Here is a 57,227-nt window from a genome sequence, read left to right on the forward strand (position 1 = left end):
GCATCAGCGAATTGCCTCACCGGGTTGAGCACGGGGAAGTTCGCGCGGCCTATATTATGGGGGAAGATCCGCTCCAGACCGACGCCGAGCTTTCCGCCGTGCGCAAAGCGTTTGCCGGGCTTGAGCTGGTGATTGTGCAGGACATCTTCATGACTAAAACCGCCGCCGAGGCCGACGTTATTTTACCGTCCACCTCATGGGGCGAGCATGAAGGCGTCTTCACCGCCGCCGACCGCGGTTTCCAGCGCTTCTTTAAAGCGGTTGAGCCGAAGTGGGATCTCAAAACGGACTGGCAGATTATCAGTGAAATCGCCACCCGCATGGGCTACCCGATGCACTACCGCAACACCCAAGAAATCTGGGACGAGCTGCGCCACCTGTGTCCGGACTTCTACGGGGCAACCTACGAGAAGATGGGCGAGCTGGGCTATATCCAGTGGCCTTGCCGGGACACATCCGACGCGGATCAGGGGACTTATTACCTTTATGAAAGCAAGTTTGAGCGCCCTAACGGCCGGGGGCAGTTCTTCACCTGCGACTGGGCACCGCCTATCGATCGCGTCACCGATGAGTACCCAATGGTGCTTTCTACGGTGCGTGAAGTGGGCCACTACTCCTGCCGGTCAATGACCGGGAACTGTGCGGCACTGGCCGCGCTGGCCGATGAACCGGGTTATGCACAAATCCACGTCGAAGATGCCGCCCGGCTGGGCATTGAAGATGAGGCGCTGATTTGGGTGAATTCGCGCAAAGGCCGGGTTATTACCCGGGCAGCGGTCAGCGAGCGTCCGAATAAAGGCGCGGTGTACATGACCTATCAGTGGTGGATTGGTGCCTGTAATGAACTGGTGACGGAGAACCTGAGCCCGATAACCAAAACGCCGGAGTACAAGTACTGCGCCGTGCGCGTCGAGCCGATCGTCGACCAGCAGGCCGCCGAGCAGTATGTGATTGATGAGTACAATAAGCTGAAGGCCCGGCTGCGCGAAAGCGCGATGGGGTAAAACATCCCCTCACCCTAACCCTCTCCCCAAAGGGGAGAGGGCCGGGGTGAGGGGCTTTACTTAACTGCTCGCCTTACTGTCAAACTTCCCAAAAAGCTCACGCTCATAGGCCTGGGCTTTTTTATGGTCGAATTTATGTTCCCACTTGGCGATAACCAGCACCGCCAGCGCGTTGCCGACCACGTTCAGCGCGGTACGCGCCATATCCAGAATACGGTCAACCCCGGCAATAAACGCCAGCCCTTCCAACGGAATACCGACGCTGCCAAGCGTGGCCAGCAGCACCACGAAAGAGACGCCCGGCACGCCGGCAATCCCCTTTGAGGTCACCATCAGCGTCAGCACCAGAATGATTTCCTGCCACAGCGACAGCTCAATGCCGTACAGCTGAGCGATGAAGATCGCCGCAATGCTCTGATAAAGCGTGGAACCGTCCAGGTTAAACGAGTAACCGGTCGGCACCACGAAGCTGGTGATCGACGCCGGAGCACCATAGGCTTCCATCTTCTCGATGATGCGTGGCAGCACGCTCTCGGAGCTGGCGGTAGAGAACGCCAGAATCAGTTCGTCTTTCAGGATGCGCATCAGGATGGTGATTTTCAGCCCGCACAGGCGCGCCACCGCGCCCAGCACCACCAGCGCAAAGAAGGCAATCGCCACATACACCAGCACCACCAGCTTCAGCAGCGGCCAGAGCGAGGCAAAGCCAAAGTTCGCAACGGTCACGGAAATCAGCGCGAAAACACCCACCGGCGCATAGCGCATCACCATGTGCGTCACTTTGAACATGGTTTCAGAGATGGAGCGGAAGACGGTCACCAGCGGCTCGCGGTGAGTCGCGGGCAGCGACGACAGCCCCAGGCCAAACAGCACCGAGAAGAAGATGATCGGCAGCATCTCGCCCTTCGCCATTGATGCCACAATGTTGGTAGGCACGAGTGACAGAATAGTCCCCATCAGGCCATGAGCATGGCTTTGTACGTCCTGCGCCGTGTGCTGGTATTTCGAAATATCCACGGTAGCAAGCTGTGACATATCTATGCCGTGGCCCGGCTGGAAAACATTCGCGAGCGTAATGCCCAGAATGATGGCAACCGTCGTGATCACTTCGAAATAAATGATGGTTTTAGCGCCGATGCGGCCAAGCTGCTTGGCGTCGCCGACGCCCGCAATCCCGACCACCAGGGTGGAGATCACAATCGGCACGACGATCATTTTGATCAGGTGGATAAAGATATCACCCGCCGGTGACAGCAGGTTAGCGACCAGCCATTCACGGCTATCACTTTGATAATGCAGAAAACTTCCCAGGATAATGCCCAGCACCAGCGCCAGCAAGATTTGCCAGGCCAGGCTCATTTTAAAGTTTTTCATAACGACGACAGTTCCTCAAAAAAACGCCATTCCCATGCTGTTGACTCAGGAGAAGGTCACAAACTGAAAGGGGGTATGACAAACATCAGGTGTTAAGCGGGGTTTTTTAAAGCAACGTATCAGTACCATCCCGATAGCCTGCTGCGCAACCCTTCATTTTTAGGGTTATGCACTTACATTGCATAGATAAACAGGATTTTGCGGAGGAATATGAATATAACTTATTGTTATGGAAAAAAATTCATTATTTGTTTTTGGAAATAAGTACCAAAGGTAATTATTTCTTATGATTCATCTGTTTGAACAATTTTTGTGCAATTATTTTAATGCGTGATCTGCCGCCCAAAAAGTAAACAAAGCTGCCAATACCCCTACTATTAACGTTTGTGTGACATATTATTAACATCCTAAAGGAGAAAAAAAGCCATGAGCCAAGTACACAAACACGCTATTCCCGCAAACATTGCGGACCGTTGCCTGATAAACCCGGAGCAGTACCAGGCCATGTATCAACAGTCGATACAGGACCCGGATGCGTTTTGGGGCGAACAAGGGAAAATTCTCGACTGGATCAAACCGTACCAAAAGGTGAAAAACACCTCTTTTGCGCCGGGAAACATCTCTATCAAGTGGTATGAGGACGGGACGCTTAATTTAGCCGCAAACTGCCTCGACCGGCACCTAAAAGAACGGGGCGATCAAACCGCCATTATCTGGGAAGGGGATGACGCGACCCAGAGCAAAAACATCACTTATCGCGAGCTGCATCGCGATGTCTGTCGTTTTGCCAACACTTTGGTTGAACTGGGCATTAAGAAAGGCGATGTTGTCGCGATTTATATGCCAATGGTGCCGGAAGCCGCCGTTGCCATGCTGGCCTGCGCGCGAATTGGCGCCGTGCATTCCGTGATCTTTGGCGGTTTCTCGCCGGAAGCCGTAGCCGGACGCATCATCGACTCCAGCTCTCGCCTGGTAATCACCGCCGATGAAGGCGTGCGCGCCGGGCGCTCAATTCCGCTGAAAAAGAACGTGGATGACGCGCTTAAAAACCCAAATGTGAAAACCGTTGAGCACGTTATCGTCCTGAAGCGCACCGGCGGCAAAATCGACTGGCACCAGAACCGCGACCTGTGGTGGCACGAGCTGACAGAGAAAGCCAGCGACCAGCACCAGCCGGTGGAAATGAACGCTGAAGATCCGCTGTTCATCCTCTATACCTCCGGCTCCACCGGCAAGCCAAAAGGCGTGCTGCACACCACTGGCGGCTATCTGGTGTATGCCGCGACCACCTTTAAATATGTCTTCGACTACCATCCGGGCGATGTCTACTGGTGTACCGCCGACGTGGGCTGGGTGACCGGGCACAGCTACCTGCTTTACGGCCCGCTGGCCTGCGGCGCGATCACGCTGATGTTTGAGGGCGTGCCTAACTGGCCGAAGCCAAACCGCATGGCGCAGGTGGTCGACAAACATAAGGTGAATATTCTCTACACCGCGCCAACCGCCATTCGTGCGCTGATGGCCGAAGGGGATAAAGCCACCGAAGGCACTGACCGCTCTTCGCTGCGTATTCTTGGTTCCGTGGGCGAGCCCATCAACCCGGAAGCCTGGGAGTGGTACTGGAAGCACATCGGCAATGAGAAATGCCCCGTGATGGACACCTGGTGGCAGACGGAAACCGGTGGCTTTATGATCACCCCGCTGCCCGGCGCGACCGAGCTGAAAGCGGGCTCCGCGACTCAGCCGTTCTTTGGCGTTCAGCCCGCGTTGGTCGATAACGAAGGCAATCCGCAGCTGGGTGCTACCGAAGGCAACCTGACCATTACCGATTCCTGGCCAGGCCAGGCACGCACGCTGTTCGGGGATCACGAGCGCTTCGAGCAGACTTACTTCTCCACTTTCAAAAACATGTACTTCAGCGGCGACGGCGCGCGCCGTGACGAAGACGGTTATTACTGGATCACCGGCCGCGTAGATGACGTGCTGAACGTGTCCGGCCATCGCCTGGGTACCGCCGAGATTGAATCAGCGCTGGTGTCGCATCCGAAGATTGCCGAAGCCGCGGTGGTGGGGATTCCGCACAACATTAAAGGCCAGGCGATTTACGCCTACGTGACGCTGAACCACGGCGAAGAGCCGACGCCGGAGCTGTACGCCGAGGTGCGCAATTGGGTGCGGAAAGAGATTGGCCCGCTTGCCACGCCGGACGTTCTGCACTGGACCGATTCGCTGCCGAAAACCCGCTCCGGTAAGATCATGCGCCGTATTTTGCGCAAGATTGCCTCCGGCGACACCAGCAACCTGGGTGATACCTCCACCCTCGCCGACCCGGGCGTAGTAGAAAAACTGCTGGAAGAAAAACAGGCTTTATCCATACCTTCGTAACCTTGTTCTACCCCTCTCCCCACTGGGGAGAGGGAATAAAAAAACCTACAAAAACCTCTGGAGATTCTGTGATGAATGACACCATTTATCAGCGGATAGAAAGCAGTGCGCATTTCAGGGAGTTGGTTTCCAAAAGGCAACGGTTTGCCGCCCTTCTGTCACTGATTATGTTAGTGATTTACGTTGGTTTTATTTTGCTGATTGCCTTCGCACCGGCGTGGCTTGGCACCCCGCTGCATGACGGCACCAGCGTCACGCGGGGCATCCCTATTGGCATCGGCGTGATCGTTATTTCCTTCCTGCTCACCGGAATTTATGTCTGGCGTGCTAACGGCGAATTTGACCGCCTGAATGACGAAGTGCTGCGTGAAGTGGGGGTTAAATGAAGCGTTTTCTTACGGTCTTTGCCGCTCTGCTGCCGGCCGGTGCCTTTGCCGCCGATGCCATAACCGGCGACGTGCAGCGCCAGCCAACCAACTGGCAGGCGATCATCATGTTCCTGATTTTCGTCGCGCTGACGCTGTATATCACTTACTGGGCGTCCAAGCGCGTTCGCTCCCGCAGCGACTATTACACCGCGGGCGGCAACATTACCGGTTTCCAGAATGGCCTTGCGATTGCCGGTGACTTCATGTCGGCGGCCTCGTTCCTCGGAATTTCCGCGCTGGTGTACACCTCCGGCTACGACGGCCTGATTTACTCCCTGGGGTTCCTGGTCGGCTGGCCGATTATCCTGTTCCTGATTGCCGAGCGCCTGCGTAACCTGGGCCGCTATACCTTTGCCGATGTGGCGTCGTATCGCCTCAAGCAGGGGCCAATCCGCACGCTGTCGGCCTGCGGGTCGCTGGTGGTGGTCGCCCTTTATCTGATTGCCCAGATGGTTGGCGCCGGGAAGCTCATCGAGCTGCTGTTCGGCCTGAACTACCACGTCGCCGTGGTGCTGGTGGGTGTGCTGATGGTGATGTACGTGCTGTTTGGCGGCATGCTGGCGACGACCTGGGTGCAAATCATCAAGGCCGTGCTGCTGCTGTTCGGCGCAAGTTTCATGGCGTTTATGGTGATGAAGCACGTCGGCTTCAGCTTCAACAACCTGTTCAATGAGGCAATGGCGGTTCACCCTAAAGGCGCGGCGATCATGAGCCCTGGCGGGCTGGTGAAAGACCCTATTTCTGCGCTGTCTCTGGGCCTCGGCCTGATGTTTGGCACCGCTGGCCTGCCGCATATTCTGATGCGCTTCTTCACCGTGAGCGACGCCCGCGAAGCGCGTAAAAGCGTGTTTTACGCCACCGGCTTCATGGGTTACTTCTACATTCTGACCTTTATCATCGGTTTTGGCGCCATTATGTTAGTAGGTGCTAACCCAGCGTTTAAAGACGCGGCGGGCGCGCTGATTGGCGGCAACAATATGGCGGCGGTTCATCTTGCCGACGCGGTGGGCGGGAACCTGTTCCTCGGCTTTATCTCTGCGGTTGCCTTCGCCACCATCCTCGCGGTTGTAGCCGGGTTAACGCTGGCGGGCGCTTCGGCGGTATCTCACGACCTTTACGCCAACGTCTTCCGCAAAGGCGCGTCCGAACGCGATGAGCTGAAAGTGTCGAAAATCACCGTTCTGGTGCTGGGCGTGGTGGCTATCCTGCTGGGTATTCTGTTTGAAAAACAGAACATTGCTTTCATGGTGGGGCTGGCATTCTCCATTGCCGCGAGCTGTAACTTCCCGATTATCCTGCTGTCGATGTACTGGTCGAAGCTGACCACGCGCGGCGCAATGATTGGCGGCTGGCTCGGCCTGCTGACGGCGGTGGTGCTGATGATTCTGGGCCCGACTATCTGGGTGCAGATCCTCGGCCATGAAAAAGCGGTCTTCCCGTATGAATACCCGGCGCTGTTCTCTATTCTGATTGCGTTTGTCGGCATCTGGCTGTTCTCGATTACCGATAATACGCCGGAAGGTAAGCTGGAGCGGGAGAAGTTCCGCGCGCAGTTTATTCGTTCTCAAACCGGTATCGGCATCGATCAGGGGCGGGCTCACTAGTTAGTAAGTGCTTACCGGGGCTATCTCTGCCCCGGTAGGTTAAAACATCAGCCAACTGACCAGCGGTGCGACCAAAACCGTCACCACGCCGGACAGCATCATCACCAGGCTGGCAATCACCCCTTCCTGCGGCCCCAGCTCATAAGAGCGAGCGGTACCCGCGCCGTGAGAAGCCGCGCCGAACCCCGCGCCTTTGGCTATCCCTTCCCTGATCGACAGGCGCAGAAACAGCACGTCCCCCACCGCCATGCCGAACACGCCGGTGATCACCACAAACAGCGCCACCAGCTCTGGCTCGCCGCCGATGGGCTTCGCGGCCGCCAGGGCAAAAGGCGTGGTAATTGAGCGCACGGCCAGGCTGCGCTGAATGCCGTCCGGCAGGGTAAATAAGCGGGCCAGCCAAATAGAGCTGGTTACAGCCACCACCATCGCCGTCAGCACGCCCGCAGAAAGCGACATCCAGTGGCGTTTTATCACCCGAAGGTTGTCATACACCGGCACCGCAAAAGCGATGGTGGCAGGCCCAAGCAGCCACAGCAGCCAGTGCGCCTCTCCCATGTAGTTGCTGTAGGAGATATGGCCGAAGACGAGCATCCCCACCAGCAGCACCGGCGTAAAGACCAGTGGCATCAGCGGCAGTTTGCGAAAACGGCGATACAGGCGTTTATTGGCGAAGTAGAAAACCAGCGTGACCACAAGGCACAGCACGCTGAGCTGGAAGTTAGTCATTGCGGGACTGCCTGCGGGCTTCGCGAGCCAGTTCAAAGCGGTAGACTTTTTCCACCACAAAGGCCGTGCTGCCGAGCACCAGCACGGTGCTGACCGCTATCACGGCAAAAATACGCCAGCCCTCCACCATCAGCAGCTGAGAGTAGTTCACCACGGCCACAACCGCCGGGACGAAGAACAGCAGCATCTCGGCCAGCAGCCATTTCGACCCTTCCCTGACCCATTTCAGCGGCACAATGCGGCACACAATCAGCGCCAGCAGGAGCAACATCCCCACCAGGTTCGCGGGCAGCGGCAGATGCCCCCACGTCACCAACTGTTCGGCAAAAACAAAAAGTCCGGCGTACAGCGCAACCTGTACGGGGACACGCAGGCTATGCATTACAGCAGGCGTAAAACGGCCCAACGCCAAAGCCATGATCGGTGCTCCAGAAAAAATACCAGCCCCGATTATAGAGAGCGGTTCATCGCTACTGAAATGAATTAAAATCATTGCAGGTATAGTTAACAGGAATAGTTATGGACATCAGAACGCTGCGTTATTTCGTTGAAGTCGTCCGCCAGCAGAGCTTCACCCGGGCGGCGGAGAAGATGTTCGTCACGCAGCCCACCATCAGCAAAATGCTGCGCAACCTCGAGGATGAGCTGAACTGCACGCTGCTGATCCGCGACGGCCGCCGCCTGCTGCTGACCGACACCGGCCAGGTAGTATTCCAGCGCGGGCTGGCCATCCTCGCCGAGTTTCGCCAGCTTGAGGCCGAGCTGAGCGACATCAAGCAGCTCACCAACGGCGTGCTGCGCCTCGGTATTCCGCCGATGGTTGGTACGCTGATGACCGGCCCGATAGGCGTGTATCAGCACCGCTACCCCGGCGTGGAGTTCAAGATTTCTGAATTCGGCGGCCTGACGGTGCAGCAGGCGGTGCTTAACGGCGATCTGGATTTGGCGGTAACGGCCATCCCCGTAGAAGATGAAGACGCGCTGACGGTAATGCCGCTGTTCCGCCATCCGCTCTGCGTGCTGGTGCCCCGCTCCGGCCCGTGGATTGGCCGCACCAGCGTTGACCCGGCGGAGCTCGCCGAGCACCCGCTGCTTATCTACAACGAAGATTTCTCCCTTAGCCGCCAGCTGATGCAGCTGTTTGCCGACCACGGTTTTACCCCGCGCATTGCGGTACGCAGCGGGCAGTGGGATTTCCTGGCGGCGATGGTACAGGGCGGCGTGGGGATTGCCGTGTTGCCGGAGCCGATTTGCCGCAAGCTCGACCACACCACGCTGATGTGGCTGCCGCTGAACAGCAACCTGAGCTGGCAGTTAGGGATGATTTGGCGTGAAGGGGTGTATATTTCGCAGAGCGCGCAGGCGTGGATTGATTGCTGCAGAGAGTTCTGGCCGGCAGTGGAAACCGGCCAGAACTAGCGGGATTACTCTTTTTCGATCAGCAGCGCTTCCAGCAGGTCGAGATCGTGCAGGAGTTTTTGCAGGGTCTCATTGCTGATTTGCTGGGTGGCGCGCAGATGGTAAAGCTCAGCGCGCTCTGAACGCAGCGCCGTCAGGCGGAAGCGGCGCTCAAGGTTCTCTTCAAGCTCGCTGCTTTCTACGTCATTACGTCCGTCTGCGCGGCGACGTAAATTCCCGATAACCCGCGAACTCACCTCTTTCAGTAGCTGGTCGTCGATGTTCTCTTCGCTGTCCGCGGCCAGGCGCTCCTCCATTTTCTGGATAGCCACAATCGCCACTTCGGCCGTGGCGGACCGGGCCAGCCGCTCCTCTTTGCGCGACAGAGATTTATCCCCAACCTCAACGTTTCGCAGCAGAATCGGCAGCATGATGACCCCGGCAAACAGCGAGAACAGGATCACGCCTGCGGAGAGGAAAATCAGCTCATAGCGCGCCGGAAAAGGCGTGCCGTCGTTCAGCAACAGCGGAATAGAAAGCACACCGGCCAGGGTGATGGCCCCGCGCACGCCGGCAAAAGAGGCAATACCCAGCTCGCGGGTGGTGAAAGAGCCAAACTCCAGCGGGCGCTTTTTCAAAAAGCGCAGGCTGAGGCGCTTCATCGACCACAGCCACAGGAAACGCACCGCAATCAGGGCGAAATAGATCATCGCCACGTCGAGGAACAGCATCCACAGCTCAACATTCGGATCGGCATTAGCCGCCGCAACGGATGTTTCGAGAATGCCCGGCAGCTGCAGGCCCAGCAGCAGGAAGACCATGCCGTTGAACACAAACTCCAGCATCGCCCAGACGCTGTTCGCGCGCAGACGCATGGTCAGCGGGGCGCTACGCAGCACGCCGGAACGGGTAATGGTCATCCCTGCGGCTACCGCCGCCAGAATACCGGAAACGCCGATGTGCTCAGCAATCAGATAAGAGGCGAACGGCAGCAGGAGCAGCAGCAGGATTTGGGTTGCGGGTTCGTCCCCGCTCCAGCGGCTCATCAGACGCAGTGATTTGCCGTACAGCCAGCTGACCGCAATCCCCGCCAGCAGGCCGCCAATGGCAACTTTGAAGAACTCCAGCGAAGCCCCGCCAACGCTAAAGGCCATCGCCCCCACGGCGACCGCCACCGCAAGCTTCAGGGAAACCAGGCCAGAGGCGTCGTTCATCAACGCTTCGCCCTGCAATATCCCCATGATCTTCTTCGGAATCCGCCCTTCGCCGACGATCCCGGACAGCGCCACGGCGTCCGTCGGCGACAGCACGGCAGCCAGCGCAAAAGCAGGCACCAGCGGAATGCCCGGCACCAGGAAGTAAATCAGGAAGCCGATGCCAACCACGGTGACCAGCACCAGCACCAGCGCAAGGCCAATAATTTCGCGGCCATGATGGAGAAATTCATGAGTGGGCGTTTTCCAGCCGTCGGCAAACAGCAGCGGCGGAATGAACAGGACCAGGAATAGCTCAGGGTCGAATTCAACGTGTAAGCCAAAGTGCGGCCAGGCAAGCAGCGCCCCGATGGCGATTTGCATTAACGGCAGTGGGATCTGAAACGGCAACATACGTGTTACCACCCCAGAGAGGGAGACCACCAGGGTCATAATCAAGATTGTGAAGAAAATTTCCATGTTTTCCCTGAACGTGATGTGTGATTTGAAGCGTCACTCTTAGCGGTTGTTTTTATAATAAAACAACTTTTTGCATCACATTGGAACCGGAAATGCCCGAAGTGGGTGAAAGCGGCGGGTTACAGAGCGCAACCCGCACGAATTGAAAATCAGATAGCCCAGCCGCCAGCGTAGAACGCCACCAGCGCAACGGCAATAACGACGGTGCCGATGTTCAGCTTGCGCCATTCACCGGATACTACGCGGCCAATCACCAGAGAAGCAAAGCCGATCATGATCCCGGTCACGATGTTGCAGGTCAGCACGATGAATACCGCGGTAATCAGCCCGGCCATCGCATCCACGAAGTCCGCAAAGTCAATTTTGGCAACGTTGCTCAGCATCAGCAGGCCAACATACATCAGCGCAGGTGCCGTGGCATATGCCGGTACCAGGTAAGAGAGTGGCGACAGGAACAGGATCAGCAGGAACAGCACGCCAACGGTGATGGCTGTCAGGCCGGTTTTGCCGCCTGCCGCGGTACCCGCTGCAGATTCGATGTAAACCGCCGCCGGGGCTGCGCCCACCAGGCCGGAGAACACGCTGCTCAGGGAGTCGGTGGTCAGCGCTTTGCCGCCGTCAATGATCTGGCCGTCTTTGTCCAGCAGGTTTGCCTGACCGGCTACCGCGCGGATAGTGCCGGTGGCGTCAAACACGGCGGTCATCACCAGCGCCAGCACGCTCGGCAGAATAATCGGGTTCAGCGCGCCCATGATATCCAGGCTGCCAATCAGCGAGTTGCCTTTGTCATCGCTCAGCGACGGCATGGCGAAAACGCCGGAGAAATGCACGTTCGGGTCGAAGATCAGGCCGACAATGGACACGCCGATAATGGTCAGCAGAATGCCGCCCGGCACCTTCAGTTTTTCCAGACCAATGATCACCGCCAGGCCAATCAGCGACATGATCACAGGGAAGCTGGCGAAATGCCCCAGCGCAACCGGCAGCCCATCCAGCGGGTTTTTAATCACCAGGCCGACGCCGTTCGCGGCAATCAACAGCAGGAACAGGCCGATACCGATCCCGGTGCCGTGCGCCACGCCCATCGGCAAATTGCGCAAAATCCAGCTACGAATGCCGGTGGCAGAGATAAGGGTGAACAGAACGCCCATCAGGAATACCGCGCCAAGGGCGACCGGCACGCTGATGTGCTGGCCGAGCACCAGGCTAAAGGCGGTGAAGGCGGTCAGCGAGATAGCGCAGCCGATGGCCAGCGGCAGGTTCGCCCACAGGCCCATCACGATGGAGCCCACGCCTGCCACCAGGCAGGTAGCCACAAAGACCGCAGCCGGTGGGAACCCGGCTTTGCCGAGCATTCCCGGCACAACGATCACCGAGTAAACCATAGCAAGGAAGGTTGTGAAACCGGCGACAACTTCCTGACGCACGGTGCTGCCGCGTGCAGAGATTTTGAACCAGGCGTCGAGCGAACCGCCGGCGCGCGGAGAAGGTGTAGACATAGTGAAAAATCCCCTGAGATTTTTAGAATGACGTTTGCCCGGGTGGTGGACAACCCGCTGCCAGTTAAACGTTGTCTCCCTGCGCTACGATTGTGACAAAGGGGTGTCACAAAAAAGCAATCGTTTAACTCCACACGGACAAATCGGTGTTACAGAATTAAGGCAAACGATTATCCTGCCTTCCTGACGGGATTTTCAACTTAACTTTTGCGATTTTCGCGGAAAATATGCTCAGCTGATGAATTATTCGCCTTAGGGTGCGCAAACGTTATCGTCAATGCGCAATTTCGCAACAAAAACGCAAAAAAGTTAGGCTGGTTTTCTCTCGCTTTACTTTTGCGGCGATCACGCCCCAGGGATTTCAAAAGGGCCGCCTTGATTTAATGCTCGCTGCCAGGCGGGGCGCGTTTGCACATTTTTCATCCACGCCTGGGTGTGCGGCATGTCGTTGACTTCACCTCTCGCCAGCAACGCGGCCACCGGGAAACTCATCTGAATATCTGCCGCGCTGAACTGTTGCCCGGCGAACCACGGGAGCTGGCTCAGGTGATCCTCAATAAAACGGGCATGGGTGGTGAGTTGCTTATTCAGCCAGGCTTTCTGCACGCCCTGCCCCAGCGCTTTGCCCACCGGGCGCAGCGGCCAGGGTACCGGGGCTTTGCCGAGGCTACCAAACACCAGCTTCATTAACAGCAGCGGCATCAGCGATCCTTCGGCGTAATGCAGCCAAAAGCAGTACTGGATTTTGTCGTTAATGTCCTGCGGCTTCAGGTGGTTTTCGCTGTCGTAGGTTTCCTGCAGGTACTCAAGAATGGCACCTGATTCCGCCAGGATATGGCCGCTATCTTCCACCACCGGGGATTTGCCCAGCGGATGGATTTTTTTTAGCGCTTCCGGGGCAAGCATGGAGGGCTCCCGCTGGTAACGTACGATCTGGTAGGGCTGCGCCAGTTCTTCCAGCATCCAGAGTACGCGCTGGGAACGGGAGTTATTGAGGTGATGGACCGTGAGCATGAGATAACCCTCTGTTTAGCCAGATGGAATAACTATAGGAAAGCCCTGCACGGATCACATGTCAAAAAAATGAACAAAAAAAGAACAATTGACCTTGCAAAGTGAAGGGACAGACCTACACTTAAATTGTCGGTGCAGACCGGAACCTCCAAAGTCAGTGAAGTGTGTACGTAGCTATGTGTAAGCGTTATCGAGGGGTGCCGACGTCGGGGGAAACCCTCCTGCCAGAACGGGATAGAGCGAAAGACAAAGACCGGAAAACAACTAAAGCGCCCTTGTGGCGCTTTAGTTTTATATGGCAACGGATGATCCCTGTTAAGCAATGCCGCTACTGAAGACGCCATTAATAAACCGGGACAATCAATTCATTGATTTTCGGCTAATAACAACAAAGAGGGAAAAACCACGCTTTTTCCCTCTTTGTTAGCCGTCTTGAGCACCCTTGTGGCGCTTTAGTTTTATGTTTGAAAGATAATTTTCAATCTTCCAACAGCCTTGCGCCGGTCCCCTGCTCGCCCAGCTTGTCTCCAGGGTTACGCAGTGGGCATTGCGCCCCGGATAAACAGCCACAGCCAATGCAACCATTCAGTTCGTCACGCAGCGCGGTCAGCGTGGCAATGCGGTGGTTCAGCTCTTCGCGCCATTGCGATGACAGCTTCTTCCAGTCGTTTTTGTTGATTGAATGGCCGTCGGGCAGCACGCCGAACGCATCCCCGACGGTGCTCAACGGAATGCCAATGCGCTGCGCAATTTTTATTATCGCCACCGTTCGCAACACATCACGCTGATAACGCCGCTGATTGCCTACATTTCTCGTACTTTTAATCAAACCTTTGCTTTCGTAAAAGTGAAGCGCGGAGACGGCCACGCCGCTGCGCTTCGCCACTTCACCGGGCGTTAACAGCGTTTTTATTCGGGGCAATTTCTTTTCCATAATGCTCTTTACCTCAAGTTAACTTGAGGAATTATACTCCCTGGCAATGAAACTAGCTAACCCGGAAATGAGGACGACTCATGGCTCACCAGGACATCATTTATACGTTGACTGAATGGATTGATGAACATATTGACCAGCCGCTGAACATCGACGTGGTGGCGAAAAAATCAGGTTATTCAAAGTGGTACTTGCAGCGAATGTTCCGCACCGTCATGCACCAGACGCTGGGTGAGTACATCCGCCAGCGCCGCCTGTTGATGGCTGCCACCGCGCTACGCACTACCCAGCGCCCTATTTTTGATATCGCGATGGACTACGGGTATGTCTCGCAGCAAACCTTCTCCCGCGTGTTCCGCCGTGAGTTTGACCGCACCCCAACGGATTACCGCCATCAGGCCTAAGAAAACCAACAGGAGTTGGAGTGAAAAAGTTAAGTTTCGCCATTTTGGCCATCGGGCTTGCCTCAATGGCCGCTCAGGCGGCAACCATTTATACCGCGTTCCCTGACAGCGTTAATCCGAAACAGAAGTACGTTTTTTATACGCACGGGAAAGTGTTAGAGGGAAATATTGACCGGCCGAGTAATCCAAATAAACCGCAGTGGGGCGTTTACGATTTCCCGGCGGTGAAAGAGAAGCTCAGCGATGATGGCTATAACCTGATTGCTTATCACAGAGCCAAAGATACTCAGCCAGGTCAGTATGCCGAAAAGCTAAAGCAGGATGTGAACACGCTGATTGCAAAAGGCGTTCCGGCTAAGAATATTACGCTTGTCGGCTTCTCACGCGGCGGCGAAATTACCATTCTGGCGGCAAGCAAACTGCAGAATAAGGCGCTCAACGTTGCCATTCTGGCGGGATGTACTCATTCCATTCAGGATGACGCCCGCAATCGCCTGTACGGGAACGTGCTCTCCATTTATGAAGCCTCGGATGAAGTGGGTTCCTGCCAGACGATTGCAAACCACAGTCCGGGGATGACTTATTATAAAGAGATAAAAATCTCTACCGGCCAGCAGCACGGGGCATTTTTCCGCCCTAACCCAGAATGGGTTGTTCCTTTAAAGCAGTGGCTCGCGAGCCACTGAGGCCTTGCGTACGGGGATCCCGCCTGGCGTATAGAGCCAGGCGATAAACTCTTGCGGAGGCAGTGCCTTCGCAAAATACCAGCCCTGGCAATACTCCACGCCGTGATCCACCAGCCACGCCACCTGCGCTTCGGTTTCAACCCCTTCGGCAATTGTCGTTAACTTCAGGCTGTGGGCAATTTCAATGATGTGTTCCACCAGCAAGTGGCTGGCCCGCTCGCTGGCGAGGGAATCAATAAAGCTTTTGTCGATTTTTAAAATATCGACGTTCAGGTACTGCAGGTTGTGCAGATTCGAATACCCGGTGCCAAAGTCATCAATGGCGACTTTAAAGCCCGCGTTGCGAAACTCCTGGATAAACGGCCTGGTTTTTTCAACGTCAATAAACCCTCGCTCGGTCACTTCGATTTTTATCTGCTCTGGACGAATGTTGTAGGTTTTAATCCGTTCTGAAAGTACGGTGATTAAGCGTGAAGAGTGAAAATCAGATGCTGAAAGATTAATCGAAATATAGAGGCCAGGATGGTCGGCAAGAAATTCACCAAAATCTTTAAATACGGCATCAACCACATAGTCCGATATTTTGTGAATCAGACCTTCAGATTCTGCCAGCGGAATAAACGTCCCGGGGCTGATGGTTTGTCCATTAAAATTCACCCACCGCAGCAGCGCTTCTGCCCCCACGCAATAGCCATTTTGAATATCAATAATGGGCTGATAGTGAAGTTTGAGCTGTTTTCTGGCCAGCGCTCTTAAAAGCATCCGCCGCGGGGAATTTAATTGCTGACGGGTTCGGGACCACATAATTAATATCAGCAGGCTGCAAATAACGCCTAACGGAAGCGTCAGCGTCAGTTGGTGATACCACTGGCGGTTAAACAAGGTTTCTGACGTGGAAACAATCACCGCAATCGGTCTTTTAGCCGACTGGTCGACGGCGTAAAAACGGTTATCCTCGGTAAACGCTTTCTCTTTACGCAGAATAAAACTGTGCAGCAGGTCGCTGTCGGCCCCCGGACTTAAAGAGAAAAAACTGCGGGTGACGGTGTCGTAGACGCCATAAATCAGCGAGTCATCTTCGGACAAAACTTCTGACCAGGTGAGCGGGTTAATCACCGCCATATAATGCCCACGTTGCATGTAGGTCATTTTATGCCCGGCATAAAACGGCGTATCCAGATAATAATAAATCGCGACGTCCGGTTTACGGGTATAAGAAGGGCGCGGCGCTGGCAGCGCTTTTAACGGCTTATAGCTGGTCGAGCACAGCAGCTTATCGCCGCTGACGTAAATTAAATCGGCGACAAAAAGTTTACCGCGCACAATATCCAGCATATTTGCCATATGCCGGGGACTGCATATTTCCCCGGAAAAACGTTCCGCCTCGCTGCGCGCCTCATTAACATGGCTGATGACGATTTCCGTTTTTTCCATCACCAGTTTGCCAAAAGAGTGCAGGTGCTGCTGGGTGTCACTGGTGGCGCGAACATGGGCAAAATAAATTGCCAGCATTATCGGCAGGCAAACGATCAGGACAAAACCTGAGGTACGCAACGCCTTAAGATAAATCCGTTTCACCATGATGCTCACACGTCTCTGCTTTTATGCGCCTGTTTTTATACTTTATTAGAACAACCTGATGACCACCGATTACGTTGCATCATAAAGCCTGCTTTAGCAATAGCCTTCAGCCGTTAACTCAGCGGAAATTAATTTGCGCAACAAAGAGATAAGAGGAACCGGGATGCTGTTTAGCTTAAGATTTAACCCACCGTGTTAATATGAGTTTTTCTGGGGTTAAAGCAGCAGGGAATGATTATTTAAACGAAATTGTGGTAAACATCAGATAAACAAAATGTTCACGCCTTCCACGTCCTGGTTTTCCTAAAAACACCCGCCGACCTGGCCTCAAAACCGCGCAAAAAACCATCACAACGCTGGTGATTAAACACACAAAAGTGATACACTTCACATTATCAGTGCAACAGAAAATTAAATTGCAGCTTTTTGAGGAACAAGGTTCATGGCAACAATCACCACCGGCGTGATGCTCATACGCTGGCCGCTGCTTAGTGCGGTTTTGATGTTTTTGGCAAGCAGCCTGAATATTCAGTTTCGCCGCTCGGATTACCGGGCTTTAGCCATAATCAGCAGCGGGCTGGGGATTGCCGCATCCTGCTGGTTTGCCATGGGTTTATTGGGCCTGACGCTCGGCGACTTCCCGATTATCTGGGCGTCGTTTAAAACGGGGCTGGTCGAGATCATCGCCAGAATGCCGCCCGAATGGCCGACGATGATGCCTTAACAGGCTGAGAAGTATTAAAAAAACCGCCTTCATCGGCGGTTTTTTACTTTCAGACGACAAAGCCGTAATCCCGCAGTATTTGCCGCGCAGCGTCCGAGACCAGGAACGCCCGCAGCGGCTCCGCTCGTTCGTCGCATACCGCCAGCCCATAATCGGCCTGAATATTGTAGGACGCCGGGATCTCGAACACCCGCAGTTCACGATGGGCCTGCAGCGCTGCGGCATAGCTTAGGTAACCAATCATCAGATCGGCCTGCCCGCTGGCAATAAGCCACTGCGCCGCAAGCCTGCCTTCGGGCACGGCCTGCGTGTCCGGTCCGCCAACCAGAGCTAAGGCTCGCGGCTGCAGGGCGATGCCAAATTCAGCTTCAAATCTGCCAAAGAACTGCCAGGTATAATCCCCGGAAGGATCGCTGCCCGGCGTGGACGTGCCAATGCGTAAGGCCGGATTGCTCAATAGCGTTAGCCAGGTACTCTGCTCATCAACGCAGTGCGCCGCCGCCGTCAGGCAAAGGGCGTTCCCGGCAAACCGGTGAACCGCCCGAGCTTTGCCCCGCTCCAGCAGCGTGTGCGGGTGCGCCATGTTTGCCGACGCAAACAGCGAACAGTTTTCACCGGCTTCTATACGGGCTCTTAGCAGGCCCGCAGGCCCAAATTGCGTCTCTGTCGGCAAGCTAGTTTCCTGCTCAAACTGGGCCATAAGAGGCTGCCAGACCCGCCGCAGGCTTCCCGCCGCCAGAATTTGCAGCGTCATTACTCAACGCCTTCATAGTGGGTGCGGTAAAAACGCTGATACCAGCTGTCGGCCACTTTCTTCATGTCGATGTCTTTGAATCTGGCGGGATACAGTTTTTTCGCCATCCACAGCTCGCCGATCGCCATCGCTTCCGGCATCGGGTAGCCCCAGGCTTTGGCGTATTCCGGCATCAGCCAGACCTGATGGCTTTTCACCGCGTCGATCGGCTGCCACTCGGGCTTGCTGACGATCTCATCCACCACTTTGGGGTAACGATCCTGTACGAAGATCACCTGCGGATCCCAGGCGATCACCTGCTCCATCGACACCTGCTTGAAACCTTTCACGGTCGACGCCGCCACGTTCAACGCGCCCGCGTGGGCCATCATCAGGCCGGTATATTTCCCGGAGCCGTAGGTGGTCAGGTCAGGGTTGGCCATATAAGCCCGTACCCGCTGGTCTGCCGGGATGTCTTTCAGGCGGTCGCTGACCAGCTTGCGCTCGGCAAAAGTGGCGTCGATCAGCGCTTTGGCCTGCTTCTCTTTATTAACCACTTCACCAATCAGTTCGATGCCTTCTTTCAGGCCGAGATTATAGGCTTGCTCTTCGTCCTGCATCGACGGGTTCAGTTTGCCCTGCTCGCCCGGTGTATCGTGGCGCAGAGAAATCGCAATCACCGGGATGCCGAGTTTGCTAATGCTGTCGATCATCTCCTGCGGTGCATAGTTGGTGACGAACACCACCTGAGGATGCAGCGCCACCAGCTTTTCGGTGTCCACGCTGGTTAAATCCCCTAACTGGGCCTTATGCTCAAGCTCCGGTGCCAGGCGCGCGTAGCCGCTGCCAAGCTGTTGCTTCCAGTTCGCCAGAATGCCAACCACTTTGTCGGTGGCGTTCATTTGCACCAGCAGGTTGAGCGTTTGGTGCTGAAGCACCACGACGCGGTTAACCTCGTCGGGGATCGTGACCTGGCGGCCAAGCTGGTCGGTGAGCGTGCGGTTCGCCAGCGCAGCGAGCGGGGAAAGTACTAATAGTGCGCCCAGCGTCAGGCGGCGGGTAAATCGGTTCACGGCGAGAGTCCTTATGATCGTTGTGTATGAAAATATACAGCGATCATTTCCCCGCGCCCAGCGCTTTTAAGGGGTAGATCTTACTCCGCGAACAAACTCGCCTTGCCCCCACCAAACGACCAGTCCTCAGCCTTGTTATGGCGAATGACGACCATAACGTCGTTGGGCTGAATGCCCGGTGACTCGGCAAGTTGATCGGTAATGACCCGGTAAAAACGCTGCTTCATCTCAATACTTCGTGGCTTACCGGCCGTTATCTCAATCAGAAGCCAGTCATTGCTGCGCGGCCCCGCCATATAGTGACGATCAAACCGCAGCGCTGATTTATCTTGCTCATGAAAAACCTGAAACAGATCTGCCTCCGGCACATCAAATGCCTCCACCAGCGCCCGCTGTATGCTGGATGAAACCGCCGCCAGCCAGGCCTCCGTTTTTCCTTTTAATAAGGTGACATGAAGTACCGGCATTTATTGCTCCTCCCGACGACATCCGACGATCAGCTTATCCAGTACCTTTAGCGCACTATGGGCGGCAGGCCAGCCCGCATAAAAAGCCAGATGGGTGATCAGCTCGCTTAACTCCTCATCGCTGACGCCATTTTTGCGCGCTAATTCGAGATGAATAGGCAACTGTTCAAGCCGGTACAGCGCCAGCAGCGCCGCCACGGTGATCAGGCTGCGATCGCGTTTATTCAGTTCCGCTCTTTCCCAGATATCCATGAATAACAAGTCGTTGCTCATGCTGGCAAGTTTTGGCGCCCGGCTCAAAACCCGTTGAATGTCGTGTGATGTTTCGCCCATGAAGCCTCCCGGCTGTTGTTGACAACCTGAGCATACTCATTAAGTATCATTCTAAAAATCAGATATTTTTTAACCAATAATCCTGATTTTCAGGACAATAACTATGACGAATTTAGATCTCGACGTTCTCCGCACCTTTGTGACCGGCATGGCGCTCGGCAGCTTTGCCCGGGCAGCGGACCGGCTGGGGCGATCGACCTCAGCGGTCAGCGCCCAGTTAAAGAAACTGGAAGATCAGGTCGGAACGCCGGTCGTCAAAAAATCAGGCCGGGGCCTGGCGCTGACACCAACCGGCGAAATTGTGTTGAGTTATGCGAAACGCCTGCTGGAGCTGAATGATGCCGCAATGGCTGCGGTGGGCGACACACAGCTGAGTGGGCTCTTACGGGTAGGGTTTCAGGAGGATTTTGGTGAGGGCTTGTTAACCGATGTTCTTGGGTCATTTAGTCGCGCCCACCCTGCCGTCATTCTTGAGGCACGTATCGCACGAAACGCAGAGCTGGAGTCCGCCCTCAACCATTCGCAGCTGGATTTGGCCTTACTCTGGCAAACGCCATCGGCCTCCGCAGAGAATGAGATCGGTAAAATTCCGCTGCACTGGATGGGCATCCCCGAGCAGGTAGAGGCATGCCTCGCCAATGGGCAGCCGCTACCTTTAGTGGTTTTTGATGCTCCCTGTATTTTACGCCGTCACGCCATTGAGGCACTGGATTGCGCAGGGATCCCCTGGCGGATAGCCTTTACCAGCAGCAGTCTGAACGGCCTATGGGCAGCGGCGCGAGCCGGGTTAGGCGTGACGCCAAGAACGCAGGTAGGCAAACCAGCCGATCTCCCGGTTGTCCAGACGCTTCCCGCTCTCCCTTCATTAGGCATTTGTCTACCAAGAGCCTCATCTGAACCTAATCCGATTCGGGATTGCCTGGCAGACATTATTGAAAAACAGGTGGGCGTTTTTTGCCGTTGAAGCTGAACAAGCGCCAGATTTACGGGTAAAAAGTGCAACCCCAGTTGCCAATCAATGTCCTGGGGTAATTTTTTGTTGTTAATTATTTCTATCCAGCAAAACCTGGTCTGTCCAGACCGTTTTAATACGCAAAATTAGGCCTTTCAGGGGGCTTTTTTTCCTGCCATTGCCAATAGTTGAGAGATCGGATGTCTGGATACCCGTCAAAAGAGTCTTCAATTCATTGATTTTAAATTAAAAAAATCGATAAAAATAAATGATTGAGCGGGGGGGTAAAAAGCCATATATTGGCGGCGTTTTATGCACCCTAACCGATACCTATACTCTGGATAATTCGAGTTTCAACTTGAAGCATGACGAGTATTGTTTACTTAATTCAGCCGCTGCGCTCATGCCGACGGTTGTAGGAGAGATATGATGACGGATAAAGTCCGTATTGATACTTTAGATGCAAAATCTGCAAACGCTACCAACGAAACCTATTTGGCACGACAGGCTGAATTCGAATCGAATGTCAGAAGTTACCCGCGCAAATTACCGTTCGCTATAGCCAAAGCCCAGGGCGCCTGGATCATCGACGTGGAAGGTAACCGCTACCTTGACTGTCTGGCCGGTGCGGGCACGTTGGCGCTTGGCCACAACCATCCTGACATCCTGCAAAGCATCCAAAACGTCATTACCAGCGGCTTGCCGTTACATACTTTGGATCTGACTACGCCGTTAAAAGACGAGTTCTCAGAATACCTGCTCTCTTTACTGCCGAGCCAGGGTAAAGAGTACTGCCTACAGTTCTGCGGCCCATCCGGCGCGGACGCAGTAGAAGCCGCTATCAAGCTGGCGAAGAAACACACTGGCCGCAGCGGCGTAATCAGCTTCTCCGGCGGCTACCACGGGATGACCCACGGCGCGCTGTCCGTGACCGGCAACCTGTCTCCGAAAGCGGCCATCAACGGCCTGATGCCGGAAGTACAGTTCCTGCCATACCCGCACGAATACCGCTGCCCGCTGGGCATTGGCGGCGACGCGGGCGTGAAAGCGCTGACCTATTACTTCGACAACCTGATCAACGACGTTGAAAGCGGCGTGCGCAAACCTGCGGCCGTGATCCTCGAAGCGGTTCAGGGCGAAGGCGGCGTGAACCCGGCGCCTGCAGAGTGGCTGCAGCGCATCCGCAAAGTGACCAAAGAGCACGGCATCGTGCTGATCATCGATGAAGTTCAGGCTGGCTTTGCCCGTACCGGCAAGCTGTTCGCCTACGAACACGCTGGCATTGAGCCAGACATCATCGTGATGTCCAAAGCCGTTGGTGGCGGTCTGCCGCTGGCCGTATTGGGCCTGAGAAAAGAGATCGATGCCTGGGAACCTGGCCACCACACCGGCACCTTCCGCGGCAACCAGCTGGCAATGGCCACCGGCCTGACCACCCTGAAGTACCTGAAAGACAACAAAGTCGCAGACAAAGTTGCCGCTCAGGGCGAATGGCTGAAAGGCAAACTGTACGATCTGCAGAAACGCTACCCGGCTATCGGCCACGTTCGCGGCCTGGGCCTGATGCTCGGCATTGAGATCGTGAAGCCAGAAGAAGCACAGGATCACATGGGTTGCTACCCGGCTGACGGCGCGCTGTCTGCTCTGATTCAGAAAAAATGCTTCGAAGCGGGCCTGATTCTGGAGCGCGGTGGCCGTAACGGCTGCGTGCTGCGCCTGCTGCCGTCCCTGCTGATCAGCGACGACGAGCTGGAAATCTTCCTGAGTAAATTTGAAAAAGCCTTGTTAGCCGCTGGCGCAAAAGCTGTCTGACTGGAGTAATAAATATGTCCCGATCTAACCCGATTCTGGCCTCCTCTGCCCAGAGCATTGAGGAATACCAGCAGGCGATCGCCCAGACCAGCCAGGCCGTAGTGGAATGGCTGCAGCAGCCCCAGATGTACCAGGGCAAAACCGTCGCCGAGCTGAAAGAACGCATTCAGCTCGACTTCAATCCTCAGGGCCTGGGCAACCAGGTCGCGATTGAACGCGCGATTGAGTATTTCTTAAAAGACAGCCTGCTGGTGCATCACCCGCAGTGCGTGGCGCACCTGCACTGCCCAAGCCTGGTGGTTAGCCAGGCCGCAGAAGTGCTGATCAACGCCACCAACCAGAGCATGGACTCCTGGGACCAAAGCCCGTCGGCGACCATCATTGAGATGAAGCTGATCGAATGGCTGCGCGCGCAGGTCGGTTATCAGCCTGGCGACGCGGGCGTGTTCACCAGCGGCGGGACCCAGAGCAACCTGATGGGCCTGATGCTGGCGCGTGACGCTTACTTTGCGCGCCAGGGCCACTCTGTCCAGCAGGACGGCCTGACCGGTGATATCCGCAAAATCAGAGTACTGTGCTCTGAAAATGCCCACTTCTCCGTGCAGAAAAACATGGCGCTGATGGGCATGGGCTACCAGTCAGTCACGCTGGTGAAAACCGATGAGTTTGCCCGCATGGACGTTACCGACCTGGCGGCTAAAATCGCCCAGGCGCAAGCGAACGGCGAGCAGATCATGGCTATCGTCGCCACTGCCGGTACGACCGATGCAGGCGCTATCGACCCGCTGAGCGACATCGCGAAGCTGGCCGCAGAGCACCAGATTTGGGTACACGTTGATGCAGCCTGGGGCGGCGCACTGCTGCTGTCCGAGAAGTATCGTGATTACCTGAACGGCCTGGAGCTGGTGGATTCCGTTACCCTGGACTTCCACAAGCAGTTCTTCCAGACCATCAGCTGCGGCGCGTTCCTGCTGAAAGATGCTCGCCACTACGAGCTGATGCGCTACCAGGCGGCCTACCTGAACTCCGAGTTCGACGAAGAGCAAGGCGTACCGAACCTGGTGTCCAAGTCGCTGCAGACCACCCGCCGCTTTGACGCTCTGAAGCTGTGGATGGGCCTCGAAGCGCTGGGCCAGAAACAGTACGCTGAAATCATCGATCATGGTGTGACCATGGCGAAGAATGTGGCGGCCTATGTGGCTGACCACGCTTCTCTGGAGCTGGTGATGCAGCCTCAGCTGGCGAGCGTGCTGTTCCGCTTCCGTCCGGCAAGCCTGGCTGGCCGCAGCGATGCGGAAATCGCGCTGCTGAACCAGAAAATCGGTGATGCGCTGCTGGAGTCTGGCCGCGCGAACGTTGGCGTGACCGAGCATAACGGCGTGACCTGCCTGAAGCTGACCCTGCTGAACCCAACCGTCACCCTGGAGGATGTCAAAGTCCTGCTGGCGCTGGTGGAGAAAACCGCAGAGCCGCTGCTTAACGCGTAATTTTTTGCGAATGAATAAAAGCCGGTCGCGATCCCTCGCCGCCGGCTTTTTTATTGCTTTGAGTTCTCCAGCCTGAGCTGGCGGCGAATAAATTTCGCCACTTCTTCCACCAGCTCTCTGTCTTCAGGCGTTCCCATAAATCCACCGTGCGGCATCGCCTCAAAGACGTGCAGCTCGGCTTCAACGTTCGCTTTTCTCAACACCCGGTGCAGCCTCACCGCATTCGACAGGAATAAATCCCGCGTGCCGCTTTGAATCATTGTTGCCGGGAAACCACGGGTAAAATCGCCAAACAGCGGCGAAAGATAAGGATGCGTTAACCCAGCCCCCGCGGCATAAAGCAGGTTGTTTTCCCTCAACGATCCCGGCAGTACCACATCCACAAGTTGGTTCACCTGGAAGCTGTCGCCGGACTCGGTCAGATCTGCCTCCGGGGACAGCAGCACTAAGGCGCCTGGCAACGGCAAGCCTTCATCAAGCGCCCGCAGCACCATCGCAGCGGCGAGATTCCCACCAGCCGAACGCCCGGCAATCACGATATTTTCCGGGGCATATTGCTCGAGCAGGTAACGGTATATGGCCAGGCAATCATCCAGCGCAGCCGGATAAGGATGCTCGGGCGGCATTCGGTAATCGACGCTATAGCAACGAAGCCCATACTGCACAGCCTGGGTGCTGGCACTGGCCTTGCAGGCTTCCCCCCCGCCAAAGGTAAACGCCCCGCCGTGCAGATCCACCAGAACGTGATGTTCTGAAGCCAGCGCGCCTGGCGTGGCAACATGCACCGTAGCCTGCTCAATCTGCAGTGTTTGTGGGTCCGGCTCATCGCTCGCTGGCCGGGATTTCATGGCTTCGGCATACCAGGCCGCCGAAGTGGCCTGAATCTGCTTCCAGGCTTCACCATCGGTGTGGGATGGCATCGTAAATTGCGCGTTGTGGGGCACACCGTTCTCGTCAACCTGGCGACGCAGAGCGGCCTGTGCCTCCTCACTGATGGAATCAGGGAACGGGATAATGTGCTCGGGGCGCAGAACGCCATCAAATTTGTCTGTCATTGCCTGACCTGTGATTAGTGTCTGCCGCCAGCTTTCGCTGGATAGAGAGTAGCGTGCGCCGCCTGATCCAGCCGCTGGCCGGACGAATGAGCATCCAATAGAGAGCGAACAGGGCTTTCACGCGCGGCGTTGGGCAATAGACAAAGGTTTCGGTACGTAATACCGCCGAGCCGTTGTTCTCAGGCGTGACATCAAAGCGCAAGACCAGCTTAGCCGCGCGTGAGTCGGCAAAATGCTTGAAGGCTTCGGCATCTTTCAGAGACTCGACGTCAAGCAACGGTCGCCAGAAACGCCCGGCCAAACCAAAAGAGACTTCCTGGCTGCTTTGATGCAGCAGAGTGAAAGAGCCAAACCCGAAGGTATCGGATGGTTCCGTGCTCTCTGGCTTAAACAACGCCCGGCGCAGGCGGCGAGGGAGCTGGCGCAAACGGAGTAGCCGACGAATAACCGGATCGTCTTCCATATTCAGCGCCAGAACGGCCTGAATAATGGCTTCAGGCGAACCTTCAATAGGCGGGGAGAGATGCTTTTCATAAAAGCTAAATGAAGGCAGCCATGGCGTGGCGTCCGCCTGACGCCGACACGCTCTCTCACTGACAAAACCTAAAAATGCCACGGTATCTTCCTTATCCGAGGGCCGCCTGTCCGGCAGATTTCATGCCGCCATAATAGAAAAAAACCCTGCGAGGCAGGGTTTTATTTGTTCGTCACGTACAGGGTTACACCCTGAGGGGATCAGAACGGGATATCGTCGTCGAAATCCATTGGCGGTTCGTTAGATGGCGCTGGCGCGCTCTGCTGCTGCGGACGAGACTGTGCGCCGCCGCTGAACTGGTTGCCGCCCTGTGGTTGCTGAGGCTGACCCCAACCGCCCTGCTGCTGGCCGCCGTTGCCGCCTGCCGGAGCGCCGCCGCCCTGACGGCCGCCGAGCATCTGCATGGTGCCGCCCACGTTAACCACAACTTCGGTAGTGTATTTTTCTACACCAGCCTGGTCGGTCCATTTACGGGTTTGCAGTGCGCCTTCGATGTAAACCTGAGAGCCTTTACGCAGGTATTCACCGGCCACTTCGGCCAGTTTGCCGAACAGCACCACGCGGTGCCACTCGGTTTTTTCTTTGGTTTCGCCGGTTTGCTTATCACGCCAGGACTCTGACGTGGCCAGTGTAATGTTGGCGACAGCGCCCCCATTTGGCATGTAGCGTACTTCCGGGTCCTGACCCAGATTCCCAACGAGAATCACCTTGTTTACGCCTCTGCTGGCCATGTTCGTGTCTCCTGAAACGTTTTTAAATAGTCTAAACCGGGGATTCTACACTATGCCACCCACAATGTTTATAGCTGCGAGGGACATTCCAGAATGTCGGCTAAGTATAGCTCGTTTCATTAAAACACTGGATATTCATTCAGGTTTTATTGTGTCATAATTAGCCGTTTCTGGCCGTCGGTTGTACCTCTATACATACCAGGCGCATGCAGTCATTATTCCGGGAAAGGTGAATGGATAAGATCGAAGTTCGGGGCGCCCGCACCCACAATCTCAAAAATATCAACCTCGTCATCCCGCGCGACAAACTGATTGTTGTCACCGGGCTTTCGGGTTCAGGCAAATCCTCGCTGGCATTCGACACCCTGTACGCGGAAGGGCAGCGTCGCTACGTTGAGTCCCTTTCGGCTTACGCGCGTCAGTTCCTGTCGCTGATGGAGAAGCCGGACGTCGACCATATCGAAGGGTTGTCTCCTGCGATTTCTATTGAACAGAAATCCACGTCCCATAACCCGCGTTCCACCGTCGGCACCATCACGGAAATCCATGACTACCTGCGTCTGCTTTACGCCCGCGTAGGCGAACCGCGCTGCCCGGATCACGACATCCCGCTCGCGGCCCAAACCGTCAGCCAGATGGTGGATAACGTGCTTGCGCAGCCGGAAGGCAAGCGCCTGATGCTACTCGCGCCGATCATTAAAGATCGCAAAGGCGAACACGCCAAAACGCTGGAAAACCTGGCCAGCCAGGGCTATATCCGGGCGCGCATCGACGGCGAAGTCTGCGACCTGTCCGATCCGCCAAAATTGGAGCTACAGAAAAAGCACACCATTGAAGTGGTCGTCGACCGCTTTAAGGTACGTGAAGACATCGCCCAGCGCCTGGCCGAGTCGTTTGAAACCGCGCTGGAGCTGTCCGGCGGGTCTGCCGTTGTCGCCGACATGGACGATGAAAAAGCGGAAGAGCTGCTGTTCTCCGCCAACTTTGCCTGCCCGGTCTGCGGCTACAGCATGCGCGAGCTGGAACCGCGCCTGTTCTCCTTTAACAACCCGGCCGGTGCCTGCCCGACCTGCGACGGCCTGGGCGTACAGCAATATTTCGATCCCGATCGCGTGGTGCAAAACGGCGAGCTGTCGCTGGCCGGTGGCGCTATCCGTGGCTGGGACCGCCGTAACTTCTATTACTTCACCATGCTGCGCTCGCTGGCCGATCACTATAAGTTCGACGTGGAAGCCCCGTGGAACGAGCTGAGCGACGCGGTGAAGAAAGTTGTGCTGCACGGCTCGGGCAAAGAAACAATCGAATTCAAGTACATGAACGACCGCGGGGACACCTCCGTGCGCCGCCATCCGTTCGAAGGCGTGCTGCACAACATGGAGCGTCGCTACAAAGAAACCGAATCTTCCGCCGTGCGCGAAGAGCTGGCGAAATTCATCAGCAACCGCCCCTGCACCAGCTGCGAAGGGACGCGCCTGCGCCGTGAAGCGCGCCATGTATTTGTAGAAAATACCGCGCTGCCAACGATTTCTGATATGAGCATCGGCCATGCGATGGAATTCTTCCAGAACATGAAGCTCAGCGGCCAGCGGGCGCAAATCGCGGAAAAAGTGCTGAAAGAGATCGGCGATCGCCTGAAGTTCCTGGTGAACGTCGGCCTGAACTACCTTTCTCTCTCCCGTTCGGCAGAAACGCTGTCCGGTGGTGAAGCCCAACGTATTCGTCTGGCAAGCCAGATTGGCGCCGGGTTGGTTGGCGTGATGTACGTGCTGGATGAGCCGTCCATCGGCCTGCACCAGCGCGATAACGAGCGCCTGCTGGAAACGCTGATTCACCTGCGTAACCTCGGCAACACGGTGATTGTGGTTGAGCACGACGAAGACGCCATTCGCGCCGCCGACCATATTATCGATATTGGTCCAGGCGCGGGCGTGCACGGCGGCCAGGTGGTCGCGGAAGGCACCATGAAGGATATTATTGCGGTGCCGGAATCCCTGACCGGGCAGTTCCTCAGCGGCAAACGCGAGATTGCGGTGCCGAAACAGCGCGTTGCTGCCGATCCGTCAAAAGTGCTCAAGCTCTCCGGCGCGAAGGGGAACAACCTGAAGGACGTCACGCTGACGCTGCCGGTGGGGTTGTTTACCTGTATTACCGGGGTATCCGGCTCCGGCAAGTCGACGCTGATTAACGACACGCTGTTCCCGATTGCCCAACGTCAGCTAAACGGGGCGACAATCGCCGAACCGGCACCGTACCGTGAAGTTCAGGGCCTGGAACACTTCGATAAGGTCATCGACATTGACCAAAGCCCGATTGGCCGCACACCTCGTTCCAACCCGGCGACCTACACCGGCGTGTTCACCCCCGTGCGCGAGCTGTTTGCTGGCGTACCGGAAGCGCGCTCGCGCGGCTATACGCCGGGGCGCTTTAGCTTCAACGTTCGCGGCGGGCGCTGCGAAGCCTGCCAGGGCGACGGCGTAATCAAAGTCGAAATGCACTTCCTGCCGGATATCTACGTGCCGTGCGACCAGTGCAAAGGCAAACGCTATAACCGTGAAACGCTGGAGATTAAGTACAAAGGCAAAAGCATTCACGAAGTGCTGGATATGACCATTGAAGATGCCCGCGAATTCTTCGACGCCGTTCCGGCGCTGGCACGTAAGCTGCAAACGCTGATCGACGTGGGCCTGTCCTACATTCGGCTTGGCCAGTCGGCGACCACGCTGTCAGGCGGTGAAGCACAGCGCGTTAAGCTGGCGCGTGAGCTGTCTAAGCGCGGCACCGGCCAGACGCTGTATATCCTCGATGAGCCGACCACCGGCCTGCACTTTGCGGATATCCAGCAACTGCTGGAAGTGCTGCATCAGCTCAGGGATCAGGGCAATACCATTGTGGTGATTGAACACAACCTCGACGTGATTAAAACCGCAGACTGGATTGTGGACTTAGGGCCGGAAGGCGGCAGCGGCGGCGGCGAGATCCTGGTCTCCGGCACGCCGGAAACCGTCGCCACCTGCGAAGCTTCTCATACCGCGCGTTTCCTCAAGCCATTGCTGAAGTAGTCAAACCGACAATTGCTGCCTGACCTGCTCAGGCAGCAATGCCACCGCCTGCTGATACGAAGCATCCACCAGATAATAAATTTGCGAACCGGGCAGCGAGCCGTCCAGGTAAAGCGTGCTCCAGTGCGCCTTATTCAAATGGGCGCTGGGGAAGACGTCCTGATGCTGCTGGCGCAGAAGGTCTGCCAGATCGGGCGTGGCTTTGAGGGAGACTGCCGGGCGCTGGTTCTCCGCATGCACCATGGCAAACAGCACATCGCCGACTTTGATTTGCGTGGCCTTCCAGTCGCTGTGCACGCTCTGCTCTGCGCCGGGTTTTTTCATGCAGTACTCTAAAAGATCCGAATGGGTCATCTTCATTTCCTCGTCCTGAACGTTTACCGGAAGCATTCGCGGCAGCATTAAGTGTGCGCCAAAAGCGGATAACAGACGAGGGAATTGATTAAAAAAACGGCAGACAATTTATGTTAGCTGCCGCTTTTCTGGCCGGGATCAGTATTCGGAGTTGACGATAACCTCTTCGCCAAACGAGCCTGCTTTCGGCAGCGGCTGGTAGCTGGAGTTGGAGGCTCGCAGGATACGAATGCCGCGCGCGCCGACGTCCTGAGCCGCGGTGATGTCGTTGTCTGAATCGCCGTAGAAGATTTTGATTTTCTTCTCTTTCAGCCACTGCGTTTTGGTGTTCTGGCCTTCTTTATCGCCGGCAAAGATCACCGGATTGACGCTCGGCTCCGGGATCAGGAAGTCGTTTTGCAGGGTTTTGGTGACGGTTTCGGTTTTGGTCTGGCTGCGTCCGGTCACAAAGTACACGCTGTCGCCGCGCTTGAGGTGCATGGTGATCAGGCTTTTTGCCACCTCTTTAGGCATGCTGAAGTCATCCCAGCCGTTGTTCATCTTTTCCCAAAAAGCCGGGTTTTTCAGGTAGTCCTGCTTACCCGGCGAGAACTCTTTTTGCCCGCGATAAAAGCCCGGGCTGGAAAACAGCACGGTATCGTCAATATCAAACCCGACGGCGATAGGCGCGCGGCCAAGCAGGCTATTTTCAATTTGTGCCACGGAAACCCAGTGGATTGGCACCTGTTGCGCCAGTTGCGCCACGGTGACGCCAGGATTCAGCGGAGCGGGGGCGGATTCGGTTGCCAAAGCGGCATGATTGAAGCCTGCCAGCAGGCAGACGGCACTGAGTGCCAGGGCGATCTTACGCATTGTTTTCCCTTTATTTTCTGTTTTTAATCGTTGTTAAAATGAGCAGCCTTGCCATAAAGCCTTCCGACCATACCTGCCGGGGACCGATCGACAAAGATTTTTTTCAGTTTTATGTCAGAGAAAATAGGCAGGGTCACAGAATAGAGCAGGAATTTCCTCTCCCAAACGGGAGAGGAAAAAGAGAACATGCGGTAACTAAATAAAGTTAGCGAGCACTTACATCACTGCAGCGAACGCTTGCGCCACGCGCAGAACGTTGCTGTGATTAAGCCCGGCAACGCAGATACGACCGCTGGTGAGCAGGTAAATGCCAAACTCATCACGCAGGCGGTCGGCCTGAGCCGCGCTTAGCCCGGTGTAGCTAAACATGCCGCGCTGTTTCACCAGGTAATCAAAGTTGCGCCCCGGCACAGCTTTAGTCAGCACTTCCACCAGCACCTGGCGCATTTCCAGAATACGCACGCGCATGGTTTCCACTTCCGCAATCCAGCTCGCTTTCAGCTTCTCGTCATTCAGAACGGTCGCCACAACCTGCGCCCCAAAGTTCGGCGGGCTGGAGTAGTTGCGGCGCACGGTAGCTTTGAGCTGACCCAGCACTCGCCCTGCGACATCACTGTCTTCGCAAACTACGGAAAGCCCGCCCACGCGTTCGCCATAGAGAGAGAAGATTTTAGAGAAGGAATTGCTGACCAGCATCGGCTGCCCGGAGGAGGCGATGGCGCGGATGGCATAGGCATCCTGCTCCATACCCGCACCAAAGCCCTGATAGGCGATGTCGAGGAACGGGATCAGGTTGCGTGCTTTAAGAATTTCCGTGACGGCATCCCACTGGCTGTCGGTGAGATCCGAGCCGGTTGGGTTGTGGCAGCAAGGGTGCAGCAGCACGATGCTAAGTTCAGGCAGCGTATTCAGTTTTTCCAGCAGCGCCTCAAAGCGCACGCCGTTGGTTGCGCTGTCGAACCACGGGTAAGTATTCACGGTGAAACCCGCGCCTTCAAAGATGGCGACGTGGTTTTCCCAGGTTGGATCGCTGACCCATACCTGTGAATCAGGGAAATAGGTTTTCAGGAAGTCAGCGCCAATTTTTAAGGCACCGGACCCCCCGAGCGTTTGCACGGTGGCAATGCGACCTTCCACCAGCGCCGGGTGGTTAGCACCAAACAGCAGCGGCGCGATGGCGCTACGATAGCTGTTCATGCCTTCCATCGGTAAATAGAGAGAGGCGCCGTGAGCCTGCGCGTTCAGGCGAGCTTCTGCTTCTGCCACGGCCTGTAACTGCGGGATCACCCCGTCTTCATTGTAATAGAGGCCGATGCTGAGGTTGACCTTGTCGCTGCGCGGATCGACTTTAAAGCGTTCCATGAGGGAAAGGATCGGGTCGCCAGCATAGGCGTCAACTTTTTGAAACACGGTGAGGTTCTCCTGGTTTACAGTTCGCGGATTTCCACTGTAAACCAGGCGAGGACACTCAGTCCAGATACTTCATTGTTACCCTTGAAGTCAGGCGAGTGATAAGTTCGTAAGCACTTACATTCGAATATTCGGCGATGCGTTCGACCGGCAAACCTTCCCCCCACAGCACTGCACTATCGCCCGGTTTATCGGCGGCATCCGGGCCTAAATCAACGCAAATCATGTCCATGGCAACGCGCCCCACAATGGGCACTTGGCGACCATTGATCAGCACCGGCGTGCCGGACGGCGCGCTGCGCGGGTAGCCGTCACCGTAGCCCATAGCCACCACGCCAAGGCAGGTGTCACGCTCGGCAGTCCAGGTCCCACCGTAGCCGACCGGCTCCCCGGCTTTATGGCCGCGAACCGCGATCAGGCTTGAGGTTAAAGACATCACCGGCTGGAAACCAAAGTCTTCACCCCACGGCTTTTGTTCCAGCGGCGAAACGCCGTACAGGATGATGCCGGGGCGAACCCAGTCCATATGCGAGTCGGGCCACAGCAGAATGCCGCCCGAGGCGGCGATAGAGCGCTGCCCCGGCTTGCCTGCAGTGAAAGAATTAAAGATATCGAGCTGGCGCGGGGTGGCGTCGGACTCCGGCTCATCGGCACGGGCAAAGTGGCTCACCACGTTTACCGGCTGGCTGACGTTTTTGCAGGCGGCCAGGCGCTGATAGAAAGCTTCGGCCTCTTCCGGGCGCACGCCGAGGCGGTGCATCCCGGTGTCCAGCTTCATCCAGACGGTGATGGGCTGGCTGAGATCGGCCTGCTCTAGCGCTTCCAGCTGTTGAATGCTGTGGATCGCCGTCTGGAAGTTCTGGGCGGCAATCGTCGGCAAGTCTTCAGGATTGAAGAACCCTTCCAGCAGCAGAACGGGTTTAGTGATGCCACCTTCCCGCAGGCGCAGGGCTTCTTCGAGGCGGGCCACGCCGAAGGCATCGGCGTTTTCTAAGGTGCGGGCGGTCTCCAGCAGACCATGCCCATAGGCGTTTGCTTTCACGACTGCCACCAGGCGACTGTTCGGAGCCAGTTCGCGGAGGCGTTGCAGGTTGTGTCGCAGAGCGCGGCGGTTAATGACGACGGTTGCCGCTTGCATGTTCGTTCCTTGCTCAGTGTTTGGATTAAATGCTACCCATCCTCTAAATCATTCAGGTCACAGCAAGGCGGCAAAATAACTCAGCCCAATGAGCTTACTAAAGTAAGTGGTTCGGGTAAGAGTGCAGCCCACGCCGCTGTGGCTTGAAGGATGACGAGGATTTTTATTCTTCGTCGTACTGCGGCCCGGCATAGTTATCGAAGCGTGACCACTGGCCGTTAAAGGTCAGGCGTACGGTACCGATCGGGCCGTTACGCTGCTTACCGATGATGATTTCCGCGATACCTTTCAGGTCGCTGTTTTCGTGGTAAACCTCGTCGCGATAGATAAACATGATCAAGTCGGCATCCTGCTCGATGGACCCAGATTCACGCAGGTCAGAGTTGACCGGGCGTTTGTCGGCGCGCTGTTCCAGGGAGCGGTTAAGCTGCGACAGCGCCACCACCGGAACCTGAAGTTCTTTTGCCAGCGCCTTGAGCGAGCGGGAAATCTCGGCGATCTCCAGCGTACGGTTGTCGGACAGCGACGGCACGCGCATCAGCTGCAGGTAGTCAATCATGATCATGCTTAAACCTTCATGCTCACGGTAGATACGGCGGGCACGGGAGCGCACTTCGGTTGGCGTCAGGCCAGAAGAGTCATCAATGTACATGTTGCGCTTCTCGAGCAAAATGCCCATGGTGCTGGAGATACGCGCCCAGTCCTCATCGTCCAGCTGGCCGGTACGGATTCGGGTCTGGTCCACGCGCGACAGCGACGCCAGCATACGCATCATGATCTGCTCGCCGGGCATTTCGAGGCTGAAAATCAGTACCGGTTTGTCCTGCAGCATGGCGGCGTTTTCGCACAGGTTCATCGCAAAAGTGGTTTTACCCATCGACGGACGAGCGGCCACGATAATCAGGTCAGAGCGCTGGAGGCCCGCTGTTTTCTTGTTCAGATCCTGGTAGCCGGTATCCACCCCCGTGACGCCGTCGTGCGGCGTCTGGTAGAGGGACTCAATTCGGGAAACCGTGGCTTCCAGGATCTGGTCGATGCTTTTCGGGCCTTCATCTTTGTTAGCGCGGTTTTCGGCAATCTGGAAAACGCGGGATTCTGCCAGATCCAGCAAATCTTCACTGGTGCGCCCCTGCGGGTCGTAGCCGGCATCGGCAATTTCATTGGCGACCGCAATCATTTCACGCACAACCGCACGTTCGCGCACGATATCCGCGTAAGCACTGATGTTCGCCGCACTTGGCGTGTTTTTAGAGAGTTCCGCGAGATAAGCAAAACCACCGACGCTCTCGAGCTGCCCCTGGAGCTCCAGGGATTCAGAAAGCGTAATCAGGTCGATGGGTTTGCTCATTTCGAGCAGGCGCTGCATTTCGGTAAAGATCATGCGGTGCGGACGGCTGAAGAAGTCGTTAGCGACCACGCGCTCGGCGACGTTGTCCCAGCGTTCGTTATCCAGCATTAAACCGCCCAACACCGACTGCTCCGCCTCAAGCGAGTGCGGCGGCATCTTCAGCCCTTCTACCTGACGGTCGCGGGGTTCTTTCGGTTTGTTGAAGGGTTTATTTCCTGCCATAGTGAGGGAGCTACCAAATTCATAGTGAGAGACCGGGAAGTATAACCATTCTTGTCACTCTTCGACACAAGGAGTTTCCATGGCAACGCGCATCGAATTTAGCCAACACGGCGGGCCAGAAGTATTGAAAGCCTTTGAGTTTACGCCGAAAGATCCGGCGGAGAACGAAGTTCAGGTTGAGAATAAAGCGATAGGTATTAACTACATTGATACCTATATCCGCAGCGGGCTCTATCCGCCACCGGCGCTCCCGAGCGGGCTGGGTACCGAAGCGGCTGGCGTTGTCAGCAAGGTCGGCAGCAAAATCACTCACCTGAAGGTTGGCGATCGCGTTGTTTACGCGCAGTCTGGCCTGGGCGCATACAGCAGCGTTCACAATGCGCCAGCCGATAAAGTCGCTAAAATCCCGGATGCTATCTCTTTCGAACAGGCAGCAGCTTCTTTCCTGAAAGGCCTGACCGTGTTTTACCTGCTGCGTAAAACCTACGAAATTAAAGCCAATGAAACCTTCCTGTTCCACGCGGCGGCGGGCGGCGTGGGCTTAATTGCCTGCCAGTGGGCGAAAGCGCTGGGCGCCAAACTGATTGGTACCGTCGGTTCAGCACAAAAGGCCGATCGCGCTTTGCAGGCCGGGGCGTGGCAAACCATCAACTATCAGCACGAAAATATCTCTGAGCGCGTCAAAGAGCTGACCGGCGGCAAGAAAGTGGCAGTCGTGTATGACTCCGTCGGGAAAGAGACCTGGGAAGCGTCGCTGGATTGCCTGCAGCGCCGTGGGCTGATGGTGAGCTTTGGTAACTCTTCCGGGCCGGTGACCGGCGTGAACCTGGGCATTCTGAACCAGAAGGGATCGCTGTACGTGACTCGCCCTTCTCTGAACGGCTATCTCACCACCCGCGCCGAGTTCGATGAAGCCTGCCACGAGTTGTTTTCGCTGATCGCCAGCGGCGCGATTAAGGTGAATGTCGCGGAAAACCAGAAATTTGCGCTGAAGGATGCGGTGCTTGCACACCAGACGCTGGAGAGCCGTGCCACGCAGGGTTCAAGCCTGTTAATTCCGTAACCCACTCAAAATTCAGAAAGAATTAGGGCTTCCCGGAGGAAGCCCTTTCTTTTTTGTTCGTGCTGTATGTAGGGTACAGCGCGATGAATTCTTGTTACTGCAAAAGAATAGTCGCAGATTTAATAAGTAAAAGAAATGACGCCACCGGGATTAAGTTCAGGCTTGTGATCGGCTCCGCAATACCTGAATTCTCCCGGTGGCCTTAAGGCTAAAGCTGACGCTTATCGGCAACCAAAGACAGCGCGTGTTCAACCACTTCAATGCCTGCCCCGGCTTTATGAGCGTTTTCGCTTAAGTAACGGCGCCACTGACGCGCGCCCGGTATTCCCTGGAATAAACCAAGCATATGCCGAGTTACATGGCCCAGGTAGGTGCCGTTTGCCAGTTCGCGTTCAATGTATGGATACATCGCTCGCACCACGGCAACGGGATCGCTGTCCGCAACATCTGCCCCGAAAATTTCGCGGTCAACCGTCTTCAGCAAGCCCGGGTTTTGGTAAGCCTCGCGCCCGACCATCACGCCATCGAGATGCTCGAGGTGGGTTTTCGCTTCTTCCAGCGTCTTAATCCCGCCGTTAATCGCCATGGTGAGCTGCGGGAAATCACGCTTGAGCTGGTACACGCGCGGGTAATCCAGCGGTGGAATTTCACGGTTTTCTTTTGGGCTCAGGCCAGAGAGCCAGGCTTTACGCGCGTGGATGATAAACATCTCGCATTCGCCCTTGCCTGCCACAGTGCCAATGAAATCGCAGAGAAATTCGTAGCTGTCCTGATCATCAATGCCGATGCGGGTTTTTACCGTCACCGGAATAGAAACCACATCGCGCATCGCTTTAATACAATCGGCAACCAGCTGCGCTTCACCCATCAGGCAAGCACCAAAACGCCCGTTCTGCACCCGGTCAGACGGGCAGCCCACGTTCAGGTTAATTTCATCGTAGCCGCGCGCTTCGGCGAGTTTCGCACAGTGTGCCAGCGCCTGAGGATCACTGCCGCCAAGCTGCAGCGCAATCGGATGTTCTTCTTCGCTATAGGCCAGATAGTCCCCTTTACCGTGGATGATCGCCCCGGTGGTCACCATTTCGGTGTACAGCAGCGTGTGGCGGGACAGCTGACGCAGGAAATAGCGGCAGTGGCGATCGGTCCAGTCGAGCATCGGCGCACTGGAGAAACGGTGCGGCTGGAAAGGAGTCTGGTTGCTTTGTGAGGACATACGTTTACGCAGGCTACGATTAAAAAAGGGTCGTTACTATAGCATAAAGCAGCGCCGGGGCATCAGGCTGCCCCGGCATTCAGCATCAGAAGGCCACGCTCAACTGCGCCCCCGCGCCCCAGGTTTGGTCTTCGCCGTACAGGCCCATCAAATCGATATTGACGTGTTTGCCTGCCGCGAACCCCACCCCGCCGGTAAAGACGTTGCTGTCATTGCTTTTCACATCCGCACGATAGCCGGCACGCAACGCCAGCCAGGAAAGCGGCCTCACCTCAGCGCCAACACCCACATACTGAGAGTTGGCTTCACTTTTAAAGCCTTTGGTTTCGGTCAGATCGCCGTCCGCGCTCAGGGTCACCAGCTCGTTATGCCAGGCTACCCCGGCGGTCACCAGCGGGCTGATTTGCCAGGTATCTTTGTAGTTCCGTACTTCGCCGGTACGTCCGTTAGTGATGCGAATATCTTTCGTGTCGATATCGCGGGACACCAGGTTCTGGCCGCTCAGGCCGACTGTCCAGTTCTCGCCAAAATCGGCCGCCACGCCTGCGTCAAGGTTGAATCCAGTGTCATCGTTGCGGTACTGACTGTTCTTCCAGTCGCCGCTGCGATAGTCGTAAATGGACGTGGTGTAGTTATACAACCAAGTCTTCTGCAGCTTAGGCGTGACGCCAACTGACACCGGCACGCCGCTAACGTCAAACTTGTGGGCAAGAGCAATCCCATAATCAGAAACAATGGCCGCGCGACCGGAAGCGGTCGAGTTCAGGTTACGGGTAATCTGACCGGAACCATTTTGCAGCGCATCAAACGCCACCTCTCCCGCTACCGCGCTGGAGTTTTGGATACTTCGCAGGTAATTGATGTCGTTCTGATCGATATCAGAGCTGACTTTCGCTCGGGCGTAAGCTTTAGTGACGAAAGCCACGGAGAGAGTGTCATTTGGGATGCTAACCGCAATCCCCGCGGCGGCTTTGGCCCTTGCCGTATCGCCCCGCAAATCTTCGAGTTCCCCTGCTAAATCTCCTGCTGCGCTGCGAAACTGATTTAACGTTCCGTTCGGATTAAAAAGAATATCCCGCAGCGTCAACGACCCAATAGATTGTTTATAGTTATCAACTTTGTCGCTGATGCCGTCGATGCGATCCTGAAGGTTGTCTTTATCCGTTATTTGCGCCCCGACAGACGGTAAAATAACGGTAATATTGTCGTCTGGTTTGGACCGGGCTAATAGCGCCGGGTTGATTAATACGCCGCTGCCATAATTAGCCGAAGCCACGCCGGTGCCCCCCATCGCATCGTTTCGCGCTTCGGACCAGGTCCCTGCTGCCCCGGCCTGATGGGCAATAAAGAAGGTTGCGGCGAGTGTCGCCACCGAAGATTTTATTTTATTCATTCACAGCACGCCTGTCTGATTGTCAGATGAAGTAATTCGCCCCTGACAGTTATGACTGAACAGAGGCAGACTATTGCTGTGAATAGCGCGATAAAAAGATGGATATTTGAACCATCAGGATCCCAGATATATCCTTAGGGTTAACGTCTTATTGTTCCATGCTAATTAATTTATAGTTTACCCTTCGGCTTTCGTGAAGGAAGACCGTTGTGCGGGCCAAAGAATTGAGGCGGATGATCTATCCAACGGTCCTGCCGCTGCACGGCATAAGACTGATTTAGCGGGTAATAAATTTTATTTTCGGCTTTATTCGCTTCACCTACGACTAATAGCCGCACATCCTGTTCGGTATTATTAATAAAGGTATGGCAAATGCCGGTTCCGGCAGGAAATCCCACGCTATCGCCCGGCTCGAGCGCCCAAAGATGACCGTTGATCCACACTTCGGGGTGCCCTTCGAGCACATACGCAAACTCTTCTTCGCTGCTTTCCGCGTGGGGATAAGAGGTTCTGCGGCCCGGAGGAATACGCTCATGGTGAATCCCAAGGCGGGTTAAACCGAAATTACGGGCCAGAGGAGCGCCAATAGAAAACAGCTCCGCGCTGTCCGGGTAAGTTGCGTCATCCTCGCCTTCCAGCTCGCGCCAGTGACGAATACAATCAGGTTTTTGCATCACTTCCTCCTGGGTAGATAGGGTCAGTATGTACCAGGATTCGGCGTTTTATCCGCATTATGGTAAAGTATTGCGTCAATGACCGGGAGAGGCTGATGGATACCACAACTTCGCAAAACGTGTTAGCTCAGGCTGAAAAGCTCTGCCTGCAACGCAATGTACGCCTGACGCCACAGCGTCTCGAGGTTTTGCGCCTGATGGCCGAGCAAACCGGGGCCATCAGCGCTTATGATCTGCTGGATCTTCTGCGCGTTAGCGAGCCACAGGCTAAGCCTCCAACGGTTTATCGCGCGCTGGATTTTCTGCTGGAGCAGGGTTTTGTGCACCGCGTGGAATCCAACAACAGTTACGTGCTGTGTAATTTTATCGATCATCCAACCCACTCTTCCGCCATGTTTATCTGCGACAGATGTGGGGCCGTGAAAGAGCAGGCCGCTCAGGGTGTGGAAGATATTATGCAGAAACTGGCGTCCAAAATGGGGTTTGCTCTGCGCCATAACGTGATTGAAGCCCACGGATTGTGCGCTGATTGCTCGGAAGTTGAAGCCTGTAGCCACCACGGCGCCTGCGATCACGATCATTCAGTGCAGCCGAAGAAAAAGCGTTAAGAGGGAGTGGTACATCCCTGTACCCGGGCAGGATTGGTCTTACTTACTGATTAGCACATTTGAGGGTCCGCCAGATTACCAGCGGTAATTGCTCCCGGACTCCCAGTCCTTCACTTCTTTCTCTGCCTGGTCTTTGGCGTAGCCATAGCGTTCCTGGATTTTACCCACCAGCTGGTCACGCTTCCCTTCGATGACGGTCATATCGTCATCGGTCAGCTTACCCCATTTCTCTTTGATCGTACCTTTGAACTGCTTCCAGTTACCGCCGATTTCGTCCTTATTCATCATCATCTCCTCATCGTTCGGTTTAGATTTTCGCATCCGGGCTGAAGGATGCTGACTTTCTGGAACACATCCACTGTCTGCTGGATGTAAAGGTAATTGTAGACAAGGATTCCGAGTTATATTTAAAACTCAGAATCTTTAACCATTATTAAAAGCGATGGAACGCTGATTCCTCGTCTTAGAAACGAGAAATCAGCACGACAGGAGCAGGGTTAACGAAGGCCAGGAGGTTCGATCAATGGCCGCCCGATGTAGCGAACCAGGTGTTATTACGCCAGTGGCGCCGCCAGATGACGCCCAGCGACAGGCCACGCAAGGCCAGAAACACCGCCAGAGACAGCCACAGGGCGTGGTTACCCCACAAAGGCAGCGTAAACATCGTCACGCCAAAGCCCAGCGCCGCAACCGCCATGCTGTTACGCATTTCGGCACCCCGCGTCGCGCCGATAAACATACCGTCCAGCAGGTAACACCAAACGCCCACGACCGGCAAAACAACCTGCCAGGCAAGGTAATGATTTGCCAGAACACAAAGCTCCGGCAGGGAGGTAAGCAGCGCGACAATTTGCTCCCCAGCAAAAGCATAAATAGCGGCAAATGCTATCGCAACCAGCCCCGCCTGCCTGCACGCAGCCCCCCAAACTTCGAGCAACTGCCCACGGTTACGCGCCCCGTAAGCCTGCCCTGAATGGGCTTCTACGGCGTAAGCAAAACCGTCCAGCGCATAGGCGGTAAAGGTCAACAGCGTCATCAGCACGGCGTTAACGGCAACAATTTCGCTGCCGAGACGCGCACCCAAAATGGTGATTGAAGCAAAGCAAATTTGCAGCAGCAGCGAACGCAGCATGATATCGCGGTTGAGGGCCAGCAGCTTGCGTAAGTCCCCTTGCCAGGCCGTTTTGAGACGAGCCCAACTGATGCCCCGCAGCTTCAGTACCTTCCGCACCATCACCAGGCCGATGATAAACGTCGCATATTCGGACACCGCCGTGGCCAGCGCCGCCCCCTGCACGTTCATGTGCAGCCCCATCACCAGCCAGAGGTCGAGCACGATATTAATCAAATTGCCGACGACCAACAGGATGACCGGCGCCCGCGCATACTGAACGCCCAACAACCAGCCTAACAGCACGAGGTTAGCCAGTGAGGCCGGGGCGCTAAGCCAGCGGATCTCCAGGAACCGCCTTGCCTGATCCAACACCTCGTCATTGCCGCCAACAACGTGCAGCGCAAGGTTGATCAGTGGATAACGCAGGACCACGATAGCCAGCCCGGCTATCATCGCCAGCATCAGGGGTTGAACCAGTGCGCGCGCCAGCCGCTGTGGATCGTTCGCACCAAACGCCTGTGCCGTTAACCCGGTGGTGCTCATGCGCAGAAAAAGCAGCAGCATAAAGAGGAAACTGGTCGCCGTGGCGCCGATAGCCACCCCGCCAAGATAGGTCGGGCTATCAAGATGGCCAATGACCGCCGTATCGACCAGGCCCAGTAACGGAACGGTGATATTGGAAAAAATCATCGGCAGCGCAAGCCGCCACAGCGCACCATCCGTTGACGAAAAGAATCGCATGGGAATGATCCAGAGGAAAAAAGAGAGGTGTTTAAGGCAGGTGGCACGGCAGAGTTACCGCACCACCGGAAGAGGTGTTACAGCCATTCACCGTTGCGGATCACCCCGACGGCCAGGCCTTCAATGCTAAAATTCTGCTCGCGAAGATCGACCACAATAGGCTGGAATTCGCTGTTTTCCGGCAGCAGGTGCACGGTATTGCCCTGCTTTTTCAGGCGTTTTACGGTCACTTCATCGTCGATACGCGCGACAACGACCTGGCCATTACGCACGTCCTGGGTTTTGTGAACGGCTAATAAATCACCGTCCATGATGCCGATATCTTTCATCGACATGCCGCTGACGCGCAGCAGGAAATCGGCATTCGGCTTGAACAGAGAAGGGTCAACCTGGTAGTGGCCTTCGATGTGCTGTTGCGCCAGCAGCGGCTCACCGGCGGCAACACGGCCCACCAGCGGCAGGCCATTTTCTTCTTCAACCAGCAGACGAATGCCGCGTGATGCACCAGAAACAATCTCGATGGCACCTTTACGTGCCAGCGCTTTTAGATGCTCTTCCGCGGCGTTTGGAGAACGGAACCCCAGACGTTGTGCAATTTCGGCGCGCGTAGGTGGCATGCCGGTCTGGTTGATATGATCCCGAATGAGATCAAACACCTCTTGCTGCCTGGTAGTTAGTGCTTTCATTCCGCCCCCTGGGTGTTTATACAGTTATGCTGTGAGTATATACAGCCCCGGGCGATTTTGAAACCACAAATTAAGCAAAAAACCAGCGACTTAAACTGTTCTGGAAGCGCTATCGCAAATGTGACCAAAGCAAGGTGGCCCAGGTTGCAACCGCAAGGATAATCGCTATCAATACGGCGGCGGAACCCATATCTTTGGCTCGCCCTGAAAGCTCGTGGTACTCGGTGCCGACACGGTCAACCAGCGCTTCAATGGCGCTGTTGAGGATTTCGACAATCATCACCAAAACAACCGAGCCAATCAGTAAAATACGCGTGATGGGGTCCACGTCCAGCCAGCAGGCGATGATGATAGCGATAACCGCCGCTACGCCCTCCTGACGAAAGGCGGCTTCGTTGATCCAGGCCGCACGCAACCCCTTCCACGAGTAGCCTGCAGCCTTAATAATGCGGGTGATGCCGGTGGTATTATTCGCCATTCAAGGAAACCTTTTTAAATATTGAGCGTCAATGCTCACTGAGTCTAAATCGCAGCGCCACAGAAATTCCCCAGAGTTTCTGATATCCTTGCGGCGCATTTGCATTATTAACCTGAGGCTTTACATCATTTATGTCAGGCTGGCCAAGAATTTACTACAAATTACTGAATTTACCATTAAGCGTTCTGGTAAAGAGCAAGTCTATCCCGGCGGATCCCCAAACCGAACTCGGTCTGGACCCTTCACGCCCCATCATGTACGTCCTGCCCTACAATTCTAAGGCAGACTTACTGACGCTGCGTGCCCAATGTCTGGATCACGATCTGCCCGACCCGCTGGAACCTCTGGAAATTGACGGCGTACTGCTGCCGCGCTACGTGTTTATCCACGGCGGGCCGCGCGTCTTCACCTATTACACGCCAAAAGAAGAGTCGGTAAAACTGTTCCACGATTATCTGGATCTGCACCGCAGCAATCCCGATCTCGATGTACAGATGGTGCCGGTTTCCGTGATGTTCGGCCGCTCGCCAGGGCGCGAAAAAGGGGAAATCAACCCGCCTTTACGCACGCTGAACGGCGTCCAGAAATTCTTTGCGGTTTCCTGGCTGGGTCGCGATAGCTTCGTGCGTTTCTCGCCGCCGGTTTCGCTTCGCCGCATGGCAACCGAACACGGCACGGACAAGATTATTGCCCAAAAATTGGCTCGCGTGGCGCGCACTCACTTTGCCCGCCAGCGCCTGGCCGCCGTTGGCCCGCGCCTGCCGGTCCGCCAGGATCTCTTCAACAAGCTGCTGGCGTCAAAAGCGATTGCCCGCGCGGTAGAAGATGAAGCCCGCAGCAAGAAAATCTCCCACGAAAAAGCGCAGCAAAATGCCGTCGCGCTGATGGAAGAGATTGCCGCGAACTTCTCCTACGAAGCCGTACGTCTGACGGACCGCGTTTTAGGTTTAACCTGGAACCGCCTCTATCAAGGCATTAACGTGCATAACGCCGAACGCGTGCGTCAGCTTGCCCATGATGGCCACGAAATCGTCTATGTGCCCTGCCACCGCAGCCACATGGACTATTTGCTGCTTTCCTACGTGCTTTATCACCAGGGGCTGGTTCCGCCGCACATTGCCGCCGGGATCAACCTGAACTTCTGGCCAGCCGGCCCGATTTTCCGCCGCCTGGGCGCGTTCTTTATTCGCCGTACCTTCAAGGGCAACAAGCTTTACTCCACGGTATTCCGCGAATATCTGGGCGAGCTGTTCAGCCGCGGCTATTCCGTTGAATACTTTGTCGAGGGTGGCCGCTCCCGTACCGGCCGTTTGCTGGATCCTAAGACTGGCACGCTGTCGATGACCATTCAGGCCATGCTACGTGGCGGCACCCGCCCGATCACTCTGGTGCCGATTTACATCGGGTACGAGCACGTCATGGAAGTGGGCACTTACGCGAAAGAGTTACGCGGTGCGACCAAAGAAAAAGAGAGCTTCATGCAGATGGTGCGCGGCCTGAGTAAGCTGCGCAACCTCGGCCAGGGTTACGTTAACTTCGGCGAACCGCTGCCGCTGATGACCTACCTGAACCAGCATGTTCCGGAATGGAAAGACTCTATCGATCCGATAGAAGCAATTCGCCCGGCCTGGCTGACGCCAACGGTGAATGATATCGCTGCCGATATCATGGTGCGTATCAACAACGCAGGGGCCGCTAACGCCATGAACCTGTGCTGTACCGCGCTGCTTGCTTCACGCCAGCGTTCGCTGACCCGTGAACAGCTTACCGAACAGCTCGACTGCTACCTGAACCTGCTGCGTAACGTGCCGTATTCTCCGGATGCCACCGCACCAACGGTTTCCGCTGACGCGCTGATCGACCACGCGCTGCAGATGAACAAGTTCGAGGTGGAGAAAGACACCATCGGTGACATCATCATTCTGCCGCGCGAGCAGGCCGTGCTGATGACCTATTACCGCAACAACATCATGCACATGCTGGTGCTGCCGTCGCTGATGGCGTCCATCATCACTCAGCATCGCCACATCTCGCGCGCAGAGCTGCTGCGTCAGATAGAAGTTGTTTACCCGATGCTGAAAGCCGAGCTGTTCCTGCGTTGGGAAAAAAGCGAGCTGGGCAGAGAAATTGATGCGCTGATCGCGGAGATGGAGCGTCAGGATCTGGTCATGGTTGTCGGTGACGAAGTGCAGATCAACCCTCACCGTTCACGCACTCTGCAGCTTCTGGCGGCGGGCGTGCGCGAGACAATCCAGCGGTATGCCATCACCTTCTGGCAGTTGAGCGCCAACCCGTCGATCAACCGCGGAACGCTGGAACGCGAAAGCCGCACGGTGGCGCAGCGACTGTCCGTTCTGCACGGCATTAACGCCCCGGAATTCTTTGATAAAGCGGTCTTTACCTCGCTGGTGCTTACCCTGCGCGATGAAGGCTATATCAGCGATACCGGTGATGCAGACGCGACCGAAACCATCAAGGTTTACCAGATGCTGGCCGATCTTGTGACCTCGGACGTACGTCTGACGATTGAGAGCTCCGCTTCCCAGGACGCGGTTTCTTAATTCAGCAGAAACGAAAAAGGCGGGTGATTAACCCGCCTTTTTTATTACCTGAAGACTGACTCAGAAATGCAGGTAGCTCAACGCCAGGCCCAGGAACAGCACCAGCCCGACATAGTTATTGTTCATAAACGCTTTAAAGCAGCCTTCGCGCTCGCGTTTGGCGATCAGCTTCTGCTGGTGCACAAACAGCCCGCCCGCCAGCAAAATTGACCAGTAGAACGTGCCACCCAGCCCATTGAGCCAGCCCACAACGCCCATCAACAGCATGGTGGCGATTTGCAGCAGGCCGATGATCAGCTTATCGTTGCGGCCAAACAGGATCGCCGTCGACTTAATGCCAATCTTCAGGTCGTCGTCGCGGTCGACCATCGCATACTGCGTGTCGTACGCCACAGTCCAGCAAATGTTAGCGAGGAACATCAGCCAGCAGCTTAACGGCACCGATTCGCTGGCGGCGGCAAATGCCATAGGAATGGACCAGCCAAAAGCCGCACCCAGCACCACCTGAGGCAAATGGGTATAGCGCTTCATAAACGGATACACCCATGCCAGCGCCAGGCCGGCCACGGACAGCAAGATCGTCATGGTGTTGAGCGTCAGCACCAGCAGGAAAGCCAGGCCCACCAGCACCGCGAACAGCGCCTTCGCTTCTTTCTCAGAAACTGCGCCACTGGGCAGCGGGCGCTGCGCGGTACGCTTTACGTGACCATCAAATTTACGGTCGGCATAATCGTTCACCACGCAGCCCGCGGCGCGCATCAGCCAGACGCCAGCGATAAAAACAACCAGATTCAGCAGCGAGGGTAAGCCCGGGGTGGCCACCCACAGCGCCCACAGCGTGGGCCATAGCAGCAACAAAGCGCCAATGGGCTTATCGGTACGCATTAACCGGTGATAAGCCAGCAGTTTTCCCTGCTTAAGACTCCACTCCATTATTTTTCCTCTTCGTACAGCGGAGATGCCGGCAGGAACAGTTCGGTCAGCAACAAAGGCTTACCGGAAAGTCTCAGTCGGGAACGACGTCCCCACAGTTCGGCGCTGCGGCCAATCTCAATATAGTCACGCGTCAGGGTTGATGAACTAAAAAGGTAGCGCCCGAGCGGCGTATCGCCTAGCTTTTGCAAAGCCAGCTCAGGGCCATCAAGCGTGCTTTCAGGCACCACGGTGCGCCCCAGCAGCCAGGGTTCATCATCCCCGCAGAGGATAATTTCCCGCAGCCAGTAACGCGCAGAGGCAGGTAATAAATCGGCTTCGGGCAAATCATTGCCAGCAGGGACAAAACCTTCGCGCACGATGCGGACGGTGACTTTTTGGCAGTGCTGTTCGAAGCGTTTAGTCATCGAATCTTCCAGCAATAACCAGTCGAGATAAGCGGAGCTAAGCCCTTGCGGGACCTCCGTGTAGAAATTCAGGGCGCGCAACGGCGACAGCGCGTCGGACATGGGAATACTCTCCGATACATAACCTGATGGCATTGTAACGCAGAACATCTCTGTGCGGGCAGACAATGGCAACACACGCGGCAAATACCGCAACAATTGAGCAACAGCAACTTAAAGTTTTTAGGCTACAGAAAAAAAGGTGCGCCTGAGCGCACCAATACTTCAAGCATCAGCAACGTGGGGAAATGGTTACCCCTTGCCTTTTACACTGCTGATAAAAGTTTTACGGGCGGAGGTGGAACCCAGACGCTCGGCTTCATTCAGCAGTTTCAGGGCTTTATCAATGTCGCCTTTATCCACCGCCTGTTTAATGGCGCGGTTAAAATAGCTTTCCGTATCATTGAGCATTGGCTCGCTTTTCGCGGCAGGCGCCGGAGCTGGCGCTGCCACTGGTGCTGGTGCTGGTGCAGCGGCAGGTGCAGAGTAGGCCGTCGGTGGCGCTACGTTACCGACCACAACAGGTTTGGTATCGGATCCACCAAAGATCTTACCGATCATGATGTTGCCGCTGTTTTGTTCGGTTTTCAGCTTCACCGTCAGGGTACCTTGCCCACTGTGGCTAGCAATCGGATCGGCCACATCAGGAATGGCGTTGCTTGCCCCTTCAGCATAAAGCTTCGCCGGGTTGATCATGCGGGTCGTTTCCGTCAGATCGTGTTTCGTGGTGTACACCAGCATGTAGATCTGTTTTTGCCCCATCATCGGAGTCAACTTCATGACGTTTTCCAGACGGTTGCCGGAGGTCATGCCCGGTTTCTGGTACTGGAAGTAACTGCTCGGGAAGAAAGCAGAAGGCTGCATCTGCCCGTCGAGAATAAGTACGTTTGGCGCATAAACGCTCAGGTCTTTTACCAGGCTGGTCAGCGTGATTTCCAGTGATCCCTGATCGGCTGGCAGCACAAATGCCGCCACGCTCCCGGTGAGTTCCCCGACGTTAAGGCTGGCCGAAGAAGTGGTCAGCACCACGTCCTGGCTAACAGGTGGCATCAACGGAATCCACGGCAGACTTTGTAATTTTTCCGTAGGAATAGACGGTGCGGTAGAGACATTCTGTGGGTTAATCGCCGTGTTGGCAGCAAAAGCAGCCGGCACGGACGATAAGCCCAGAACGGGAAGCAGGCAAAGCGCGAGAAGATGTTTTTTCATTGTTTTATCCTCGAAGCGAACCCGTCTCCTTCAGGCAAAAAAGAGACGGGTCAGGCATGTGAAACCGGCGGGCGCTAAGCACCCGCGCGGCGGGTTAACTTACCACCAGACTTCCATCTGAGCACCGAAGGTGACTTCGCTGTCGTTGCCGCGGCTGAAAGTACGGGCGCTGGTATCGCTGAAAGCAATGCCGGATGGCGTGCCAGCTACGTAGTTAGCGTCGTTGGAATCACTGGAGGAATAGCCCCATTTCTCATCCCACTTGGCGTAGGTTGCAAAGACACGGATAGCCGGACGAGACCAGATGCTGTTCCCCGCCTGCCACTGCTGTGCCAGGGTAATTTTGTACTGGTTGTTGGATTTGTCTGTCAGCTGAGACTTCACGTTGTCGTAACCCACTTCCAGCAAGGTGCTCATGATTGGCGTCCATTTGTACATAGGACGAACGCCCACGGTCCACCACTGGGTACCGTTCTTATCATCACGGTTGATATCCTGGTACATACCCACGTACATCAGGCCCCAGGTATCGTTGAAGTCGATCGCCCCGTGGTCAATCACGCGCAGCATTTTACCGTCGTTGTTTTGGAAGGTATTTGGGCGTCCGGTACCGTTGGTTTGCGCCATCGCGTTAGTGCCGTACTGCACCACAAATTTGTTCAGGCTGGTGCCGAGGAAGGTCTGGGTGTGCTCTACGGTCCCCAACCAACCATTTTTGGTCGGATCCACGACGCCGAAATCGTAGTGCTTGCTGGTATTGGCGCGACCGTAATCAAAACCAACTTCCAGAGAACCGCCTGGGTTCACTTCCATTTGGCCTAAACGGATATCAAAGATATCGTTCGCCAGATCTTGTTTTTTGGTCGTGCCGTTGATGAAGGCTTCTGAACCGCCCGCTTCACCGTTACGGGTTGCGGCCAGGGAGAGTTTACCGAAGCCCAGGTTAATATCTTCCAGGCCAGCACCCGGGCCAGAAACGTCCCAGTAGTAGAAGTCGATCATATGGACGTCATGGCGTTTGTAGTAACGCTTACCTGCCCAAATATTCGCGCCTGGCAGCGCGTCAATCAGGTTTTTACCTACCACGTTCATCTGACGTACGCGCGGGCCACCGTTGGTGTCCTCGTCATCGTTCAGTTGGTTAGTGGCGTAACCAATCATGGTGTCAACGTAGAAGCTTTTCTCGCCTTCCTGCCAAACTTGCTGACCTAATTCAATTTCAGCATAAGTTTCACATTCGTTACCCAGACGGTATTTAGAACCGGCACCTGTCGCTTTAAAACACTGCTGCTGACCGCCGCTGCCTGTCCAGCCAATACCAGAACGTGCATAGCCCTTGAAGTCAACGGCGCCGGCCTGTGCAGACACGATGCCTGCAATCACGGCGACCGCCAGTGGGAGTTTGCGCAGAGTAATCATCATTCTATCTCCTGAGATCATTGCTTTTCTTTTTTATGGGAATGCTTAAACGCCGGGCTCTTGATGCAACCGACGACATGCGGTGCCATCTTCTCGGAACAGATGACAGCGCTCTGGCGGCAGGCCAATAGCGAATGTGGCACCCTCTTTTACCAACACCACGTCGTTCTGGCGGTAAACCAGGTTTTGACGAATGGCGGGGATTTGGATGTGAATCTGAGTCTCATGTCCCAACTGCTCAACGACCTGCACTTCCCCTTCAAGGGTGACATCAGCAATGTCGCTCGGCAGCAGGTGTTCCGGGCGAATGCCAAGTGACATATTGGCCCCCACCTGAACGTTGCGGCTTTCCACCGGCAGCCAGACATGCTGACGGTTAGGCAATTCCACCTGCACCTGATCAATGGCCGTCGCGGTCACTTTTACCGGCAGGAAGTTCATTTTTGGCGACCCGATAAAGCCCGCCACAAAGCGGTCTGCCGGGTAGTGATACAGTTCTAGCGGTTTCCCGACCTGCGCAATCCGGCCGGCATCCAGCACGACGATTTTGTCGGCCAGGGTCATCGCCTCAATCTGGTCGTGGGTCACGTAAATCATCGTGCGGCCCAGGCGCTTGTGCAGGCGGGAGATCTCAATGCGCATCTGCACGCGCAGCGCGGCATCCAGGTTGGAAAGCGGCTCATCCAGCAGGAACACTCGCGGCTCCGCCACCAGGGTTCGGCCAATCGCGACGCGCTGACGTTGCCCACCGGACAGCGCCTTAGGGCGGCGCTCCAACAAATGCGCGAGCTGTAAGGTTTCGGAAACCTGATTCACGCGCTGGTTGATCTCGTCTTTTTTTGCCCCGGCAAGCTTCAGGCCAAAGGACATGTTTTCGGCGACGGAGAGGTGGGGATAGAGGGCGTATGACTGAAAGACCATGCCCACGCCACGCTCGGCGGGTGGGGTGTCATTCATCCGTTTTTCACCAATCAGCAGCTCGCCGCTGGTGATGGTTTCAAGGCCTGCGATCATTCGCAGCAGCGTTGATTTACCGCAGCCAGATGGCCCGACAAAAACCACAAACTCTCCCTCATTGATGTCGAGATTGATGTCTTTCGACACCACCACGTCACCCCAGGCTTTTGTTACGTTCCGTAGCTGCACGCTCGCCATTACCACTCCCTCATTACTGCCGCCTGCCGTCGGACAGGTGATTCAAGATGTGTCCGACTATGAGGGATAGCTACATTTGGTAAATCCTCCGCCCTATGGCTTTTTTATGGGGGAGGAGACGGGAGGATGAGAGCGTGGTATCTGCAACCGGTTGCAGGCGGCACAAGGGATTTTCGTGATCGCGGCTTCAGTTTTCGCTGCGTTTTTATGTGCGCCAGGACACATAACGCTGAGTTATGCAAAGTAGATCACAGATAACTGCCCAGGGGCGTAGAGCAAAGGAGGATGAGAAGCGCTTGCCATCTCCGCAGACTTAGCACCGTGAATCTGCACTCCCCTATGAAGCGCACACCACCACTCAAAAGGATGGGAACATGAAAATGAAAACCGGCGCCCGCGTTCTCGCTTTGTCAGCCCTGGCAACGATGATGCTTTCCGCCTCTGCACTGGCAAAAATCGAAGAAGGCAAACTGGTCATCTGGATTAACGGCGATAAGGGCTACAACGGCCTGGCCGAAGTCGGTAAGAAGTTTGAGAAAGATACCGGTATTAAAGTCACCATTGAACATCCTGATAAGCTTGAAGAGAAATTTCCACAGGTGGCGGCAACCGGCGATGGCCCGGACATTATCTTCTGGGCTCACGACCGCTTCGGTGGCTATGCGCAGTCCGGCCTTTTGGCCGAAATCACCCCAGACAAAGCCTTCCAGGACAAACTCTATCCGTTTACCTGGGACGCCGTACGTTACAACGGCAAATTCATCGCTTACCCGATTGCGGTAGAGGCGCTGTCGCTGATTTATAACAAAGACCTGGTTCCAAACCCGCCGAAAACCTGGGAGGAGATCCCCGCCCTGGATAAAGAGCTGAAGGCCAAAGGTAAGAGCGCGCTGATGTTCAACCTACAGGAACCGTACTTCACCTGGCCGCTAATTGCGGCAGACGGCGGGTATGCCTTCAAGTTCGAAAACGGCAAATATGATGTGAAAGATGTGGGCGTAGACAGCGCGGGGGCGAAAGCCGGCCTGAGCTTCCTGGTCGATATGATCAAGAACAAGCAGATGAACGCCGACACCGACTACTCCATTGCCGAAGCCGCGTTTAACAAAGGCGACACGGCGATGACGATCAACGGCCCGTGGGCCTGGTCTAACATCGACAAGAGCAAAATCAACTACGGCGTGACGCTGCTGCCTACCTTTAAAGGCAAGCCGTCTAAACCGTTTGTCGGCGTCCTGAGCGCCGGTATCAACGCCGCCAGCCCGAATAAAGAACTGGCGAAAGAGTTCCTTGAGAACTACCTGTTGACCGACCAGGGTCTGGCGGATGTGAACAAGGACAAACCGCTCGGTGCCGTGGCGCTGAAATCGTTCCAGGAGCAGTTGGCGAAAGATCCACGTATTGCCGCCACCATGAATAACGCCCAGAAGGGCGAGATTATGCCTAATATTCCTCAGATGTCTGCCTTCTGGTATGCCGTACGCACCGCGGTTATCAACGCCGTTAGCGGCCGCCAGACCGTTGATGCGGCGCTGAAGGATGCTCAGGGACGTATCACTAAGTAAATCTTGCCCCTCACCCCGGCCCTCTCCCACTGGGGAGACGGAATTCGAACGGAGCCCGATTCTCTCCCACTGGGGAGACGGAATTCGGATTGAGCCCGCTCCCCCGCTAGAGTGAGAAAACAGGCCCTTTCTGTCCCCTCGCCCCCTTGGGGAGAGGGTTAGGGTGAGGGGAAATAACACGCTGTAGAGGAACACCCCATGGATGCAGTTAAAAAGAGCCGCTGGTGGCAAAGCGAGGGACTGAAATGGTCACTCATCGGGGCATTAGGCCTGCTGGTTGGCTATCTTGTGGTTTTAATGTACGCCCAGGGGGAGTACCTGTTCGCCATAATGACGCTGATTTTAAGCTCACTTGGCCTCTATATTTTTGCTAACCGTAAGGCATACGCCTGGCGCTACGTTTATCCCGGCATGGCCGGCATGGGGCTGTTCGTCCTCTTCCCGCTGATCTGCACTATCGCTATCGCTTTTACCAACTACAGCAGCACCAACCAGCTGACGTTTGAACGCGCGCAGCAGGTGCTGATGGACCGCCAGTACCAGGCAGGCAAAACGTTCAACTTTGGCCTTTACCCAGACGGCAATGAATGGACGTTAGCGCTCACCGACGGGGAAAGCGGGAAAAACTATGTCTCGGACAAGTTTACCTTTGGTGGTGAACAAAAAATCCGGCTGAAAGAAGCCGATGCGTTGCCAACCGGCGAGCGCGGCAACCTGCGCGTGATCACCCAAAACCGCCAGGCGCTGAGCCAGATAACCGCCGTGTTGCCGGATGAAAGCAAGGTGGTGATGAGCTCCCTGCGCCAATTCTCTGGCACCCGCCCGCTCTACACTCTGGCAGAAAACGGCGAGCTGACCAATAACCAGACCAGCGTAAAATACGCCCCGAACGACCATATTGGTTTTTACGAGTCGGTAAACGCCGACGGCAGCTGGGCCGGAGAACAGCTAAGCCCGGGCTATACCGTCACCATCGGCTGGAAAAATTTCCTGCGCGTTTTCCACGATGACGGGATCCAAAAACCGTTCCTGGCTATCTTCGTCTGGACGGTGATTTTCTCGGTGCTGACGGTGATTCTTACCGTCGCGGTGGGGATGGTGCTGGCCTGCGTAGTGCAGTGGGAAGCGCTCAAAGGCAAGGCGGCTTATCGCCTGTTGTTAATTCTGCCCTACGCCGTGCCTTCGTTTATTTCCATTTTGATTTTCAAAGGCTTATTCAACCAAAGCTTTGGCGAAATCAATATGATGCTGAGCGCACTGTTCGGCATTAAGCCCGCCTGGTTCAGCGACCCAACCACCGCTCGCTCAATGATCATCATCGTCAATACCTGGCTGGGTTATCCCTACATGATGATTCTGTGCATGGGGCTGCTGAAAGCGATTCCTGACGATCTTTATGAGGCGTCGGCAATGGACGGCGCGGGCCCGTTCCAGAACTTCTTTAAAATCACGCTCCCGCTGCTGATTAAGCCGCTCACGCCGCTGATGATTGCCAGCTTCGCCTTTAACTTTAACAACTTCGTTCTGATTCAGCTGCTGACCAACGGCGGCCCGGACAGACTCGGGACGACCACGCCAGCGGGATATACCGACCTGCTGGTGAGCTACACCTACCGCATCGCCTTTGAAGGCGGCGGCGGTCAGGACTTTGGCCTGGCTGCAGCTATCGCAACGCTTATCTTCCTGCTGGTGGGCGGCCTTGCGATTGTGAACCTGAAAGCCACCCGCATGAAGTTTGATTAAGGAGACCGACGATGGCCATGGTGCAACCCAAATCTCAAAAGCTGCGTCTGTTTCTCACGCACTTTCTGCTGCTGCTGTTTATCGCGGCAATCATGTTCCCGCTGCTGATGGTCATCGCCATCTCGCTGCGTCCGGGTAACTTTGCCACCGGGAGCCTGATCCCGGACCAGGTTTCATGGGAACACTGGAAGCTGGCGCTTGGCTTTAGCGTTGAGCACGCGGACGGTCGCGTCACGCCGCCACCGTTCCCGGTGCTGCTCTGGCTGTGGAACTCGATAAAAATTGCCGGGATCACGGCGATAGGTATCGTTACCCTTTCTACAACCTGCGCCTACGCTTTTGCCCGTATGCGTTTCCCCGGCAAAGCCACGCTGCTGAAAGGGATGCTGATTTTCCAGATGTTCCCGGCGGTGCTGTCTCTGGTGGCGCTGTATGCCCTGTTTGATCGTCTGGGCCAGTACATTCCGTTTATTGGTCTGAACACGCACGGTGGGGTGATCTTTGCGTATTTAGGCGGGATAGCGCTACACGTCTGGACGATTAAGGGCTATTTCGAAACGATTGATGGCTCGCTGGAAGAGGCCGCCGCGCTGGATGGCGCGACGCCGTGGCAGGCATTCCGTCTGGTGCTGCTGCCGCTGTCGGTACCGATTCTGGCCGTGGTCTTTATTCTGTCGTTTATTGCCGCGATTACCGAGGTGCCGGTGGCTTCGCTGCTGCTGCGCGACGTGGACAGCTACACGCTGGCCGTGGGGATGCAGCAATACCTTAACCCGCAGAATTACCTGTGGGGCGATTTTGCCGCCGCGGCGGTGCTCTCCGCGATACCGATTACCGTTGTGTTCCTGCTGGCCCAGCGCTGGCTGGTGAGCGGCCTGACCGCTGGCGGGGTGAAAGGTTAACGTTTATCCCTGAAGTCATTTGCTTCATCTTTATGCCATACCACTGCAACCCTCACTTTGACCTTAGCACTTTATTCAGGCGGCCCAAGGGCCGCCCTTTTTTATTCCCGCTTCAGGCGCTGGCTGTTACACAACCAAAGCGTAATAACCAACACCAGAATCGCGGCCGAGTAGATCAGCACGTCCAGCGGCGAACTGTGGTCAATGATAATCAGGCGCACAACTGCGGTAATGCCGATGTAGATAAAGTAGCGCAGCGGGAAGTGATAGCCCGACTGAAAATACTTCACAATCAGCGCGATAAACTCGAAATAGAGGAAGTAAACCACCAGCCCCTCGATAAACAGATACGAGCTGGCGTCATCTCCCGGCGCAAACAATACGGTGGCCAGGTGAATGGTCTCTTTGCCGAGGAAGATAATCAAAATCAGCCCAAGGGCTAACAGCCCCAGATTAAGCACCGTCTGCATGACGGTAGAAATCCAGGAAAAACGCGGTGTCGCAGGCATAACGGCCTCTCATTTTTATTGTGGTCTTGAGAGGCTGTTATACGTCTAAAATGTGATCTTGATCTAGTTTATTTACTTACCTTCGTTAGCGGAAATTTTCGCTGCGGTCGCTGGTCACCCCATACAGATCAAACTTACGGCCCAGCATCTGCCCGCCGTCACGCGTTAGCGGTGTCCAGGTCACCTGCGCCCGGCTGCGGGTTGGGTAAGCCGAGAAGATATCCAGCGGCACATTGATGTAGAAACCTTTGGTGAAGTCCCCCTCGCCGTACTCTTTCTTCGACACGTTGGTGATGGTGGCGTAGGTGCCCACCACGATCCCGCTGTCAAAGTGTTTGGAAATCTCCAGCGTGCCGCCTTTATCCTGCGCCAGATACTGGCCGATACTGAGCTTAACCAGCACATCCTGAGCAAACGGCGGCGTCCAGTAGCCGGTGATATGCCCGGTCTTCGCGCTGTAGTCGGTAAATTTCATCATGTCCTGCGAACTGCGCCAGTCACGCTGTTTGACGTAGTTGCCGTTGACGCCGATCGCCCAGTTGCTGTCCACCGGACGGTAAAGCAGCTCGGCCCCCGCCCCGCCGTACATGGTTTCCAGATAGCCCGCATAAACCTGGCCGTAAATCCCATGCCCAAAGTACTGGAAGTAGTTGGCCTGCAGGTTGTTGATGTAAACATCGTTTTCTACATATTCGCGAACGTGGGTACGCACGCGCGGCAGCGTAGAATCCATTGGCGGATTGGTGTAGTTAAATTTGTCGTAGTTATTGGCGACGTTGGCAAACAGGCTGCCGCTGGTTAACAGGTGATCCGTCAGCCAGTAATCGACGTTCCCCATCACCCCGACCTGGTACATATAGAAGCTTTCCGGGCCACCGATAGACTGGTTGAGAATCGGATCAATTGAATAATTAAAGCGCGACTTCTCGATGTAGTATCCCTGTTCGGTGCTTTCTGGCACTACCGGCTCAACGCGTTTTTGTACCAGCGTCGTTTCCTGCCCCAGCGGTTCCCCCTCAAGGTGCCGACGCAGGCTGGCCACGTCCGTTTCAGTGGTAACCTGCGGCATATTAATCCGGCTTTCGGTAATGCGGATGGTGCGAATATTATCCGGCAGGTCATTCATCACGATGCGGTTGGCGCGTTCGATGCCTTCGCGGGAATTGCGGTATTTCACCTGCTCGCCCGTGACGTAGAGCGTATCCCCTTTGACCTGAATGTTCGGGTTGATCAGCCCGGCGTTGTATTTCAGGTCGGTCAGTTGATTGGCCACCACGTTGTGCTGCAGAATTTCGTCCTGCGGGTGCGGCTGATACTCAGGACGACGGGAATCGTTGTACCCCGGCTTGAGGTCATTGAAATTGGTGCGGAGCGTCACGCCAAACATAAAGGTGTTGCCGCGCTCGTAGCTCATGTTCACGTCGGCCCAGTCGGTCACCCGGTAGATAGCGCCGACGTTAACGCTGCTGCGCTGGTCTATTTTCCCCGCAAACTCATGGCTGTAGTTGTTGCCCTCATATTCAACCTTCAGCCTGAGTGGCTGCCACGGCGTCTGGTACTCTACGCCGCCAAACAGCGACGTCGGGCCGTGGAACATGCCGCTAAAGTTGAAGGAGCCCGCCATTTGGTAGCTGTTATCCCGGTGGCAGTATTTGTCGCTGTATTCACAGAGCGGGTTTTTGATGTTGCCGCTGGTGCCTAAATACCCCCAGCCCATGCCAAGGCTGAAGTCGAACGGCCCCCAGGCTTTGCTCGCCACCACATATTCACCGTCAAACAGCCCGGTGCCGCCCAGGTCACGAATACCGGCAGAGACC

At 55.7% G+C, this 57,227-nt stretch carries 52 protein-coding genes (2 of these 52 cut by a window edge); 18 read left to right on the forward strand and 34 right to left on the reverse strand.

Features of this window, described 5'->3' with window-relative positions; all coding sequences use genetic code 11:
* Positions 1–1,004, forward strand: partial view of a formate dehydrogenase subunit alpha gene (fdhF, locus tag WFN87_RS16545; protein ID WP_336983358.1) — the final stretch only. 1,144 nt of this gene lie to the left of the window's left edge; the window shows 1,004 of its 2,148 coding nt (coding positions 1,145–2,148); the start codon falls outside the window, past its left edge; its stop codon occupies positions 1,002–1,004.
* A 60-nt stretch (positions 1,005–1,064) separates the two neighbouring features.
* Here fdhF and gltP read toward each other — a convergent pair whose 3' ends face one another.
* Positions 1,065–2,378 (reverse strand): glutamate/aspartate:proton symporter GltP, encoded by a 1,314-nt coding sequence (gene gltP, locus WFN87_RS16550; RefSeq protein WP_008455769.1) that lies wholly within the window; start codon positions 2,376–2,378, stop codon positions 1,065–1,067.
* Between the two features lie 426 nt (positions 2,379–2,804).
* Here gltP and acs point away from each other — a divergent pair, with 426 nt between their 5' ends.
* The 3 genes from acs (at position 2,805) to actP (ending at position 6,795) form a co-directional block, all read left to right on the forward strand.
* Positions 2,805–4,763 carry an acetate--CoA ligase gene (acs, locus tag WFN87_RS16555; protein ID WP_039289388.1) on the forward strand — a complete coding sequence of 653 codons (1,959 nt, stop codon included), beginning with the start codon at positions 2,805–2,807 and terminating at the stop codon, positions 4,761–4,763.
* 71 nt (positions 4,764–4,834) lie between these two features.
* Entirely contained in the window at positions 4,835–5,149 is a 315-nt protein-coding gene (locus WFN87_RS16560) for a DUF485 domain-containing protein (RefSeq protein ID WP_336983333.1), read from the forward strand.
* The gene (gene actP / locus WFN87_RS16565) at positions 5,146–6,795 is read left to right on the forward strand and encodes a cation/acetate symporter ActP (protein ID WP_336709044.1); all 1,650 of its coding nucleotides are present in this window, start codon (positions 5,146–5,148) and stop codon (positions 6,793–6,795) included. The genes WFN87_RS16560 and actP overlap by 4 nt, the downstream gene beginning before the upstream one ends.
* 39 nt (positions 6,796–6,834) lie before the next feature.
* Here actP and WFN87_RS16570 read toward each other — a convergent pair whose 3' ends face one another.
* Positions 6,835–7,524, reverse strand: coding sequence for an LrgB family protein (locus WFN87_RS16570; protein ID WP_008455777.1), 690 nt, complete (start codon positions 7,522–7,524; stop codon positions 6,835–6,837).
* Positions 7,517–7,942 carry a CidA/LrgA family protein gene (locus WFN87_RS16575; protein WP_166877540.1) on the reverse strand — a complete coding sequence of 142 codons (426 nt, stop codon included), beginning with the start codon at positions 7,940–7,942 and terminating at the stop codon, positions 7,517–7,519. The genes WFN87_RS16570 and WFN87_RS16575 overlap by 8 nt, the downstream gene beginning before the upstream one ends.
* Positions 7,943–8,043: 101 nt before the next feature.
* On the opposite strand from WFN87_RS16575, the gene WFN87_RS16580 reads away from it, so the two are divergent.
* The gene (locus tag WFN87_RS16580) at positions 8,044–8,943 is read left to right on the forward strand and encodes a LysR family transcriptional regulator (protein ID WP_008455780.1); all 900 of its coding nucleotides are present in this window, start codon (positions 8,044–8,046) and stop codon (positions 8,941–8,943) included.
* Positions 8,944–8,948: 5 nt separating this feature from the next.
* Here WFN87_RS16580 and WFN87_RS16585 read toward each other — a convergent pair whose 3' ends face one another.
* The 4 genes from WFN87_RS16585 to soxR all read right to left on the reverse strand — a co-directional run bounded on the left by WFN87_RS16585 (position 8,949) and on the right by soxR (position 14,042).
* The gene (locus tag WFN87_RS16585; protein ID WP_008455781.1) at positions 8,949–10,595 is read right to left on the reverse strand and encodes a Na+/H+ antiporter; all 1,647 of its coding nucleotides are present in this window, start codon (positions 10,593–10,595) and stop codon (positions 8,949–8,951) included.
* A 149-nt stretch (positions 10,596–10,744) separates the two neighbouring features.
* Positions 10,745–12,094, reverse strand: coding sequence for a guanine/hypoxanthine transporter GhxP (gene ghxP, locus WFN87_RS16590; RefSeq protein ID WP_166993107.1), 1,350 nt, complete (start codon positions 12,092–12,094; stop codon positions 10,745–10,747).
* Positions 12,095–12,439: 345 nt separating this feature from the next.
* Positions 12,440–13,108, reverse strand: coding sequence for a glutathione S-transferase family protein (locus WFN87_RS16595; RefSeq protein WP_336983332.1), 669 nt, complete (start codon positions 13,106–13,108; stop codon positions 12,440–12,442).
* 478 nt (positions 13,109–13,586) lie between these two features.
* Positions 13,587–14,042, reverse strand: coding sequence for a redox-sensitive transcriptional activator SoxR (soxR, locus tag WFN87_RS16600; RefSeq protein WP_336983331.1), 456 nt, complete (start codon positions 14,040–14,042; stop codon positions 13,587–13,589).
* 80 nt (positions 14,043–14,122) lie between these two features.
* Here soxR and soxS point away from each other — a divergent pair, with 80 nt between their 5' ends.
* The gene (gene soxS / locus WFN87_RS16605; RefSeq protein ID WP_008455787.1) at positions 14,123–14,446 is read left to right on the forward strand and encodes a superoxide response transcriptional regulator SoxS; all 324 of its coding nucleotides are present in this window, start codon (positions 14,123–14,125) and stop codon (positions 14,444–14,446) included.
* Positions 14,447–14,466: 20 nt separating this feature from the next.
* Positions 14,467–15,132 carry an alpha/beta hydrolase gene (locus tag WFN87_RS16610; RefSeq protein ID WP_336983330.1) on the forward strand — a complete coding sequence of 222 codons (666 nt, stop codon included), beginning with the start codon at positions 14,467–14,469 and terminating at the stop codon, positions 15,130–15,132.
* Here WFN87_RS16610 and WFN87_RS16615 read toward each other — a convergent pair.
* A complete protein-coding gene (locus WFN87_RS16615) occupies positions 15,106–16,713 on the reverse strand; it encodes an EAL domain-containing protein (RefSeq protein WP_336983329.1) in 1,608 nt (535 codons plus the stop codon). The genes WFN87_RS16610 and WFN87_RS16615 overlap by 27 nt on opposite strands.
* A 442-nt stretch (positions 16,714–17,155) precedes the next feature.
* Here WFN87_RS16615 and WFN87_RS16620 point away from each other — a divergent pair, with 442 nt between their 5' ends.
* Positions 17,156–17,437: a YjcB family protein gene (locus WFN87_RS16620; RefSeq protein ID WP_008455794.1), complete on the forward strand. Its 282-nt coding sequence runs from the start codon at positions 17,156–17,158 to the stop codon at positions 17,435–17,437.
* 49 nt (positions 17,438–17,486) lie between these two features.
* On the opposite strand, the gene modA is transcribed toward WFN87_RS16620, so the two are convergent.
* From modA to WFN87_RS16640, 4 genes are all read right to left on the reverse strand, one after another.
* Positions 17,487–18,191: a molybdate ABC transporter substrate-binding protein gene (modA, locus tag WFN87_RS16625; protein ID WP_336983328.1), complete on the reverse strand. Its 705-nt coding sequence runs from the start codon at positions 18,189–18,191 to the stop codon at positions 17,487–17,489.
* On the reverse strand, positions 18,191–19,243 hold the full coding sequence (locus WFN87_RS16630) for an ABC transporter substrate-binding protein (protein WP_336709048.1): 1,053 nt from the start codon (positions 19,241–19,243) through the stop codon (positions 18,191–18,193). The genes modA and WFN87_RS16630 overlap by 1 nt, the downstream gene beginning before the upstream one ends.
* An 80-nt stretch (positions 19,244–19,323) precedes the next feature.
* A complete protein-coding gene (locus tag WFN87_RS16635; RefSeq protein WP_336983327.1) occupies positions 19,324–19,710 on the reverse strand; it encodes a tautomerase family protein in 387 nt (128 codons plus the stop codon).
* On the reverse strand, positions 19,711–20,043 hold the full coding sequence (locus WFN87_RS16640; protein ID WP_166993092.1) for a carboxymuconolactone decarboxylase family protein: 333 nt from the start codon (positions 20,041–20,043) through the stop codon (positions 19,711–19,713).
* Between the two features lie 103 nt (positions 20,044–20,146).
* Here WFN87_RS16640 and WFN87_RS16645 point away from each other — a divergent pair, with 103 nt between their 5' ends.
* From WFN87_RS16645 to WFN87_RS16655, 3 genes are all read left to right on the forward strand, one after another.
* The gene (locus WFN87_RS16645; protein WP_336983326.1) at positions 20,147–21,007 is read left to right on the forward strand and encodes a LysR substrate-binding domain-containing protein; all 861 of its coding nucleotides are present in this window, start codon (positions 20,147–20,149) and stop codon (positions 21,005–21,007) included.
* 414 nt (positions 21,008–21,421) lie between these two features.
* Positions 21,422–22,807, forward strand: coding sequence for a diaminobutyrate--2-oxoglutarate transaminase (locus tag WFN87_RS16650; protein ID WP_008455804.1), 1,386 nt, complete (start codon positions 21,422–21,424; stop codon positions 22,805–22,807).
* Between the two features lie 14 nt (positions 22,808–22,821).
* Complete coding sequence (locus WFN87_RS16655; protein ID WP_336983325.1) at positions 22,822–24,294, forward strand: pyridoxal phosphate-dependent decarboxylase family protein; 1,473 nt, start codon at positions 22,822–22,824, stop codon at positions 24,292–24,294.
* Between the two features lie 50 nt (positions 24,295–24,344).
* On the opposite strand, the gene WFN87_RS16660 is transcribed toward WFN87_RS16655, so the two are convergent.
* From WFN87_RS16660 to ssb1, 3 genes are all read right to left on the reverse strand, one after another.
* Entirely contained in the window at positions 24,345–25,349 is a 1,005-nt protein-coding gene (locus WFN87_RS16660) for an alpha/beta hydrolase (RefSeq protein WP_336983324.1), read from the reverse strand.
* Positions 25,333–25,965 (reverse strand): hypothetical protein, encoded by a 633-nt coding sequence (locus tag WFN87_RS16665; protein ID WP_336983323.1) that lies wholly within the window; start codon positions 25,963–25,965, stop codon positions 25,333–25,335. The genes WFN87_RS16660 and WFN87_RS16665 overlap by 17 nt, the downstream gene beginning before the upstream one ends.
* A gap of 119 nt (positions 25,966–26,084) precedes the next feature.
* Complete coding sequence (gene ssb1 / locus WFN87_RS16670; RefSeq protein WP_008455813.1) at positions 26,085–26,615, reverse strand: single-stranded DNA-binding protein SSB1; 531 nt, start codon at positions 26,613–26,615, stop codon at positions 26,085–26,087.
* 233 nt (positions 26,616–26,848) lie between these two features.
* Here ssb1 and uvrA point away from each other — a divergent pair, with 233 nt between their 5' ends.
* Positions 26,849–29,674 carry an excinuclease ABC subunit UvrA gene (gene uvrA / locus WFN87_RS16675; protein ID WP_008455814.1) on the forward strand — a complete coding sequence of 942 codons (2,826 nt, stop codon included), beginning with the start codon at positions 26,849–26,851 and terminating at the stop codon, positions 29,672–29,674.
* On the opposite strand, the gene WFN87_RS16680 is transcribed toward uvrA, so the two are convergent.
* The 5 genes from WFN87_RS16680 to dnaB form a co-directional block, all read right to left on the reverse strand.
* The gene (locus tag WFN87_RS16680) at positions 29,675–30,028 is read right to left on the reverse strand and encodes an MmcQ/YjbR family DNA-binding protein (RefSeq protein WP_166993077.1); all 354 of its coding nucleotides are present in this window, start codon (positions 30,026–30,028) and stop codon (positions 29,675–29,677) included.
* A 138-nt stretch (positions 30,029–30,166) separates the two neighbouring features.
* Complete coding sequence (gene aphA / locus WFN87_RS16685; RefSeq protein ID WP_008455816.1) at positions 30,167–30,880, reverse strand: acid phosphatase AphA; 714 nt, start codon at positions 30,878–30,880, stop codon at positions 30,167–30,169.
* 216 nt (positions 30,881–31,096) lie between these two features.
* Entirely contained in the window at positions 31,097–32,290 is a 1,194-nt protein-coding gene (locus WFN87_RS16690; protein WP_336983322.1) for an amino acid aminotransferase, read from the reverse strand.
* Positions 32,291–32,348: 58 nt separating this feature from the next.
* Complete coding sequence (gene alr / locus WFN87_RS16695; RefSeq protein WP_336983321.1) at positions 32,349–33,428, reverse strand: alanine racemase; 1,080 nt, start codon at positions 33,426–33,428, stop codon at positions 32,349–32,351.
* A 163-nt stretch (positions 33,429–33,591) separates the two neighbouring features.
* Complete coding sequence (dnaB, locus tag WFN87_RS16700) at positions 33,592–34,998, reverse strand: replicative DNA helicase (protein WP_008455821.1); 1,407 nt, start codon at positions 34,996–34,998, stop codon at positions 33,592–33,594.
* Between the two features lie 79 nt (positions 34,999–35,077).
* On the opposite strand from dnaB, the gene WFN87_RS16705 reads away from it, so the two are divergent.
* The gene (locus tag WFN87_RS16705; RefSeq protein ID WP_336983320.1) at positions 35,078–36,061 is read left to right on the forward strand and encodes a quinone oxidoreductase; all 984 of its coding nucleotides are present in this window, start codon (positions 35,078–35,080) and stop codon (positions 36,059–36,061) included.
* Between the two features lie 208 nt (positions 36,062–36,269).
* On the opposite strand, the gene dusA is transcribed toward WFN87_RS16705, so the two are convergent.
* From dusA to WFN87_RS16720, 3 genes are all read right to left on the reverse strand, one after another.
* Positions 36,270–37,274 carry a tRNA dihydrouridine(20/20a) synthase DusA gene (gene dusA / locus WFN87_RS16710; RefSeq protein WP_336983319.1) on the reverse strand — a complete coding sequence of 335 codons (1,005 nt, stop codon included), beginning with the start codon at positions 37,272–37,274 and terminating at the stop codon, positions 36,270–36,272.
* An 85-nt stretch (positions 37,275–37,359) separates the two neighbouring features.
* Complete coding sequence (locus tag WFN87_RS16715; RefSeq protein ID WP_336983318.1) at positions 37,360–38,667, reverse strand: conjugal transfer protein TraF; 1,308 nt, start codon at positions 38,665–38,667, stop codon at positions 37,360–37,362.
* A 170-nt stretch (positions 38,668–38,837) separates the two neighbouring features.
* Positions 38,838–39,341 carry a cupin domain-containing protein gene (locus WFN87_RS16720; RefSeq protein WP_008455830.1) on the reverse strand — a complete coding sequence of 168 codons (504 nt, stop codon included), beginning with the start codon at positions 39,339–39,341 and terminating at the stop codon, positions 38,838–38,840.
* Positions 39,342–39,436: 95 nt separating this feature from the next.
* Here WFN87_RS16720 and zur point away from each other — a divergent pair, with 95 nt between their 5' ends.
* On the forward strand, positions 39,437–39,949 hold the full coding sequence (gene zur, locus WFN87_RS16725) for a zinc uptake transcriptional repressor Zur (protein ID WP_008455832.1): 513 nt from the start codon (positions 39,437–39,439) through the stop codon (positions 39,947–39,949).
* Positions 39,950–40,024: 75 nt separating this feature from the next.
* Here the strand turns inward: zur and WFN87_RS16730 are convergent, their stop codons facing one another.
* The 4 genes from WFN87_RS16730 to WFN87_RS16745 all read right to left on the reverse strand — a co-directional run bounded on the left by WFN87_RS16730 (position 40,025) and on the right by WFN87_RS16745 (position 42,968).
* Entirely contained in the window at positions 40,025–40,234 is a 210-nt protein-coding gene (locus WFN87_RS16730) for a CsbD family protein (protein ID WP_008455833.1), read from the reverse strand.
* 235 nt (positions 40,235–40,469) lie between these two features.
* Complete coding sequence (gene dinF / locus WFN87_RS16735; RefSeq protein WP_336983317.1) at positions 40,470–41,804, reverse strand: MATE family efflux transporter DinF; 1,335 nt, start codon at positions 41,802–41,804, stop codon at positions 40,470–40,472.
* A gap of 77 nt (positions 41,805–41,881) precedes the next feature.
* On the reverse strand, positions 41,882–42,490 hold the full coding sequence (lexA, locus tag WFN87_RS16740) for a transcriptional repressor LexA (protein WP_008455837.1): 609 nt from the start codon (positions 42,488–42,490) through the stop codon (positions 41,882–41,884).
* Between the two features lie 109 nt (positions 42,491–42,599).
* Entirely contained in the window at positions 42,600–42,968 is a 369-nt protein-coding gene (locus tag WFN87_RS16745; RefSeq protein ID WP_008455840.1) for a diacylglycerol kinase, read from the reverse strand.
* A 131-nt stretch (positions 42,969–43,099) separates the two neighbouring features.
* Between WFN87_RS16745 and plsB the strand changes: the two genes are divergently transcribed.
* Positions 43,100–45,529, forward strand: a complete 2,430-nt coding sequence (plsB, locus tag WFN87_RS16750) for a glycerol-3-phosphate 1-O-acyltransferase PlsB (RefSeq protein WP_008455842.1) — start codon at positions 43,100–43,102, stop codon at positions 45,527–45,529.
* Positions 45,530–45,589: 60 nt separating this feature from the next.
* Here plsB and ubiA read toward each other — a convergent pair whose 3' ends face one another.
* From ubiA to malK, 5 genes are all read right to left on the reverse strand, one after another.
* A complete protein-coding gene (gene ubiA / locus WFN87_RS16755; RefSeq protein WP_008455843.1) occupies positions 45,590–46,462 on the reverse strand; it encodes a 4-hydroxybenzoate octaprenyltransferase in 873 nt (290 codons plus the stop codon).
* Positions 46,462–46,971, reverse strand: coding sequence for a chorismate lyase (ubiC, locus tag WFN87_RS16760; RefSeq protein WP_008455844.1), 510 nt, complete (start codon positions 46,969–46,971; stop codon positions 46,462–46,464). Before ubiC ends, ubiA begins: the two co-directional genes overlap by 1 nt.
* Before the next feature lie 189 nt (positions 46,972–47,160).
* A complete protein-coding gene (gene malM / locus WFN87_RS16765; protein ID WP_336983316.1) occupies positions 47,161–48,117 on the reverse strand; it encodes a maltose operon protein MalM in 957 nt (318 codons plus the stop codon).
* A 99-nt stretch (positions 48,118–48,216) separates the two neighbouring features.
* On the reverse strand, positions 48,217–49,539 hold the full coding sequence (locus WFN87_RS16770) for a maltoporin (RefSeq protein WP_008455847.1): 1,323 nt from the start codon (positions 49,537–49,539) through the stop codon (positions 48,217–48,219).
* A gap of 42 nt (positions 49,540–49,581) precedes the next feature.
* A complete protein-coding gene (gene malK / locus WFN87_RS16775) occupies positions 49,582–50,691 on the reverse strand; it encodes a maltose/maltodextrin ABC transporter ATP-binding protein MalK (RefSeq protein WP_008455848.1) in 1,110 nt (369 codons plus the stop codon).
* A gap of 374 nt (positions 50,692–51,065) precedes the next feature.
* On the opposite strand from malK, the gene malE reads away from it, so the two are divergent.
* The 3 genes from malE to malG all read left to right on the forward strand — a co-directional run bounded on the left by malE (position 51,066) and on the right by malG (position 54,901).
* Positions 51,066–52,256 carry a maltose/maltodextrin ABC transporter substrate-binding protein MalE gene (gene malE / locus WFN87_RS16780; RefSeq protein ID WP_008455851.1) on the forward strand — a complete coding sequence of 397 codons (1,191 nt, stop codon included), beginning with the start codon at positions 51,066–51,068 and terminating at the stop codon, positions 52,254–52,256.
* Between the two features lie 198 nt (positions 52,257–52,454).
* Positions 52,455–53,999, forward strand: coding sequence for a maltose ABC transporter permease MalF (gene malF / locus WFN87_RS16785; RefSeq protein WP_336818232.1), 1,545 nt, complete (start codon positions 52,455–52,457; stop codon positions 53,997–53,999).
* An 11-nt stretch (positions 54,000–54,010) separates the two neighbouring features.
* Complete coding sequence (gene malG, locus WFN87_RS16790) at positions 54,011–54,901, forward strand: maltose ABC transporter permease MalG (RefSeq protein ID WP_008455854.1); 891 nt, start codon at positions 54,011–54,013, stop codon at positions 54,899–54,901.
* Positions 54,902–55,002: 101 nt separating this feature from the next.
* Here the strand turns inward: malG and psiE are convergent, their stop codons facing one another.
* Together psiE and WFN87_RS16800 are read right to left on the reverse strand one after the other, a co-directional pair.
* On the reverse strand, positions 55,003–55,410 hold the full coding sequence (gene psiE, locus WFN87_RS16795; protein WP_008455857.1) for a phosphate-starvation-inducible protein PsiE: 408 nt from the start codon (positions 55,408–55,410) through the stop codon (positions 55,003–55,005).
* A gap of 85 nt (positions 55,411–55,495) precedes the next feature.
* On the reverse strand, positions 55,496–57,227 hold the 3' portion of the coding sequence (locus tag WFN87_RS16800; protein WP_008455859.1) for a YjbH domain-containing protein. 365 nt of this gene lie beyond the right edge of the window; only the last 1,732 of its 2,097 coding nucleotides appear in the window; the start codon falls outside the window, past its right edge; the stop codon is at positions 55,496–55,498.

Origin of the sequence: Cedecea sp. AS113, from assembly GCF_037152415.1 — a bacterium.
GTDB lineage: Bacteria > Pseudomonadota > Gammaproteobacteria > Enterobacterales > Enterobacteriaceae > Cedecea.

Bases quoted from the DNA above. Each gene is read 5' to 3' on its own strand.
- dusA (WP_336983319.1), bottom strand. From the start codon at position 37,274: ATGTCCTCACAAAGCAACCAGACTCCTTTCCAGCCGCACCGTTTCTCC.
- WFN87_RS16720 (WP_008455830.1), bottom strand. From the start codon at position 39,341: ATGCAAAAACCTGATTGTATTCGTCACTGGCGCGAGCTGGAAGGCGAG.
- psiE (WP_008455857.1), bottom strand. From the start codon at position 55,410: ATGCCTGCGACACCGCGTTTTTCCTGGATTTCTACCGTCATGCAGACG.
- WFN87_RS16705 (WP_336983320.1), top strand. From the start codon at position 35,078: ATGGCAACGCGCATCGAATTTAGCCAACACGGCGGGCCAGAAGTATTG.
- WFN87_RS16560 (WP_336983333.1), top strand. From the start codon at position 4,835: ATGAATGACACCATTTATCAGCGGATAGAAAGCAGTGCGCATTTCAGG.
- WFN87_RS16595 (WP_336983332.1), bottom strand. From the start codon at position 13,108: ATGCTCACGGTCCATCACCTCAATAACTCCCGTTCCCAGCGCGTACTC.
- gltP (WP_008455769.1), bottom strand. From the start codon at position 2,378: ATGAAAAACTTTAAAATGAGCCTGGCCTGGCAAATCTTGCTGGCGCTG.
- WFN87_RS16655 (WP_336983325.1), top strand. From the start codon at position 22,822: ATGTCCCGATCTAACCCGATTCTGGCCTCCTCTGCCCAGAGCATTGAG.
- WFN87_RS16715 (WP_336983318.1), bottom strand. From the start codon at position 38,667: ATGAATAAAATAAAATCTTCGGTGGCGACACTCGCCGCAACCTTCTTT.
- ubiC (WP_008455844.1), bottom strand. From the start codon at position 46,971: ATGTCCGACGCGCTGTCGCCGTTGCGCGCCCTGAATTTCTACACGGAG.
- modA (WP_336983328.1), bottom strand. From the start codon at position 18,191: ATGACGCTGCAAATTCTGGCGGCGGGAAGCCTGCGGCGGGTCTGGCAG.
- malF (WP_336818232.1), top strand. From the start codon at position 52,455: ATGGATGCAGTTAAAAAGAGCCGCTGGTGGCAAAGCGAGGGACTGAAA.
- WFN87_RS16580 (WP_008455780.1), top strand. From the start codon at position 8,044: ATGGACATCAGAACGCTGCGTTATTTCGTTGAAGTCGTCCGCCAGCAG.
- plsB (WP_008455842.1), top strand. From the start codon at position 43,100: ATGTCAGGCTGGCCAAGAATTTACTACAAATTACTGAATTTACCATTA.
- WFN87_RS16635 (WP_336983327.1), bottom strand. From the start codon at position 19,710: ATGCCGGTACTTCATGTCACCTTATTAAAAGGAAAAACGGAGGCCTGG.
- WFN87_RS16575 (WP_166877540.1), bottom strand. From the start codon at position 7,942: ATGGCTTTGGCGTTGGGCCGTTTTACGCCTGCTGTAATGCATAGCCTG.
- malK (WP_008455848.1), bottom strand. From the start codon at position 50,691: ATGGCGAGCGTGCAGCTACGGAACGTAACAAAAGCCTGGGGTGACGTG.
- ubiA (WP_008455843.1), bottom strand. From the start codon at position 46,462: ATGGAGTGGAGTCTTAAGCAGGGAAAACTGCTGGCTTATCACCGGTTA.
- WFN87_RS16650 (WP_008455804.1), top strand. From the start codon at position 21,422: ATGATGACGGATAAAGTCCGTATTGATACTTTAGATGCAAAATCTGCA.
- actP (WP_336709044.1), top strand. From the start codon at position 5,146: ATGAAGCGTTTTCTTACGGTCTTTGCCGCTCTGCTGCCGGCCGGTGCC.
- dinF (WP_336983317.1), bottom strand. From the start codon at position 41,804: ATGCGATTCTTTTCGTCAACGGATGGTGCGCTGTGGCGGCTTGCGCTG.
- WFN87_RS16730 (WP_008455833.1), bottom strand. From the start codon at position 40,234: ATGAATAAGGACGAAATCGGCGGTAACTGGAAGCAGTTCAAAGGTACG.
- malG (WP_008455854.1), top strand. From the start codon at position 54,011: ATGGCCATGGTGCAACCCAAATCTCAAAAGCTGCGTCTGTTTCTCACG.
- WFN87_RS16660 (WP_336983324.1), bottom strand. From the start codon at position 25,349: ATGACAGACAAATTTGATGGCGTTCTGCGCCCCGAGCACATTATCCCG.
- alr (WP_336983321.1), bottom strand. From the start codon at position 33,428: ATGCAAGCGGCAACCGTCGTCATTAACCGCCGCGCTCTGCGACACAAC.
- zur (WP_008455832.1), top strand. From the start codon at position 39,437: ATGGATACCACAACTTCGCAAAACGTGTTAGCTCAGGCTGAAAAGCTC.
- WFN87_RS16615 (WP_336983329.1), bottom strand. From the start codon at position 16,713: ATGGTGAAACGGATTTATCTTAAGGCGTTGCGTACCTCAGGTTTTGTC.
- WFN87_RS16585 (WP_008455781.1), bottom strand. From the start codon at position 10,595: ATGGAAATTTTCTTCACAATCTTGATTATGACCCTGGTGGTCTCCCTC.
- WFN87_RS16770 (WP_008455847.1), bottom strand. From the start codon at position 49,539: ATGATGATTACTCTGCGCAAACTCCCACTGGCGGTCGCCGTGATTGCA.
- WFN87_RS16680 (WP_166993077.1), bottom strand. From the start codon at position 30,028: ATGACCCATTCGGATCTTTTAGAGTACTGCATGAAAAAACCCGGCGCA.
- lexA (WP_008455837.1), bottom strand. From the start codon at position 42,490: ATGAAAGCACTAACTACCAGGCAGCAAGAGGTGTTTGATCTCATTCGG.
- WFN87_RS16645 (WP_336983326.1), top strand. From the start codon at position 20,147: ATGACGAATTTAGATCTCGACGTTCTCCGCACCTTTGTGACCGGCATG.
- WFN87_RS16620 (WP_008455794.1), top strand. From the start codon at position 17,156: ATGGCAACAATCACCACCGGCGTGATGCTCATACGCTGGCCGCTGCTT.
- ssb1 (WP_008455813.1), bottom strand. From the start codon at position 26,615: ATGGCCAGCAGAGGCGTAAACAAGGTGATTCTCGTTGGGAATCTGGGT.
- acs (WP_039289388.1), top strand. From the start codon at position 2,805: ATGAGCCAAGTACACAAACACGCTATTCCCGCAAACATTGCGGACCGT.
- WFN87_RS16745 (WP_008455840.1), bottom strand. From the start codon at position 42,968: ATGGCGAATAATACCACCGGCATCACCCGCATTATTAAGGCTGCAGGC.
- WFN87_RS16640 (WP_166993092.1), bottom strand. From the start codon at position 20,043: ATGGGCGAAACATCACACGACATTCAACGGGTTTTGAGCCGGGCGCCA.
- ghxP (WP_166993107.1), bottom strand. From the start codon at position 12,094: ATGTCTACACCTTCTCCGCGCGCCGGCGGTTCGCTCGACGCCTGGTTC.
- malE (WP_008455851.1), top strand. From the start codon at position 51,066: ATGAAAATGAAAACCGGCGCCCGCGTTCTCGCTTTGTCAGCCCTGGCA.
- WFN87_RS16570 (WP_008455777.1), bottom strand. From the start codon at position 7,524: ATGACTAACTTCCAGCTCAGCGTGCTGTGCCTTGTGGTCACGCTGGTT.
- malM (WP_336983316.1), bottom strand. From the start codon at position 48,117: ATGAAAAAACATCTTCTCGCGCTTTGCCTGCTTCCCGTTCTGGGCTTA.
- uvrA (WP_008455814.1), top strand. From the start codon at position 26,849: ATGGATAAGATCGAAGTTCGGGGCGCCCGCACCCACAATCTCAAAAAT.
- dnaB (WP_008455821.1), bottom strand. From the start codon at position 34,998: ATGGCAGGAAATAAACCCTTCAACAAACCGAAAGAACCCCGCGACCGT.
- soxS (WP_008455787.1), top strand. From the start codon at position 14,123: ATGGCTCACCAGGACATCATTTATACGTTGACTGAATGGATTGATGAA.
- soxR (WP_336983331.1), bottom strand. From the start codon at position 14,042: ATGGAAAAGAAATTGCCCCGAATAAAAACGCTGTTAACGCCCGGTGAA.
- aphA (WP_008455816.1), bottom strand. From the start codon at position 30,880: ATGCGTAAGATCGCCCTGGCACTCAGTGCCGTCTGCCTGCTGGCAGGC.